Raw genomic sequence first — 50,976 nt, 5'->3', positions numbered from 1 at the left:
TAATTCCACTGCTTTTTTAATAAAAATAAAACTGCGCCACAGCCTTGGCAGGCCATCGCGCAGCGATTTTGTTCAATGGGAAGTTGGACGAATTGGCGATTACTCCAGCAAGATTATCTTTTATTTCAAGTGCATTTTTTGAATTTATATATCCTGAAAAGGCATATGGCGAAAAGGTAAATGACTTTGAAAGATATAGTAATTGGTTAAAACAAAATAAAAGTCCAAATGAATTTCAACAGATATGTGATTTGATGTTTTATAATTTCTTGATTGATACGGACTTTATCAGTGATTATGAAGGATTTGTACAGACAAAAATAAGACTGAATATTTCACCAGTATTTGCAAGAATAGAAAGAGCGAAGCTTGATGGAAAGATTCATGAGAGTTTATTGGACACTGTAAAATCTGTTTTAGATGTTTTGCGCTCTAAATATATAATTGATAAAGTGAAGGATGACTTAAGTTATGTATTAAAAATGAATTTTGTATTTGAATGGGTTTTAGAAAATGGATTAGAAATATTAAGTACGGATGATGATATCGAAGTGATATATACCAAAATAGTTGCTGATATTTCTACGAAAGATATATCAACTACGAATAATTTATATTTTTGTGATGCTGCGAATGAGATAAAAGAATTTGCGAAATTGTTAGATAAAATTCCTTTGATTAAGAATGACGTTCCTAAAAAGGATTTAGCTTATAAATCAGGAAAAGAGACGAGAGAATATTCAAGGGAAAATGTATTAAAGGCAAGTGAGTGGAAGAAAATTATACAGTATGTTTCTGATAGAGTAAAAATAAACGAGGAGATTTTCCAGGGAAAAAGACAATATGGAAGTTTTTTGCTCCGCTATTTGAACATAGATAATTTGATGTTTTCATCAGGAGAGCGTGTGTTTCAAAATGTAATGTCATGGATATATTTTCTTGGTTGCTTCAATAAGTATATAGTGAAAAGTGAGCATCATACAAGGAAAGATTTACTTATTTGTCTGGACGAGATTGATTTAAGTCTACATCCTGCATGGCAACGAGATTTCGTAGATTATCTTGTAACGTATATCAATAATTGTTACAGAGAAAATAACGTTCAGATTATAATGACTACACATTCGCCACTTTGCCTTAGTAATTTTCCAAGATCCAATATTATATATTTGCAAAAAACAGAAAATGGAACGGAAGTGGATATTTCAGAACATAAGGAAACGTTCGGGACAAATCTGTATGAGATTCTTGATGATGCATTCTATTTGGATTGCAATTCAATGGGAAGGTTTGCAAAGAAATATATTCAAGATGTTATAAAAGAAATTAGGGAGATTTCTTATTTGAATCAGGAAGTTTATAATAGTTATAAACAAAAAATTGAATGTATAGGCGATACATTGATCAGGAATAAATTAGGAGAACAGCTACTGAAAAAATTAAAGGAAACGAAAGGACAGATGGTGGCGGTTGATACAATTGATAAAGAAATAAAACAACTTGAATTGAAGAGAAGGAAAATCATGGAGGAAATGAGTGATTCCACTAAAGTATCAGAAGAATGAGAATCTTGAGAAAAAGTATTATAAATTAATTACTCAATCAAGAAATAAGAGGTTTATCGAAAAAATAGATGAAAAGTGTGATTACTATTTTAAAATGCAATTTGAGGATATTGTCTGCGCATCGCCAGAAAAATTAAAACAGTTACATTTTTGGGTGAAGGATAGCCCTGATTATGAACAGGTGAAAGAGGAATTTAAACATATATCATCTGTAAAACAACGTAATTATATAGTTAACACTTTGTTTCAGAATATGCCCAAAGAAGCTAAACTATTAATTTATAAACAGGTGGGACAGAATGTATGCCCTTATTGCAACAGGAATTTTATTGAAAATTTAAAAATTGTTAAAAATAGAAATGGCAGGAATCCTGTTGGAACTTTTGAATTGGATCATTTTTATTCAAAAGATGAATTTCCGATGTTTGCGGTTTCGCTTTATAATTTGATTCCGGTCTGTGGAACTTGTAATAGAATAAAAAGTAATACGATTTTTAAAGTAAATCCATATTTGATGTACAATAAAAAAGATAATATTTCATTTGAATATAATATTCTCGGCAGTAACTATATGGAAAATGAACACGAGTTGGAAATTAAGATAAAATCTTCGAGTAAAGAGGCTTTAGAAGATGCTCAAAAGCTCCGATTAGAGGAGATATATAATCGACATAAAGATATTGCTCAGGAAATAATTAAGAAAATGCAATATTATAGCCCAGAATATATAGAATGTCTGTTTAAAGATACGGGAACATTGTTTCAAAGTAAGGATGAATTATATCGTTTGCTGTATGGTGGTTATGCGAATCCAGACGAATTTGGGAAAAGACCTCTATCAAAATTTATAAAAGATATTTATCAAAATACAAAAGAAGGATTGGGTGGATTTGATATTTTCAGCAATGTTGATGTAGATACTTAAAAACAGTTCTTGTCAGAAGCATATTGGCTCAAACTCCATTAAGGTGACCGAACAATGGAGGAAAGAATGCAACTGGCATTGGATTAAACCTTAACTTCCTGTAAAATTAACTCTCGATTCAAAAGAATGGCTTATTTATGCGGTTCATTCAAGATATGTAGTTAATGATATGAGAATTAATTACCTCTCGAGAGTTAACTTATAAAACAGTCACAAATCCATTATTATAAGGTTCCCGTACAGTCGAGAGTTAATTCATCAGGAAGTTAATATAATTACATCATACAAGAATATGATGAAGCAGCATATAATAAAAAACAGTATATAAAAGCAAGAAAAAATATTTTATCTGATATTTCAAATGTAGAAGTATATGTGGATTTTATGCCTTCTTGTTTTAAGAATAGTTTTTTTCTGAGGACATTTTATCTGAGATGAAATATATTAGTGACTTTGAAACGAATACGAAAGAGATTACTGAATGCCTTTCAGTATTAAATGATGAAGCTGTTAGATTATATCAGGAATATAGAACAGACTTGAAACAGGCAATGAGAATTCTTACAGCAAAACTTACTGAATGTTCAACAGATCCTAATCATAGAGAATCGTTATATTTTTCATTTACATATGAAGAAAAATTAATGGGAGAAGAAAGTGTCTATCATCATAAGTCAGTGTTGTGTGAACCTCATTTGAAATTGAACCGTCCTGATTCAGATTTAAGAATTTATTTTCAATGGAAGGATGAGGATGTTGGAAAAGGTGAGAAAGTACTTGTTGGACGAATAGGCCGACACCCTTATTAAAAAGTGGATTTTATCGTTTTCTGTATTCAACTGGAAATAGTCATGTTTTGGCAAGGATACGGTATTTACATTGGAGAGTATGAGGAATCGAAAAATATGAATAAAACGTATATGAGAGAAATCTCCAAGGCTCTGGCTGAGAAGCATGCTGTTTTGATGATTGGAGCAGGGTTTTCAAAAAATGCAGAAAAGATATCTGTTGTAGATAAGTATTTTATGAACTGGAACGAATTGTCTGATCTGTTTTACAAGCAACTTTATGGTGATTCTCAAAGTCCCGGAAAAGCATATAACAGTTCGCTGCGGCTGGCGCAGGAAGTTGAGATTATGTTTGGACGGCCGAAATTGGAGAAAATCATAAAGGAAGCAGTGCCGGATCTGGATTATGCTCCGTCAAATTTGTATGTAAAGTTGATGGAACTGCCATGGAGGGATGTATTTACCACTAATTATGATACTTTGCTGGAGCGCGCAGCTGATAAAGTCAGCACCCGCAGATATAATGTTGTGCACTGTCAGGAGGATCTGGTAAACAGCAATCAATATCCCAGGATTGTTAAGCTTCATGGTTCTTTTCCCTCACATCGTCCGTTCATTATTACGGAAGAGGATTACAGAACATATCCTGTGCGTTTTGCTGCAATGGTGAATACAGTTCAGCAGGCAATGCTGGAAAATGTATTTTGTATGTTAGGTTTTTCCTGTGAGGATCCTAATTTTATTAAATGGATAGGGTGGATCCATGATAATCTTGGCAAAAGTAGTTCGCAGATGATCTACATGGTATCCGTTACCCATATCCCGGAATCTAAAAGAAAGCTGCTTTTTGATCGAAATATTATTGTACTTGATCTGGAAGACCTATGGCCTGAAAAGAGCATTGAGGAACGAGTGGGTAATTTTCTGAAAGAATTAAATTCTGATGTAGAAGGAAACCAGAAAAAAAGCAACTGGTTTGATTATCAGAAATTAGATGTAAATACCCGTTCAAAAATAACGAAAAAGACAGCTTGTATGAAACAGCTGAATGATTCTTATCCGGGATGGATTTTTCTGCCATGGAAAATGAAATCAAAAGTTGATTATGCTTTAAAACAATTCTCAAATATGGACGATTTGGAAAGTCTTCCATATGAAGAGCAGCTTAATTATATATATGAGTTTGTCCGCTTTATGGATATTGCTGGTAGACCATTGCTATTTCAGTATGTCGAGAGATTCTGGAAAATCGTGAACACAGAAGCAGAAGAGCCGACAGAGAAACAGAAGAAAGCCCAATGTCTTTTCAAAAAACAGGAAACATATCTGCAGCTACTACGTGCTTTCAGAGAACAGGCCCAATGGAAATTGTATGATGAGTGTTATGAAAAAATAGAAAAAGAAAAACTGGATTATGACCGCAGACAGTTTTTATATGCATGTGATTGCTGGAAGTATCTTTTCCGATTTGAGGCAAAGGAACTGACCAGTATGTTAGAGAACTGGAAGCTTTTAAGCGGAGATGCTTACTGGGCTCTGATAAAAGCAAATATGTATGCATTTATTGGTGAGACCACAAAGGCTGAGAGGTTGTTGACCGGTGCATTGATTCAGGTAAGGAAGCAGTTGATCAAGGAAAATGACAATGAATATTTGGTTTCTGTTGAAGAAAGTATTGTGTCATTGATCAATTATATTCGACAGGGAAACTGGAAAATATCATCTGATGATCTGGAATGCTGCTTAAATGACAATGTTCTCTCTTGGTGGAATGAAAATGATAAATATTGCTATCATTTAAACGAAATTAACGAACCGAAGGAACGCTTTGAAGAAAACGATAATTTTGACCTATCCACTACCTTTACCATGAACTTTGGTGAGAATAATCAAAATATTTTTTATGCATTGGAATATTGGAGATTTCTGGAGCTGACCGGGCATCCATTTCGGGTGAATAGCGTAAGTAATACAAAGGGATTATTCTCTTCCCTGCGCTATTTGGCCAACTATTATTCCCATTGGTCACTGATGCAGATATTGATTGCAAGAGATAGTAAACATGTAGATATTCTGTTTGGCAGAGCCAGTTTAGCTGAATTGACCCAGAAAAATGCAGATGCTATTACAACGGATTATCTGACTTTCTGGAATACTGTAAGCCAGAATATAAAAAGTAAAAATTCATTTTGGAGCAGATCCATTTATGATCAGTCTGCAGCTATACTTCCCATCATTCTCTCCCGCTTATGTTATAAATGCTCAGAATCTATGCTTGACCAATTATATAACAAAGCTGTGGAACTGTGCCTGAGTGATGCTTCAATCATGTTTAAAGAAGTGGGAAATTTATTCCGGGGTATATTTAGTGCATATTCCGTTGAAAAGCAAAATGAAAAATTGGAAAAACTTCTGCAGCTACCAATGGGAAGAGACCAAACGACAGGGTATTATGATCCGGTTTTTTTGGTAGATATACCAAACGAAAAGCAAAACTTTGATTTGAAAATATATAACAGAACTATGTACCAGATCAGGCAAAGGGTTGAAGATCCTGATAAGAACAGCGAAGCAGCAATTAATCGTTTGCGTAGTTTAGATAAATTAATTGTGCTGAATGACGAAGACAGAAACTACCTGTGTCGGATAATAGAAAACTCTCAGGATATATATGATAAATGGTGGTTATATCGGTTTGATCCTCAGAAATACAGTGAAAAGAAAAATGAAGTGTATGAAGATACACTGAAGAAAATAGAAAAAGAATCAAACCCAAAAGAGTTTGTAGGTAATCAGCATCACTATGAATATCTGATAGATGTTATAAAAGAGCTTTCTATTCAAACGATTGATATAGAGAGATTGTTCCGCCTGTTAAAGGATTTGGTAACAGCTAGCAAAAAATGGAATAACTTCGGGTATTATGTTGTAAAATTGCGAATTTCTCAGAGTTTTATTATTGCACTGGAATGTCTGTTTTTACAGAATAACTCTGGAAGTGAACTGTTCCAGACAGAATATGAAGCAATTACTGATTATTTTGCAGAATTGAAAGACGACTATAGTCATCCCGCGGCAATTGATATGGTAGAGGCAGTATTTGTTAGAAAAGAGAAATCCGTACTTGATGACTTTCAACAGGAGTTATGGCTATGTGATGAAAATGATCTGGAGCTTTTTATTGATTTCTATAATGATGTGTATCAGCGTCAGTTTAATATTCGGGATAATATAACATTATCCAAATATTCGGAAATCCTTTTTTCAGTAATTGTATACAGGACAATAAGTAATGAATTATATCAAAGCCGGGCTGTCTGGAGACTTTGTGAATTACTGATTGCTGTACAAATACCTCTGGACTGGAAACTTACTCCTTTATTGAACAGTTTGACGAAATGTCAGGAAAAAACCCAGATCCAGAAAACGGATACAGAGAAGCAGGCAATTTATAAGCTGCAGTGCCGGATGATCGGATGCAGAATTGCCAGAGAACTCTACAGAAGAAACATACAGGCCAATATAATCGGAACCTGGAAGCTGGTCAGTGAATGTAAAGATGAATTTACTGAGATTAGGAATATTCGTTTTGATGAAAATTCGTAACTATTCAGTGCTTTCGAAGGGAAATTTAACTTAATAATTTATATGCCTGTGCAGGCAATATTTAGCGTAGTTGTTTTGCAGGGGTCGCAATGTACATTGGTATTTTTCTGATTTATAATTACTTGTATAAAGATTAGATTTATTGTATGCTGGATGTTTGGGAGATGCGTATGAATAAGGATAATATAATTAAAAGATATGTAAAACTGTTTAACTTTTGCAAAGATGCAAATATTGTGGTATATTTTCATAAAAAAACTTCAGATGCTATATGGAAAAATTGGATTTATATAGCGATGCCTGTTATTATCTTTGCAATTAATCTCTTTTTTATGATAAAGGTAAATGTATTATGGGGACAGGGAAACGCAGGTAAAATGACATTGTCATATTTAAGAGATCTGAGTAATAGTATGGGATTGTCAATGCTATATTTTTTGTCGTATTTTCTTTCTTCATATTTTCCGTTTAAATTTGAGGAATGGATTGAGGTTGGAATTAGTCATAAAGATTTTGAGTCTTTGATGAAGCAGAAAGAAAAAACAGTTTTACGAAAAAAGGTTGAATATATTTTTTCTGTTTTTTTATTCTTTTTGATAAGTTTTGGAGTGGGGTATGGATTTTACTCGACAGCAAGGAGCAATCCCGGGATATGGTCGCATAATCTGGGGCTTATGGCAAGAGTATATTATACGTTGTTCCTGGGGATAACATGGTACCACTCTTTATCAATATTAGGAATGGCTTTGTCTGGTGGGGCTATTATATATTGGTGTATAAAAAGTGGACATATAATATATAACAATGAAGATTATAATAAGAATCTGAGTATTACAAAAGCATTGGATATTTTAATAGTTAATTTTTCATATGGACTTTTTTATATTGTATGTTCTGTTCTTTTCATTTTAAATGATAAAATCGCAGCAAATCCGCCAATCAATGTAGTCAATGCATTTGCCAATGATGCTAATGCATTGATGTTAATAGTTGTTGTTTTTTTGATTGTAGTTTTGGCATATATACCATTACACACATTGATGAATTTTATGCATGATAAGAAAAAAGAATTGATAAATCAACTGAATAGTGAGATTCAGAAAGCAGATCAAGAAGAAAAGAGTCAATTAGTTAAAGAGAGAAACGATATAATTACTCAGGGAGCTGTAAGTACCACCTTTTTTAATAAAATGATATTGATTCTTTCTGTTGTGCTTCCTTTGATTGCAGTAATCTTTCAGAGAATAGAATTATTGAAAAAATAGGCAATTCCATTTTGACTAGTGGAAAGAAGCGATATTAAAACCTTAACTTCCTGAAAAAGTAACACTCAAAAAATAGCAGATTGTAAAAAACCTTGAAAAATAGGGATTTTCTGCCAGAAAATCTTGTGAACTTCCATAATAAAGTGCAACTCAAGTGAATCATATGAAATTAAGAAAAAACTAGAGAATCTTACCCAAAAGGTTAAAGAGGATGCAAAAAACAAAGATTGGGAATCAAGACTAATAGACATAATATCAATTGTACCTTCTGGATTGATAAATATATTGGCTGAATTTTATATGCAGGATAGCTGGAAGAAAATATCAGTGTTGTTGGTATTTGTGATTGTGTTTATAATGTTATTATTTTTTCTAAGAAAATTAGTTAACAATTATATTCGTGAGAAAAAGTGTGAGATACTGAGGTATGAAATGGAAATTTACTTCAGTGAAAGAGAAAAAAAGAAGGAGCTCAAAAATCTATAGATGCGATAGAATTCATATAAAGGATAAAAACCTTCAAGAGAAGCAATCTTGGGATAGGGTATCTGTTCTGAGGGCGAAATAAATTAGATTTTGGACTGTTTTGATGAGAAAATGGCAATTTGAGTGTTACTTTTTCAGGAAGTTCACGTTAATATATAGATTGGAAATGGTTCAGAAGTGCTATGTCAATAGAAATATCATTGTATTGTATTTTTGTTAAACTATTAAGGACTAACGGAAGATAAATTGGAGATATCAAAAATGATAACAGAAAAAAGGAATATATTTGGCTATGAAGTTGCTGATTTGCTTATTAAAGTCAGTAGTAAAGAAGAATACTTAAAAGATATATGTGACGGGAAAATATATATGAATGAAAGTGGATATTTTCGTAAACTTGAAGATAACTATCGTGGTGATAAATTTGATGGAAAATGTCCTATTAATTTAAGTGAAATAAAAAAGGCTTCTTTGGTTCTAGCTAATTCTCAAAAGCCAGAAAATCGAATTGAGATTCCGGTAGAGACGATCACAGAGTTTGTGATGGGATTTTCAGGTGACGATAAAATTCCGTTATTTTGCAGTACACAGGTTGATGAGAACATATTAATTAAGATAACAGATACACAATGGCGTTTTAAAGAAGAGTTTATATCCGAAATGGAACAGTTTGGAGCGTATTATCTGTTGTTTTATAAGATAGAACTGCAGAAGGGATTAGATGAACTTGCACATGATATAGGCGCAAATTGGGTTGCTGATAAAGTAGTTTATAAGAATATATTAGAAACATATGATATTAATCTGATGAATAAAGATACATCAAGTTATGATTATTTGGAATCATTTTTTATTAAAGATAATATGTATCGGTGGCAAAATGAATGGAGAATAGTTTTACATCGTGATCAGCCTATTATCGGAAAAATGGAAGATCATTATGAAGCTAATATTAAACCACTAACATTGTATCATATAGGTAAAGTAGAAGATTTAAGAAATATTATAATGGGAGTTTCAGAAGATGAAAAATAAATGATGGTGAGTTAAACTACCCCTAATTCATGTGAACATCCAGTAATTTTTCCACCTAAAGAAAAAAGAACGAAATAAAATCATAAAAAATCCCGGTTTTCTGCGGTTTTCCATTGCAGATAACTGGGAAATATAGTACGCCTATTTTAGACGGATAACCGCCTAAAAGGAGGGAGCTATGTATCTGGATTTTTTAGTGAAAGTACCAACCGTAAAAGGCAAGATCACACGGAGAAAAAAGTCAAATGTTGTATATATAGAGTATGAGTATGACCGGGTTTATGATCCATGAGTTACGGAATTACCGTGAAAAGATTTATATTTCTTATGATTCAACGAATAAAAACTGTCAGGCTGGAGACATAAAAATGGTCGAATTTGGGCATCCGAAAGTAGATATGGGAGAGCCGGTATTTAATTATGCAGTTGCGTATGATACTCATAATCAGGAACCATTATTTTATGAAAAATATCCAGGAAGTCTGAATGCTATCTCCCAGCTGCAGTTCATGCTGGATAAAGCATCCGGATATGGTTATAAGAAGATTGGATTCATTCTGGACAGGGGATACTTCAGCTGTAAGAACATACAATATATGGATAAATGTGGGTATAGTTTTGTTATCATGGTGAAAGGGATGTCTGCCCTTGTGAATGAACTGATCCTGGAAAATAAAGGGACATTCGAAAATAAGCGGGTGAACAATATCTATGAATATGGAGTTTACGGAAAGACAATACGGCACAAACTGTATGCAAGTGATAAAAAAAGCGCTATTTTCATTTGTATCATAGCATTTCAAAAGAAAGCGCAGAACGGATAGAGATTGAAAACCGGATTAACCAGATGACGCAGTATCTGAAAAAGTACCAGAATAAAGTAAAGGAATTCGGTCCTGGATTTGAGAAGTATTTTAACCTTCATTATGATGAAAAGAGCCAAACTTTTATACTACCGGAAGAACGGTGCAGTGTGGTAGAAAGAGAGCTGGATCTGGCAGGATATTTTTGTATCGTTACATCGGAAAAGATGAGTGCGAAGGAAGCAATCGAACTGTATAAGAGCAGGGATGTATCGGAGAAACTATTCCGCGGAGATAAATCATATCTGGGGAATAAGAGCATCCGGGTGTATTCAGAAGAATCAGCAAGAGCGAAGATATTTGTTGAATTTGTAGCCATGATAGTGCGCTGCAAGATGTATATAAAACTAAAAGAAGAAATGAAAAAACTGGATAAGAAACTGAACTATATGACTGTACCGGCGGCAATAAAAGAGCTGGAAAACATAGAAATGGTACGTCAGTTAGACAATATATACCGTCTGGATCATGCAGTAACAGCGAATCAGAAAGTAATATTGAAAGCCTTTGGACTGGATGCGAATAGTATAAAATATTTTGCATCAGAGCTGAGTAAGGAACTGAAAAAAGCAGAATAAGTAAGGAAAATAAAGATAGCAAGAACAAGGAAAACAAGTAAGGAAGCATTGGAAGAAAAGATTGAAAAAGCAGAGGCTGATGTGATCGCAGCGAAGAAAAAGTATGACCAGGCAACAGCAAATCTGAAAGAACTGTTAGACAAGCGGGATGCCATAAGAAAAGAAGAGATCCTGTCAGCGGTTGTAAAAAGTGGGCGGTCATATGAGGAGATCATGAACTTTTTGAATGCAGGATCAGATGGAGAAAAGACGGAAAAATAGAATTATTTTGAGTCGCAGATATAGCGACACTCGATTTAGGCGGAAAAAAACTGGAAGTTCACAAATGAGAATATTTGAGTCGAAATGTCAGAGTCTGACCCTATGAAGTACTGTTTTACTCCGTACTTTTGATAGAAACAGTATACCATTTTTTGACATTTTTATCTACTGTTTTACGGTATCTGAACCCCCGAAAAGTGCTGAATTCCAAGACTTTCCAAGGCTTTTTCACAGCATTATCACGGAAGATCAGAAACAGCTGTTTTCATAGTCTATCTTCACCTGATGATGGGCTTTTTTCTGTTCTATCTCCAGTCCCTGAAGGAGCCATTCCACCTGCTGGAAAGAGATCTCCTTTACTTCATCCGGTGTCCTGGGCCATTGAAACTTCATATCATCCAGAAGCTTTTTCGTTGTCAGGATGAATCCATTCTGATCATACCGCAGAACTTTTATGGAATCTCTTTTTCTGTTGCAGAAGATAAAAACACAGTCTCCATTATAAGGATCCAGTTTGAAGCTGAGACTGACAGTAGCAGCCAGTTCGGGGATCTGTTTTCAAAAATCTGTGGCTCCGCATTATCCGAATATTTGGATAATCCGCAGGCAAGGAAAATCCGGGTGGCTCCTTCTGCAATACGCTTCATCATAACTTTTTCAGTGTCTGAAGAAGTTTTAGAAGTGTATCCGGCTGAAAATTATCTGGAATATAAACTTTCATTCCCTGAAAATAGATCATCAGCCGGTTATCATTAGCAGCCATCCGATTATTTTGGGAATTGTAGGAACCAGGTACGTTTGCAGAACGCAAAACCTCGCCAAAAGCTGTAACTGCTTCCTGATTTGTTCTTGCCATAAGCCTCCTTGGTATTAGGTTGCTTATAGTATATCAATCGTATGGAGTATAGTCACTACGCCATGTTTTGAGGCACTTACATTCCAAACATATCCGCGGCTGAAACTGCTGCGGATTTTTTAATACGAAAATCCGATGTGTCCGGGTTTTTCCGCGGATAGCTCCAATCAGATTCCGCAAGTGCTTTTTTCAGATAATTCAGCGGTGGAAGAAAAAATAATCAAAAACATCATTGAAATGACCGAGGCTGTGTAATATACTTTTCTTATAAGACATTGAGAAAAAACTTCGTATTTTATGAATATGCATTGGCGGAACAGCCGTTACATATGGAAATGAAAAATATTTGTTAAAACGGAGGAATTGCAAATGAAAAGAAAAAGGATCATTGCGGCACTGTTAACCGGCATCATGTTGTGCAGTTCTATTCCCATGAATATCCAGGCATCTGATCTGGATGCGGTGTTTGATGACGGGGGTGCTGCTGCGGAAGGAAATACTCCCGACACGGAAGGAAACATTTCTGCCACGGAGGATGAAATCAACACAGATGGAACTGATGTAAACAACTCCAACATGGATGACATATCAGATGAAAACATGGAAACACCAGACGTCTTTACGGACGAAAATGGATTCGGCGACGGTACAGATGAAGAATTTACGGATTCTGTTGATGCAGAGTCTGAAGAAGCTCTTTCCGCGGAAGCTGCGGATGCGGTATACGATGCCGTTTGGAATGGGCATTATTATAAAGTATACGACTCTCCAATGAAGTGGAATGATGCAAAAAAGTACTGTGAAAAACAAGGCGGTCATCTGGTTACGATCACAAGTAAAGAAGAGCAGGAAGAAGTCAGTTCGCTTATCAGCCATGGAAGCAAGAATTTCTACTGGCTGGGTGCTGAACGTACCCAGAATGTTTTTGACAGATGGATCACAGGAGAAACAATTAAATATACGAATTATGACAGAACAAATAATGAGCCAAACAATTTTACCGGAAGTGAAAATGCATTAGTTATCTATCGAATCAGAAATCCAAAAGGTGGAATAGACGGGCAGTACAAGTGGAACGATCTTCAAAAAGACGGAGACTGTAATGGTGAGAGTTTTTTCGGATACCAGAATAGCGGATTTGTCTGTGAATGGGATGATGGAAAGAAAGAAGAAACTACAAAAGATAATTCTGCGATACACAAAAAAGTACAAAACCTTTTAATAAATTCAAATTATTCCTCTTATCCTTTGTTAGAGTATGATGATCCAGTCAATCTGGCTGTTGGGTTCAGCGAAACCCCTGGAGGATTCTTTCAGGCATTTGTTAAAACATATGGGGATATCAATACGAAAAACAATCTCTGGGAGCAGGAATATGAAGAGGTTTTGATCACCCTGTTGGCAGACGATACTTTAACTAAAAAGCTAATAGAGGGATGGGATAAGGATCTTTCAGACTTAACGACCGAATTTCTGGAAAAAGCAACCAAAGAGGCGATTAGTGATTTTTCGTCCTCCACAGGGAATGCAATAAATATAAGCTTGGGTATTTTTACCGATGCTGTCAGAAACCAAATCAAACAAGATATAGGAAACATACTTATCTTATCTGAACTGGCAGCTAATACGGATGACAAAAACCTCCAAAAAGCATGCCAGGTATGCATGTCCCATTCACTGAATGGTACTTTTAGGGCAATCGGAGATATATTAATCGATGCAGCTGTTGGATGTGGTGTAAGTACCCTTGTCGCAAAAGAAGTTGTCCAAAATCAAATACTTGCTACTTCATTAAAAAAAGGAGTTCTGCAATCTATTGCAAAAAAATTTGCATTAGGTACTGCTGCATCCTGGGTAACTGGTGTTATCTCGGTAAAGGATGTCTTATCTTTTGCAACGGGAATCAACAAGCGAGTTGACAGTTATCTGAAAACAGTAGCATTAAATTTTGTTTACATTGCTGCCGCAGATGCCTATGGAAAAAATGTTACATTAATAAAATCTGGAAAGACCGATGCTGCATTGAATGTATATGTTTTATTCCAGTTTGTTCTCAATGTAAAGCAGGAAGCTTACGATACCATGCAGGAAATGTTTGTTCCTGCAACATGGACACTGATAGTAGACTCCGATAAGTACCTTAAATCAAATATAAATAGTATAAAGAATATTACCATTGAAAATTATGCAAAAAAGAGCCTTGGATCTTTAAAGCCCGCTGTTATTAACGATTCAATTTCCCTGAATATAAACTCAAAAAAAGACTTTCCATGTACAGGTATTAGTCATCTGTCAAACGTGAAGTATTCTTCCGATAACTCAAAAATTGCGAAAGTCAATTCTTCCGGTTCCATTCAGGCAAAAACGACGGGAACAACTTACATCAGGTGTAAAGTAAGACAATATGGTGATACCTATAATCTCGTCTGCAAGGTAACTGTAAAGAATGGAACTACTTCCAATAAAAAGGATCCAACGGCAGCATATCGAAGCCTGATAAAAAAATATGAAAAGAAATACGGAGCTGCAAAGCTAAATAAACAGAACCAATTTTGGACAGGTTTATGCTATGCCAAGTTGTTGGATTTCAATAATGATGGCATCAACGAACTTATCCTGACATACCAAACAGAAAGGTATAACAAAGACAAAGTTCAATATCATGTAGAATTGTGGAAGTATGACGGAAAATCTGCAAAACGGGTTACCTCACGTATTTCATGGTCTGGAAACAATATGCCATATTTTGGAGGCTTGGGTATATGTAAATACAACGGAAAATATCTGTTAGAGCTAACTGGTAATGCGTGTGGGGATAATTATTATTATGGAACCAAAAAAGATGGGTCTGTTGGACTGGTCCACAAGTTCATCTGGAAGGGGGATGCAATGGAAGGAGACTGGTATATGGACGGCAAGAAGGTTTCAGGAAATATGTATGGAACTTATTACAAGAAATATCATGCAAACGCTACATGGTATAGCTTTGCTCAGTCATCAAATAACAGCTTAATAAGAAAAGAGCTTTCAAATACCAAAAAGAAATTAGGAATGTAATTTCTGTCTGGTCGTTGCAGGACATAGATCCCTTTCAAGGCAAGTAATCCAAGTCACCAGTGGAATTAGGTAAGAGTTGGCGGTAAATGGTATATTCTGGATGCGCAGTCTGGCGGATTCCTGCTTGGCAGCCGGACATGGAAGAAAAAGGCTGGTACGTCATGGGACACCAAAGGATTACCAACCTGTAGTGAGACATTTGAGTCAGACTCTATGAAGTACAAAAGGATAAAGCATCACAAAAAGATCTATAAAAGAATTATAAAATCGGATAGAGTGGAAAGAGAGAAGAAAAAAGCCAGAGAAAATATAGCAGGAAATTATAGTGCAAGTTTATTGACAAAAGAGATAAGAGGGCTTCGAGAGGCCACCGTAGAAATGAAAGTAAGCCTGAAATTCCGAAAAGAAAAAGAGAATAGGTATTATGTTTTTTCCTTTTATGGTATACTTCTGGCAACGATAAAGCAGGGAGACCCGGACATGGAATCCATCTTTACAGAAAAAAGTTATATACTAAGATGATTACAGAAGAAAACGGATCGGAGAATGTATGAGGAAAAGAAACAGTACTATGAAAGAAATAGATGAATTAGAACAGACTTTTAAAAACACACTTAGGGAAGAACTCTGGGTCAGTGTATATGATTTGAATGAAGATATATTGGATTTAAAGGAATTAGAGGTGCCGACTAGGGTTGCAAAGCTGAATATACTTTCCCAGTCTATTATGTCATATGATCAAGTGCTTTTTGGAAAAACTCATGACGATCAGGAAACGAATCCAAGAATGTATTTCTATAACTTTATTATTTATATGGATTCTACATCTAATAGAGAAAATTATCAGCGTTTGCGGAATATGAAAGACAATTGGTATTATGCAGGCTTTGAAAAAGGTAGTTGGGGAACAGAATATAAAGGGGAAATAGAACGAAGCGGCAGTCCTATTATTTACCAAAAACATACGATATATATATCGGATCGTTCTTTATCTGATCATGATTTGCAGGATATTAACGACAAGTATGATGAAGAAATAACAAGTGTAAGTGAGGATCGTCTTGTAATAGGACGTCTGAACATTTTACTAAAGGACATTCACTTTTCTTCTGCAAATGTATTTAAAGTAGGAAATGGAAATCTGATTCAAATAAAAGGAAAAAATGAAAACACAAAATGTGACTATAATGCAATGTATGATGTAGGATACCATTACAAAGAACATCCATATGATAAAAGAAATCGCTATGGTTATGCAGTTCGGGCTTTTAGAAGAATTAAGCCAGATATTGTATTTCTTTCTCATTGGGATGATGATCACATTATGGGATGTGTATATGCCCAAAAGGATGTATTCGATTGCCCATGGATTGCACCAGAAATTACCAAAAATGCAATTGGGGCTAAGCGCTTGGCAAAGTACCTTTCTGTAAAAGGAAAATTAATTTTGATAAAACGGGACTCTAATAAAGACCGGAAATTAACAACCGTAAAAAGCAAGAATAAAGATCGGAAAATTTCTTTTTATCTTGGACAAAATAAAAGAAAAAATGGATTGACAAAAGAAAATTGCGGTGGTTTGGCAATTGAAATTATAAATGAAACTACCAATGGTCGTGTAGAAAGTCTATTTTGTGGAGATGTTCCTTATAGAGCAATTGAAACTACTGTATGGAATAGTCGGAAAGTTGGATATGACAATTTAATTGTCCCACACCATGGTTCTAAAATGAGTTATAATCCTTTAAAGGTGAAAAGTTCTGGAAAGGCAATCATTTGTTGCAATGCGAATGCTAATAATCCCCAAAATAACTATCGTCCGGTTGTTGCACATGTAAATGCTTTGCAAGGAGCATCTGGAAATCAAGGATATAAAGTATTTTTAACAGAACATGCATCAGGTCACTGTATTAGAATTAAATTGGATTGATTAAAAATAATTAAATGTTGATGCTAACTTTATATGGCAAGCCGACTTGAAAAAGTAAATTCCATGGAGCATTGGTGTCAGACACCAATGTGCTATTGATAAAAGCAGAAAGTTCCTGTCGGACCTGACAGGTGGAAAGCTGAACATTTCCAAAGGTATGATCAGTAGACTCAGCAGGGAGTTTGCCTTAAAAACCGAGTCTGAACGCAGGGCTGCTTATGCAGACATGCTGTTTTCCCCGGTCATGCATACAGACTGTACGAACGCCAGGGAAAACGGAAAAGGCTGTTATGTATATGTATGTGCGACGCCAGACGGAAAAGCCCTGTACTTTGCCCGCGCGAAAAAAGGGCACGAAGGAGTAAAGGGAACTGTTGCGGAGGATTACCAGGGTATCCTTGTCCATGACCATGATATCACTTTTTATAATTATGGGACAGACCATCAGGAATGTCTTGCCCATGTACTGCGGTACCTGAAAGACAGCATGGATAATGAGCCGGACCGTACCTGGAATAAAGAAATGCATGTTCTGATTGTAAAACAGACGTGACATCTGATGAAAGTCTTGATAACCTGGTTAAAATAGCTCTGGACGCCTACGGAAAAATAGACATTCTTGTTAATAATGCAGGAGTAGGCGCGGTAACAATGAAGATTGGAATGAGTCCGGCAAAACGTCCTGGAGAACCTATCGAAGTAGCACAGGCCATTGCATTCCTTGCATCAGACGAAGCTAGTTTCATCCATGGAGCAGCTTTGGCTGTAGATGGCGGATATACGATATTTTAAAAATAATTGATATGCATTGGGAAAAGGAGTCATTTGGACTCCTTTTTTCAGTACGTAAGACTTGACTGCGGAGATATCTCAAAACATGGTGATCTTAAGGAAAGTCCCCCAAATCTGACATCCTGTCAATATATGAAAAAGCATGGAAAAGGTAAGATCAGAGGAACAGCAAAAGTCTTTGGACGGACGAAGCATATAAATACCGCAAAGAGTATGATATATTGTCAGATGGATGAGGCCGCGGATTAACGGATAGATTGGGGTTAGAAATATCATCATTTTTTTTACAAAAATATACATATCTTTGTCTTACCCTGTCAATGTGTGGTATACTTAAGACAGCAAAACACAGAAAGGATAACGCCATGGGAAACGAAGCAGGAGAGTGGATCATACATACCAGTGTTCGCTCCAGTTCCCGTCGTAATAAAGGTTGCTTATCTTGTCGAAACCACCAATCTCTTTTGCTATGGCACACAGGATTGTTGGGGTTGTAAGGGAATCAAACCGCCAGCTTTTGAACCATAGTTCATCACTCGGCTCCGCGGCAAAAGTATAGAGATAAGTTCCATCATTTGCAAGATATCGAGGATGTTTTTTTTCGATGTAATCTACAGCAGCCTGCATGCGTTCAAACGGATCCATGCCTGCAGCTGAGGACTGACGGACGATTTCCCCGACTGCTTTTTTATTCAGAGAGAATCACAGTATTTCGTTATAATGTTATGAAAAGCTACAATGATTTCCGAAGATGAATATATGCAGTGGAGATATTGTAGGGATCATGCGTAATATTATATGAAAAAGTGTTTGGAATCATCTTGATAATATGTCGAATACGACATATTATAATTATAAAGAGGAAGGAGCATACTAATGTACGAGATCATTTTATATGATACAGAAGATGGAAGATGCCCTGTGCAGGAACTATTAGATTCTCTGGAGCCTAAGTTGCTGGCAAAAACATTGCGGACAATTGACTTACTGGAAATGAACGGTCCATTGCTTCGTGAGCCATATTCAAAACCATTGGAGAATGGGATATTTGAGCTTCGTACCAAGCAGGGATCAGATATTACAAGAGTACTGTATTTCTTTATCGTAGGCAGGATTTATAAAAAAATCGCAGAAGACACCAAAGGCAGAAAAGGAACTGGCAAAGAAGTATAAAGCAGATTATGAACGGAGGTATAGCAATGGGTAGCTATAAAGATTATAAAAAAAGAGCATTGCAGAATCCGGAGGTAAAGGCAGAATATGATGCATTGCAACCGGAATATGATATTATCCAGGCGATGATTGATGCAAGAGTGCAGCAGAATATGACACAGAAAGATTTATCAGCTAAAATCGGAATTACGCAGGCAGATATAAGCCGGATCGAGAATGGAACAAGAAATCCCAGCCTGAGTATGGTGAAAAAACTTGCACAGGGATTAGGGATGCAATTAAAGCTGGAATTTGTTCCGATGCCAACAAAAAATAAAATGTAAGTGGATATGAAATGACTATTCCACATATATCGTTACTGTGATAAAATGTGAGAAAATATATATCAACATATGAAAAACGGAGGCGAGAGAGTTATGTTCGATACCATTCATCATATTGCAATTATTGGAAGCGATTATGAAAAGTCAAAACATTTTTATGTGGATCTGCTTGGATTTAAAGTAATCAGAGAAAATTATCGAAAAGAACGTGATGATTACAAGATTGATCTGGCATGTGGACCACAGGAAATAGAACTTTTTATCATAAAAAATGCTCCAGCTCGTGTAAATTATCCAGAAGCATTGGGATTACGCCATCTGGCATTTAAAGTTGAGAGTGTAGATGATACAGTAAAAGAATTGAATGGGAAAGGAATTGAAACAGAGCCGGTACGCCTGGATGATTATACCGGAAAGAAAATGACATTTTTCCATGATCCAGATGGACTTCCATTGGAAATTCATGAGTAGAAAATAGCATAGAATAGAAAGAGACAGATAGCGCGATTTGACATCGGCATTCGGGGATGATTATGTGGTGGCTCCGGGCGGGAAGCATGGAGTATTTTGCTATACTTATTTTGGACGGCTCTGCCTTCCGGTGTGTTCCTGTAATCCATGTTTTCCCTCCTTACTTAGCCTTATGGCTGCTTATCTGCTGATTTCTTTCCTTCATTGTTGCACCATCCGGATAGTTGGTTCCTTTTAGCACGGCGTTCTTCAATCATTAAATGCAGAAGAACTATTTGATATTAATACAATGCAGTATGCCGAAGATTCCCCATGATACATATATCAAATACGTTTCATGGGGAGTTATTTTTATGTATTTAGATTTTCAAGTTCATAAATGGACAAGTCAGTAAAATGAGCAATTTCTTCAATGGTTAGTTTGCCGGAAGATAGCATACGCATTGTGGTTTTTACAGCTGTTTCATGTGAACTTTCCAACAGCATCTTTTCTATTTCTTCACACATGGAAAATCTCCTTTTTCTGATTATTCAGCAGATTTTTCAGAAGTAGAGTCGTTCTTTTTTCGGGACTTTCCAGAAATCATTTTGTGACCGGAATAGATAGACATAATCATGCAGAGAAGAGAGCTGCAAGCAAAATATTTATGTGCAGATTTCATATCTTTATAACCAGTGTAAAAAGTTCCAATCATGGTTGCCAATGCACCGAGTGACCAATATTTATGAGATTTCATCTTTCTTAATACCTCCTGTGTTTTTTCTATATCATACATCTTTTTGAAAAAGATGCAAACAGGAATTTATACAGGAATATATAAGCAAAGATTCTATAGAACAAAACGTGGACAGATTGATTTTTGAATATCATTTGGACGAGTTAAAATAGACTATAAAATTAAATAGGAGATAATCAAATGGCAAAGAGTACAAGAGGATTTTGCAAATATTGCGGAAAAGAATACACAAGAACGGGGATAGCAAAGCATTTACAAACGTGTAAGAAAAGAGTTGATTTGTGCGAAAAAGCGGAAAAAACAGAAAAATATTTTGAATTATTGTTATATGGAGCATATAATAAAGACTATTGGCTGATTATTCAAATCAAAGAGAATGCAACATTGGATGATCTGGATCGATTTATCCGTGATATTTGGGTAGAGTGTTGCGGACATTTAAGTGCATTTGAGATTGATGGTGTAAGCTATGAAAGGGAACCTGATGATGATTTTGGCTGGGGTGAGCCGGCAAAGAGTACGAATCATACATTAAAACAAGTGCTTACAACGGGAATGATTTTTAATTATGAATATGATTTTGGTTCTACAACAGAAATTATGGTCAAAGTGTTGGATCATTACAGTTCCCAAAAGCAGAACGAAAAAGTTGTGATTTTATCCAGAAATAATCCGCCACAGTTTGCATGTTCTATTTGTGGAAATCAGAAAGCAACATGGATCAATGCATTTCGTATTTATGATGAAGATCTATTCTGGTGCGAAGAGTGCGTGAATAAACTGGAAGAGGGTGAACTTGAAGCGTATGAGAATGACGTATGTTTTCTTCCAATCACGAATTCCCCAAGAATGGGAGTTTGTGGCTATGAAGGAAGTGATATTTATCCGGAACAATTTGAGCCGGATATACCAAAATAAGGATGTATGACGGGGAGTTTAAAGTCCTCTCCCTTTGGAATTTCACGTAGTCTCAAAAGGGAGAGGTTTTTTATTAATCCAACAATTTTCCCTCTCTGTAAGACCATTCAAGATAATCTGGATTCTGGTAATATAAGTCTGTTTTAAAATCAGATATTTTATCACTGATAAAGGAAGAAAAGATTTTTATCAGTTCCTGTACTTCCGCCCCTGCTTCCGCACAATCTTCTATCATAATACTATAAAGCCTTCCAATATCAAGATAACTCGGAATGGAATATTTACAGTCAGATATAGTATCGAAGGTCCCCTGCTTTATCTGATAATAACTAATTACTTCATCACTTACCTGTTCAAAACTGAGACAATGGTTTACTTCCGCATCATACAAAAGCTTTTTTATCCCTTCCTCACCAATTGCCTTAACGATATCACCTCTATGGTTCTTAGTCTCTCTGGCAATGTATTCTATCAATGCACACACATAAAAATAATCATTTCTTTCCTGTTCTGTCATACACTACCTCACTTTTCATAAATGTCAGACAATCAATTGCCGAAAGGGTATGGAAACTGATCTGATGAGTTGGATATTTAAACTCAGCTAATACCCAGAACTGTCTTCTTGTAATTCGCCCGGTAAGAAAATCATTCACATAATTCCATACGGTATCATTTGCCATCGGTCCCTCTACAATATCATATGTATGCGTTTTTCCGCTTCTACATTCTGCAATAAAATCCAACCACTCATCAGATATCTCAGGAAATCTCAGTATTTTTAAATTTTCAGTTGGCACATACTCATAATAATTGATAATTGGTTCACCGATTCCACGATTTGCCCAGCGTATAGCCTGATTCATATTATTTGTACAATAAAATCCCCATGAAAAATCTTTTGTATATTTTGTTTTTCTTATTTCTGGATATTGAACAATTTCTTTACTTGCGTGATATAGTTCCATAGATTCTCACCTCATAAAAATAGTTCCACAGTACTGATTTAATAATATCATGAAACCATTTTATCGTAAAGCTAAAAACCATCACTAATTTCTATTGCGCATCGCTCCATACTTTTCCTCAGATTGTTTGACTTGATTTGCGATTCTGCAATTTACAGTCAATACATTCCCAACATTCTAAATAAAAAGTTGACAATCAATCCCCGATGTTTTAGAATAGTAAACTATAAAACACATAGAGGTTTACAAATGACTAAAACGAAAAGCATGATTTATTGTGGTCTTTTTACGGCGTTGATTGCAGCGGGGGCATTTATTAAAATCCCTGTACCTGTGGTTCCGTTTACACTGCAGTACCTGTTCACTATGCTTGCCGGACTGTTTCTGGGATCCAGAAAGGGTATGATTTCTGTGGTTGCCTATATGCTGCTGGGGCTGGCGGGACTTCCGATCTTTTCGGAAGGCGGTGGAATCTGGTATATTTTCAAGCCAAGCTTCGGTTATATTATAGGGTTCTGCCTGGGAACATACGTAACCGGACTTATCGCAGAACGTCTTAAGCAGAAGACAGTTTTTCGCTACTTACTTGCAAATCTGGCAGGTCTGATGATCGTCTATACCTGTGGAATGGTTTATTACTATGTGATTTGTAATTATGTAATCGATACACCGATTGGAATCTGGCCGCTGATTCTTTATTGTTTTCTTCTTGCAGTACCCGGTGACATTGCATTAAGTGTTCTGGGTGCTGTTATTGCAAAGCGTGTCAGACCGGTAGTGCTTCAATATCTTTTTGATTCAAAATCAAATGTCAGACTGAAAACGGAGGAGCTTGCAAAATGAATCCACTTATTTTAGCACAGGAAATTATTGATGGGCGCAGAATTACAAGGGAGGATGATCTTTCCTGTTTTCTTACCTGTGATTTAGATGAATTATGTGAAGGAGCAGACCGTATCCGCGAAGCATATATCGGTGATAAGGTGGATCTCTGTTCCATCATCAATGGCCGCAGTGGCAGGTGTCCGGAGGACTGCAAATATTGTGCGCAGTCAGTACACCACCATACTTCCTGCGAGATCTATGATTTTCTTCCGGAGGAAAAGATTCTGGAAGCATGTAAAATGAACGAAGAGGAGGGCGTTGATCGTTTCTCAATCGTTACTGCAGGAAAGGCCCTGACCGGAAAAGAATTTGATCAGGCGATCCACGCCTATGAAACCATGCATAAGGAATGTAATATTGATCTCTGTGCTTCCATGGGATTTCTTTCTTCCGAACAGCTGCATCGTCTTCATGAAGCCGGAGTAACCAGTTACCATCATAATATTGAGACTTCAAAGAGAAATTTTCCTAATATATGTACGACACATACATACGATATGAAGATTGAAACTCTGAAAAAGGTAAAGGCAGAAGGAATGTGTGCATGTTCCGGCGGTATCATAGGAATGGGAGAGACCTGGGAGGATCGTCTGGATATGGCAGTCAGCCTTGCGGAGCTGGGGATTGATTCTATTCCGATCAATGCATTGATGCCCATTCCGGGAACACCTTTGGAACACCTTGATCAGCTTTCAGAGCAGGATATCCTCCGGACAATCGCCTTCTTCCGTTATATTAATCCTGAGGCTAATATTCGTCTTGCTGCCGGACGGGCACTTCTTACCAATGACGGGGAAACCGCCTTTAAATCCGGAGCCTCCGCTACAATAACAGGGAACATGCTGACTACCGTTGCCTGTGCAACAATTCGCAGCGATCGAAAAATGCTCTCTGATATGGGCAGAGATGTAACACCGGAATATTGGAAGGAAGTGGAAGAATCATGAGCAAAGCGGTATTTATTACAGGAACAGGAACGGACATCGGTAAAACCTATCTCTCAGGACTGATCGTAAAAAAACTGGCACAGGCAGGAAAAAATCTGGCTTATTATAAAGCTGCAATGAGCGGAAATGACCGGCGCACAGACGGAAGTCTGATCCCGGGCGATGCACTTTTTGTCGAGGAGATGTCCGGTATTTCCCAGTCTCTGGATGATATGTGTCCGTATGTATATGAAAATGCCTGGTCTCCTCATCTGGCTTCAAGAGTTGAGGGCAATCCGGTGGATCTTGATGTTGTGCGAAGAGGATTTCTGAAGGCGGCAAATGATTATGAATATATTACCATGGAAGGAAGTGGCGGTATCCTCTGTCCGCTCTGCTTTGATGAACGCAAAATCCAGCTTGAGGATGTGATAAAAGAGTTTGAACTTTCCAGTATTCTGGTGGCAGATGCAGGGCTTGGTACAATAAACAGTGTTGTATTGACTGCCGAGTATATGAAAGTGCATTCCCTTCCTGTGAAAGGTATTATTTTTAATCATTACCATCCCGGAAATATTATGGAAGAGGATAATATTGCTATGTGCCAATATATGACTGGCCTTCCGGTTATTGCAAAAGTACAGGATAATGCGAAAGATCTTGAGATAGATGCGGATGCATTGGCAGAATTTTATGATGAGGTGAAGATCAAATGATATGGTATCCCTATGAACAAATGAAAACAATGAAAGATCCGTATAAGATTCTGGATGCAGAGGGTGTACATCTTTATACAAAAGATCAGAAGCTGATAGACTCTATATCTTCCTGGTGGTGTATGATTCATGGATATAAGCATCCGGAACTGACAGAAGCGATCAAGGAACAGGCAGACCGTTTCTGTCATGTAATGCTTGGGGGACTGACACATGATCCGGTGGAAAAGCTTTCTGCGAAGCTGCAGGAATTTCTGCCAGGAGATCTGGATTATTGCTTTTTCTCAGATTCCGGAAGCGTTGCTGTGGAGGTTTCGCTTAAAATGGCCCTTCAGTATAACACCAATCAGGGAAGAAAGCGCCCGTTAGTGCTGGCCCTTGAACATGCATATCATGGTGATACCTTTAAGGCAATGGAAGTTGGCGATGACGAGGATTATCATTTCGCTTTTGAAAAAAAAGAGGGTGTTGTCCATATTCCGACTGAGATTCCGGCCCTGGAGGAGGCATTTGAACAGTATCATGACCGTCTGAACTGCTTTATTGTGGAGCCTCTTTTACAAGGAGCAGGAGGAATGCGGATGTATGATATTTCATTCCTGAAGAGAGCAAGAGAATTATGTGACCAGTATGATGTTCTTTTGATTTTTGACGAGGTTGCAACCGGGTTTGGCCGCACAGGGAACCGCTTTGTGGCAGATCTTGTTCTGCCGGATATCCTGGTTCTTGGAAAGGCGCTTACTGGAGGATATATTGGTCATGCTGTCACTGTGGCAAATCATAAGGTATTTGATGCCTTTTACAGTGATAATGACAGACTTGCCCTGATGCATGGTCCTACTTTTATGGGAAATCCGCTGGCATGTGCTGTGGCTTTAAAGGGAATTGAGATTTTTGAGCGTGAAGATTATATGAGTAAGATCCGTCATATTGAACTGGTTTCACGTCGTGAGATGGAAGCGTTCATAGACCCGCGAATCAAAGAAGTCCGGATCATGGGTGGCTGCGTGTGCGTGGAGGTTCATGATTCCGGGGATCTGGAAGGTTTCCAGCAGTTTGGTTATGAACGGGGTGTGTTCAGCAGGCCATTTTTAAACTATATGTACTCTATGGTTCCGTATGTGATCAGGGACGAGGAGCTTATAAGAATTTTTGATGTGATGAAAGAATGGTTTACTCTGGAGCACATTTGAGGTAAAATATATAGAAAATTCGTAACTATTCAGCAGTCTACTATCCCGCGAGGTGTTTTGGCATAAACATGCCAAAATCCCGAGACATACAAGTCAAAATCCCATCGCCGAAGGCGATTTTTAATGGATTTTGACTCGTAACTGTGAAGGTACTGAACAGTTACGAAAATTCTAAAATATGGGCTTGCATATTATAAGAAGTAATGTAAAGTGGTATTAAAAAATGAAAACCGTCCCAGCAGGGGCGGCTTTCATTTTTTACGCCTATTTATTGTCCTTGCTGACATGAAAATAGTTCATAAGCGCAACCTGAAAAATTTTGGAACAATTGACTCCGTCTTTGCCAACCAACCATACAGGAAGTGAAAGAGTCTTTTTGACGTAAAAATGTTTAACAAAATCTGTTAAAATGCTATAATGCAGATATGAAAAAGAAAATTCTGAGAAAGTCCATAATGTATGATAAAAGGATTGCTATAAACTGGTACTGTGAAAATACGACAGAAGAGGAGTAAAAAATGTTATATATAGGAAATCACACAAGCTCATCCCGGGGATATCTTGCAATGGGGAAGCAGATGTTGACAAATGGCGGCAACACATTTGCATTTTTTACCAGAAATCCAAGAGGAGGAAAAGCCAAAGACATTGATCCGCAGGATGTGCAGGCATTTCTGCAGCTGGCAGAGGAGAATCATTTTGGAAAGCTGGTGGCTCATGCGCCTTACACTATGAATTGCTGCGCTGCCAGGGAAAACCTCAGGGATTTTGCAAGAGAAATCATGGCAGATGATCTGAGACGTCTGGAAATGACACCTGGAAATTATTACAATTTTCATCCGGGCAGTCACGTAGGACAGGGTGCAGAGGTGGGAATCAGTAAAATTGCAGACATTCTCAATGAAGTGCTGACAAAAGATCAGAGTACGATTGTACTCCTGGAAACTATGTCAGGAAAGGGCACAGAAGTAGGAAGAAATTTCGAAGAACTCCGTCAGATCATTGACAGGGTGGAGTTAAAAGATAAATTAGGTGTTTGTCTGGATACCTGTCATGTCTGGGACGGTGGATATGATATTGTAAACGATCTTGACAGCGTATTTGAAGAGTTTGAGCGGATAATAGGTCTGGACAAACTAAAAGCTATCCATTTAAATGACAGCATGAATCCTCTTGGCAGCCATAAGGACCGCCATGCCAGAATCGGAGAAGGTGAAATAGGATTGGAGGCACTTGTCCGCGTGATCAATCATCCTGCCACAGAAGGAATTCCGTTTATTCTGGAGACACCAAATGACGATGAGGGATGGACTCATGAAATCGCGTTGCTCAGAAATGAGTATAAACAGAAATGAGTATAAATATATCTGTCCGAATCAGGAAGATAAATTGGGGCGTGCAGATTATGGAAATAATTTTTCAAATGCGCTTTAGCGTGCTGACAAGTTGTAAGTGCAAATCAAAAGAGTAGGAGTGAGATCAAAAGGAAGGAATGCAGGAAAAAGCAGAAAGGCAGCAAAGATGCCAGGCAGTAGAGAAGTTGAGAGAAACACTGGACGAGAAGTATCTGTGGGAGGTTATTTTGCTCTATGCAGGTGAGAGTTTCAAAACCTACACAGGGCTTCCTTTCACCTATGAAGTAAGAAAAGGTCGGAATGGAGACTACACAAGGGAGCTATGGATCGACCGCAGGGAAAACAGCAAGAGTCTGGCGTTAAGTTCAGTGCTGTTGGCATTGAGAAACATAAAGAAAGTGGGAGCTGTAGTTGACAGACCCAAAGCTCTGGGCGACATCCGCGGAGTGAGTTATATATATGGAATGTTCTATCGCTTTGGGCTGATCGATGTGCCGGATACAGCCAGGCAGAAGATGATGTGTCTGTGAGAGCAGTATGCGAGAGTGTTGTCAGATTGTATGTTGTCAGATTGTAGCTTTTTGGGGTTACTTTATCTGGGTTTGTATGATAAACTTTATTATGCATTATTATTATATGTGAATTTCACATGATATGTTTTTTAGGAGGAAAGGTATGAACAAGAAGAAAAACGTGGATTCCGGGAGAAAGTCTGCAAGGCCGGATCACATTCAGAAAACAATATCACAGAAAAGTTCAGGAAAATGCAGAGGGAAGGTTATAAAGACCGGGGGATTATAATTCTTGTACTGCTGTTTGGTTTTGCAGGAAACCAATTTTTCCTGTCTGTCAGCAAAACAGACAGCGGGAAGGTGAAGGCCGTATCAGCTTCAGGTGCAGATAAGGAAAAAGAAGGCAGGATAATCGAACAAACTAAAAAAACTAAAGAAATTAAAGAAACCAAAGATGTGGTTGAGATGCAAAAGACTAAAGAGATTAATTTTCAGCCTCATTGTGTGGATTCTACAAAACCGGAAAATCTGATCAGCTATACTAATATTGAGGTGGATGGAAATGTACTTGAAAATATTGGAGATTATAAGGCTGATGGTGATATTTTCTTTAATATAGGACAGGATTATACAGATGTGGAGGGAATCGTCACATTCCGCGGAAACAGTTTTCGCGATGCCCCTTCCCATGGTTATGCAAATATGACTGATTTCAGGCTGAACAAATTATGGTCTGCAGATACAGGTTCTCTTTCTTCGGGCAGTGCAGTCTGGACAGGAAGCGGCTGGACAGGGCAGCCGCTTATGATGAAATGGCCAAAAGAAGTCAAAGCACATATGAATATGACAGAGAAAGCAAAGGCGGACGATGAACTGGTTGAGGTGATCTATGCCTGCATGGATGGGTACGTGTATTTTCTGGATCTGAGAACAGGAGAAAAGACACGTGACCCATTATATCTGGGATATACATTTAAGGGTGCGGGAGCCCTTGATCCAAGAGGATATCCAATTATGTATGTGGGTGCCGGATATAACAGCAACGAAGGAACTGCAAAGGTATTTGTAGTAAACTTGCTGGATTGTAGTGTTATGTATACTTTTGGAGACAATGATGAGTTTTCGCTCAGAGGAAGCCTGAGCTTTTTTGACGGATCAGCACTTGTGGATGCAGAGACAGATACTCTGATCTATCCGGGAGAGAACGGAATCCTGTATCTGATCAGGCTGAATACAAGATATGATCTGAACAGTGGGACTTTATCCGTTGATCCGGGCAGAACTGTAAAATGGCGCTACTATGGCACGAGAAGTAGTGCAGAGTCTTTCTGGCTTGGAATGGAGGACAGTGCGGCGATTTATAAAGGCTATGTATTTATGACCGATAATGGGGGAAATCTTATGTGTCTGGATCTGAATACTCTTCAGCTGGTATGGGTCCAGGATACATTGGATGACTCTAACTCAACGCCTGTTCTGGAAATCGAAAAAGGACATTTGTATTTGTATGTGAGTACTTCTTTCCGCCTTGGATGGAGAAGCTATGATACAGCCACTGTCCCTGTCTGGAAGATTGATGCAGAAACCGGCGAGATCGTATGGCATACAGATTATGAATGTACTACTGATGACGGTGTTTCCGGTGGAGTTCAGTCTACGATCGCCTGTGGAAAGGACAGCCTTGCTGATTATATATATGTGACAGTAGCAAAGACCTCTGACAATGCATCCGGAGTTCTTGCCTGTCTGAGAAAATCTGATGGATCTAAAGCATGGGAGGATTCTTCCTCATATGCCTGGTCTTCTCCTGTCTGTGTTTATAACAAAGATGGATCAGGAAAGGTTCTTTATTGCAACAGTACAGGTGATATCCGCCTTCTTGACGGCAAAACAGGCAAGCAGGAGGATGTATTATCTGTCAGCGATGGTGTGATAGAGGCTTCCCCGGCTGTCTACGATAACTATGCAGTTGTGGGCACCAGAGACTGTAAAATATGGGGGATCAGGCTGCGGTAAATATGAATACAGTCTATATAGAATGATCTATTGTTCTATTGTGACGACAATGCGGAAATAAGAAATTTAGAAGCAAGATTGCTCAGGAATCAATTTGTTGGCACAATATGTTAGTATGGCGGTATTGCTGCTGTCTATAGCAATACCGTTTAACCAAATCAGGCAAGTCCCTTGCTTTAATTGCAAAAAGCAATAAGAAGTGGGTAGGGGACTTGCTTATAACAGGTTTTCCTGGAAACCTGTACATTTCTGAAACTTCTTTACATTCACATCTGTTAACTGATGACCTTAAATCTAAAGAACACTCAATCGGGTCAAGCATTTTCCTGAGCTGAGATAACCTTAAATCAGAGAACACTCAATCAAGTCAAGTATTTTCCTAAGTTGAGATGACCTTAAATCAGAGAACGCTTAATCAAGTCAAGTATTTTCCTAAGTTGAGATGACCTTAAATCAGAGAATACTCAATCAAGTCAAGCATTTTCCCAAGTTGAGATGACCTTAAATCAGAGAATACTCAATCAAGTCAAGTATTTTCCTAAGTTGAGATGACTGCAAATCAGAGAACATTTAATCAAGTCAAGTATTTTCCCAAGTTGAGATGACCTTAAATCAGAGAACACTCAATCAAGTCAAGCACTGAGCCAGAGTGTGTTTGGAAAATCATTCCCACAATCTGCATGCCCCACTTTGCGGTATATTTTGCCCGAATTCGGTTGCCGTAGCTCGCCGTTACGACGCTTTCATCCGAACAAAATCTCCCATAAATTGTGACGTACATCTTGCGAAAAGCATTTTTCAAACACGTTCTAGGTCGACTTCAAATCATAAATCCCCCAATCACAAATTAATCAATTCAAACTAAGAAAAGAGGAGAAGATTATGCAAGGATTACGAAATATGCTATTGCAGGAGCAGAAACATTTGCAGGAAATTGCAGATAAAGCCAGGATGGGTATGAGTGTAGAACCAGAAGGACATCTTCGGATTTCTAGGGATAAAAACAAGCCTCGATATTATCAATGTATAGATGGTAATAATGAAATTTATATTCCGAGGTCGAATAAAGAGCTGCCTAAACTGCTGGCACAGAGAACATATAATAGAACTGTGTTGAAAAAAGTAGAAGCAAGGCTTAAACAAATAGGAAAAATACTGCAGGACTATACAGATGATGAAATTGAAAAAATTTATACATCAATGCACAAAGAAAGACAATTGTTGGTGACACCAATAGAACCAACATGGAATCAATTACTTATGAAATGGTATGAAGAAGAATATCAGGGAAAAGAATTTAAAGAAGGAGTACCAGTGATTTTTACTGAAAAGGGAGAAAGGGTAAGATCTAAATCCGAAAAAATAATTGCAGATTATTTGTATAGAAAGAATATTCTCTATAAATATGAGAAACCGCTTTATTTGAATGGATATGGCATAGTATATCCGGATTTTACATTACTTTCCAGAAAAACAGGAAAGGAAATTTATTGGGAACATGAAGGAATGATGGATGATCAGGAATATGCAAGAAAAGCAATACAAAAAATAGAATCTTATCAAATGAACGATATTTATCAGGCTGATCGGCTGATTCTTACTTTTGAAACCAAACAATGTGTTTTAAATTCAAAAATAATAGAAAATCTGACAGCCAGATATTTGTTTGAAATGATATAACTGAAGGTAATAATACAAATGCCGGAGGAATAGACAGAGGGCAGGAATGAGGGCTTAAAAGAGCTTCCCTATTCCTGCTTTTCTTTTTCGTGACTTTCCGATACTGGAGGTTCAATTCTTCTATGATATTTGTTGTGTACATATTGCGTCTGATATCATTAGAAAATTGAAAAAAGTGACTTCAAATCACAAAATTCCCAATTAAATCAAGCACACCCCCGAGTCAGAGCGTGTTTGAAAAATCATTCCCACAATCTGCACGCCCCACTTTGCGGTATATTTTGCCCGAATTCGGTTGCCGTAGCCCGCCGTTATGACGCTTTCATCCGGACAAAATCTCCCACAAATTGTGACGCGCATCTTGCGAAAAGCATTATTCAAACACGCTCTAATCTTCAGAGTTAGATTGACTTGAAATTGTAAAATTTTAAATTAAGTCAAGTATTTCTTGAAGAAAAGATGACTAAAAATTATAAAACCGTAAATCAGGTCAAGCATTGCCCGAGGAAAAGTTGACTTTAAATTATATAACCGCAAAATAAGTCAAGCATTGCCCGAGGAAAAGTTGACTGTAATTCATAAAACAACAAAACAAGTCAAGCATTCCCCGGGGAAAAGCTGACTGTAATTCATAAAACAACAAAACAAGTCAAGCATTGCCCGAGGAAAAGCTGACTGTAATTCATAAAACAACAAATCAAGTCAAGCACTCCTCCGAGACACGTTGACTTCATTTATAAAAAACCAAATCAAGTCATCCCTTCTCCCCAACACCATCCCTCAAAAAGCTCAATTCCTACAGGATATGAGAGGTAATAGAAAATTGTGTGTCTGACTCATTAATTTGAGAAGAGGAGAAATATAACAATACTTTCAAGCAATATTTATTTGCTATATTTGCCTTCTTGCACCTTTTATTAACTTGCCATTTATCGCACTAAATGGTAAAATTTAAATATCTTACAGTTTTACGACACAATATTTTGAAAAAACTGAAAACAAAGGAGAGGAAGCGATGGAAGAGAGAAATAACAGACTGCTGAATGCGAAGCTGAACAAGTATATTGTTCCGGGGATTATGATGTCTCTGGCGCTTCAGCTGGGAAATATCGTAGATACGATATTTGTAAGTAACCTGATCGGGGTGGAGGCAATGTCTGCAGTTACCCTGAGCCTGCCTGTGGAGACAATCGTTCAGCTGACAGGATACTGCCTTGGTATCGGCGGTTCCATAGCAGTGGGAAACATGCTTGGCAAACGAGACAAAGAAGGGGCATCGAAATTGTTTTCTGCCACATTTATAGTAACACTTGTGGTGGGAATCATTTTTTCAATCTGCGCCCTTCCTGCAGCAGAACCTGTTGCCAGACTTCTGGTATCAGGTGACGGTGTCCTGACCGGTTATACCAGAGATTACATACGTGTAAGTATGCTGGGGGCACCGGTGATCGGAATTGGACTGATGATGGTCAATTACCTTGGGGTGGAGAATCATCCGGAGCTGGCATCAGCCTACCTTATCGCAGCCAATGTGATCAATCTTGTGCTGGACTATATATTCCTCAGATATACTCCGCTGGGAATTACAGGTGCATCCTTATCAACTGTTCTTGGTTTCCTGTTTGCAATGGGAATTTTTGTGCTTTATATCCGCTCTGATAAGCGAAACCTCCACCTGATCCTGCTAAAGCCAGGCGAACTTGGAATCACAAAGGAAGCAATCATCACAGGCGTGCCAATGCTGATCTTTATGGCAGCTAATTTTGTAAAGGCGCTTGGACTGAATACCATTATCATGAACCAGCTGGGCGAGGAAGGTATGGCAGTATTTACTGTCTGTGACAATGTGCTGCTGATCGTCGAGATGCTTACAGGCGGAATCATCGGTGTGATCCCCAATGTGGCAGGAATCCTTTTTGGAGAGAAGGACTACGTGGGAATCCGGGTTCTCTGTAAAAAGATGTTGAAATACAGTTATATCCTGCTGGCTGTGATCTTTGTCCTTATTATGCTGTTTACCGAGGAAATCACTGTCATGTTCGGAAGCGGCGGTGGCGAGCTGGGCAGCCATATGGTCCAGGCGCTGCGCATCTTTGCTTTGTGTGTGGCACCTTATCTGTGGAATAAGTTTATTATCAGCTATTACGAGTCCATTGAGGAGACAGCCATTGCAAGTTTTGCCACATTTCTGGAGAATGCGGTGGTAGTTCTGCCTGCAACCCTGGTGGGAATCCTTGTATGGAAACAGATTGACGGGATCGGTATCGACGGAATTGCAGCAGGATTTGTTGCCACTGAGATCATAACTGCAGTTGCAGCCTGTATTTTCAGAAAAATCAGGCATAAGAATACAAGCTTTTATATTGTTCCTGACAAAAATCCGGGGATTAATCTGGATTTTTCCATTAAGAGTACCATGGAGGAAGCACAAACGGTTCATAAGAGGATCATAGAGTTCTGCCAGGAACAGGGAGCTTCTAAAAGCAAGGCAAATCTTGCCGCAGTGTGTGCGGAGGAAATGACTGTAAATATTATACGATTCGGGGGAAAAACCTCCAACTGGATCGACATTAACCTCTGTCTGGAGGATGAGCTCTGCAGACTGAGGATCAGAGATAACGGTGTAAATTTCAACCCTCTGGAATATCAGTATGACAGTGAAGACTTTGATATACATGGGATTGAACTTGTCAAGAAGGTATCAAAATCCATGGATTATATTCGTGCGATTGATATGAATAATACCATAATATCTTTTTAGGAGGTACATGAAAATGAAAAATATTAATGAAAGGAACAATTTTGTTTTTGAGTTTCGGCCGGTAACAGAATTGTTCGAGGAACAGGTGAAGCTTCATCCGGAGAAATGTGCAGTTGTCTCCGGCAAAGAGAGCTTCACCTATGCACAGCTCAACGAACGGGCCAACAGGATTGCCAATGCACTTGTGGAAAAAGGTGTCAGACGGGAGACTATCGTAGGTGTGGTTCTTGAGAGATGCTGTGATTTCTATGCAGTGCGACAGGGTATCCTGAAGGCAGGAGGCGCATTTGCAGTTGCCACACCGGATTATCCTGATGACAGGATCCGGTATATTTTTGAGGATTCAGGAGCTCCTTTTATTATCACAACAAAGGAGATCGCAGAGGAACGAAGGGAACTGTTTGCTAAGCTTCCCTGTACAGTACTTCTGATCGAGGAACTTCTGGAGAATGAGAATGCAGAGAATCCTCAGGTAAAGATCGGGGAGCATGATCTTTGTTATTGTATCTATACTTCCGGTTCCACAGGCAAGCCCAAGGGTGTGCTGATCGAACATATCAACCTTGCCAATTTTGTAAATCCGGATCCGAAAAATGCGGAAACTTATGGTTATGTAAGCAGAGGAAGTGTATCTCTTTCCATGGCAGCCATGACCTTTGATGTGTCTGTTCTGGAGGAATTTCTGCCACTTACCAACGGGATGACTGCGGTGATCGCCTCTGATGAGGAGATTCTGAATCCTCTTATGCTGGGTGAGCTGATCGTCAGAAATAAAGTGGATATTATGACCACAACTCCTACTTACCTGTCCAATATGATCGATCTGCCCCAGCTTGAAAAAGCAGTTTCTCAGATTAAGGTGTTTGATGTAGGTGCAGAGGCTTTTCCTCCGGCTCTGTATGACAAGATTCGCAGAGTAAACCCGGATGCTTACATTATGAATGGTTATGGACCTACGGAAACTACCATCAGCTGTACCATGAAGGTAATTACGGACAGCAGAAACATTACCATTGGTACGCCTAACGGTAATGTGAAGGTATATATTGTAGATAAAGAGAATAAGATCCTTCCGGACGGAGAGACCGGAGAGCTTGTGATCGCAGGACTGGGCGTTGGCAGAGGTTATATGAATCTGCCGGATAAAACAGAGGCTGTATTCATTGATCTTAACGGAGAGAGAGCTTATAAGACCGGTGACCTTGCAAGGATCAGCCCTGAGGGTGAGATTGAATTTTTCGGAAGAATAGACAATCAGATCAAGCTTCGCGGTCTGAGGATTGAGCTTGGTGAGATCGAGGAAGTGATCAATTCCTATGAGGGAATCATTACCAGCATTACTCTGCCTGTAGATAACAAATTCCTCTGCTGCTATTTTATGGCTGACCGCCAGATCAATACAGAGGAGCTTTCTGCCTATGCATCAGAGTCCCTGGCTCATTATATGGTTCCTGAGGTTTTTGTCCAACTGGAAAAGATGCCTGTGACACAGAATGGCAAAATTGATAAGAAAGCACTGCCAAAGCCGGCTGCACAGCCAAAGAATCTGAAAGAACCCCAGACTCCTATGCAGAAGAAGATTTTTGAAATCGTTGCAGACGTTGTGGAGAATGATTTTTTTGGAACTGACACAAGTTTTTACAGGGCGGGGCTGTCTTCTATCAGTGCCATGAAGCTTTGTATTCTGATCTCAGAGGAATTCGGAGTGACTGTGAAAACCAGTGATATTCACGAAAACAATACGGTGGAGAAACTGGAAAAATATGTGATGCTTGCACCGAAGATCAGAACCTATGAAAAGAGAGAAGTTTACCCTCTTACCGGCTCCCAGAAGGGTATTTTTGCAGAGTGCATGAAGAATCCTGAGAGTACGGTATACAATATTCCGTTCCTGTTTGAACTGGAAAGCTCTGTTGACGTTCAGAAGCTGTCAGATGCCATTTCTCAGATGATCGCTGCACATCCGTATTTGCTGACAAAGGTTTATTTAAGTGACAGCGGAGAGATGGTGCAGAAGCCTTGTGAGGAAGCCTTTGTACCAGAGGTGGTCCGGACCACAAATGAGCAGTTTGAAAAGATAAAAGATGAGCTGGTGCGTCCCTTTAAGCTGGAAAAGGGACGGCTGTTCCGGGCGGGGATTTATGTGACAGAAGACAGGAAATATCTTTTTACAGATTTCCACCATATCCTGGCAGATGGTAATTCCTATGATATTATTTTTGAGGATATCGATCGGGCCTATCTGGGTGAGAAATTGGAGAAAGAATCCTACACAGGCTTTGATGCTGCCCTTGATGAAGAACAGCAGATGAAAGAGGGAAAATATAAGAAGGCCGAGAAATATTATGACAGTATTTTCGAGGGAATTGAGACAGAATCCCTGCCTCTTCCTGACTGCTCAGGAAAGACTCCTGAGAGAGGATATCTGTCGATGCCTGTGGACACCGGAGAGTCTCTGGTACTTTCTGCCTGCGAGAAGCTGGGGGTTACTCCAAACATTCTGTTTACAGGTGTATTCGGCATTCTCATGAGCAGATATTCCAATTCCGAGGAGAGTCTTTTTGCAACTATTTATAATGGAAGAAATGATTCCAGACTGGAGAATACAGTCTGCATGCTTGTAAAGACTCTGCCGGTTTACTGTTCCTGTGATCCGAAAGTCACCATACAGGCCTATATGACAGAGCTCTCTGAGCAGATTCTGTCTTCCATGGCAAATGATATTTTTCCGTTCTCTGATATCTGTGCAAAGTACGGGATTAATTCTGATCTGGTATTTGCATATCAGGCAGAGCTTGGGGATGATTTCCCGATCGGTGATACTGTTGCCAGGGGCCATGACCTTTCTCCGGATATGTCAAAGATGCCTCTGTTGATCCAGGTAAGAGAATACGATCATAAATATGTGCTTACTGCAGAATACCGCAGTGACATGTACAGTGAAGCCTTTGTACGTGGAATGCTGGAATCCTATGAGGCAGCTATGGATTCCCTGCTGAAAGCAAAATATATTTCGGAAGTTTCTGTTCTTTCCCAAAATGGAGCGGACAAAATTGCGGAATTTAATAATACTGCCTGCGAATATGACAGAAGTAAGACCATCGCTGATATGTTTGAGGAGCTGGTACAGACCATTCCTGACCATACGGCTGTGGTATTTAAGGATAAAAAATATACTTACAGAGAACTGGATGAGATCAGCGACAGACTTGGAAAATATATCGCATCCCAGGGAATCGGCAGTGAGGATGTTGTTTCCATTCTGATCCCCCGCTGTGAATATATGGCGATCGCGCCGATGGGCGTGATAAAGGCAGGTGCAGCTTACCAGCCTCTGGATCCAACCTATCCCAGGGACCGCCTGATGTACATGATGGAGGATTCCTCTGCAAAGCTTCTCATTGCTGACAGAGAGCTTCTTCCTCTGGTAGACGGATATAAAGGACCGGTGCTGTTTACAGATCAGATCTGGCAGATGGAGGATAGGGATGTTGTGCTTAAGAAGCCGCAGCTGCATGATCTGTTTATCCTTTTGTATACTTCCGGTTCCACAGGTGTGCCAAAGGGCTGTATGCTGGAATATGGAAATATTACTGCTTTCTGTCACTGGTTCAAGAGGTATTATGGCATAGATTCGGATTCCAGGGTAGCTGCATATGCTTCCTTTGGTTTTGATGCCTGCATGATGGATATTTACGGTGCCATCACAAACGGTGCACAGCTTCACATTATTCCGGAGGAGATCCGTCTGGATTTCATTGGACTGCAGCGCTATTTTGAGGAAAATGGCATCACGCATTCCTTTATGACTACTCAGGTGGGAAGGCAGTTTGCGCTGGAGATGGATTGTAAGAGCCTGAGATATCTTTCTGTAGGAGGAGAGAAACTGGTTCCATGTGAGCCGCCAAAAGATTATAAGTTTATCAATGCTTATGGACCTACAGAAGCGACTATTTTTACGACTGTATTTGAAGTGGACAAATATTATCCAAATGTCCCGATCGGAAAAGCACTTGACAATGTGAAGCTTTATATTACAGACAAGCTGGGGCATATGCTTCCTCCCGGTGCATGCGGAGAGCTGATGATCACCGGCTGGCAGGTTTCCAGAGGATATCTTAACAAGCCGGAAAAAACTGCCGAGGTCTATACAAAGAATCTTTATGATGATACACCGGGATACGAAGTGATGTATCATTCAGGTGATGTGGCAAGATTTCTTCCGGATGGAAATATCCAGATCATTGGCAGAAAGGATTCCCAGGTTAAGATCAGAGGTTTCAGGATTGAGCTTTCTGAGGTTGAGGAAGTGATCCGCAGATATGAGGGCATCAGGGATGCCACTGTAGTTGCCTTTGATGATCCAAATGGTGGAAAATATATTGCTGCCTATGTGGTATCGGACAGCACTGTTGATATCAATGCCCTGAATGATTTTATTAAAGAGACAAAGCCTGCCTATATGGTACCTGCAGTTACCATGCAGATTGACAAAATTCCTCTGAACCAGAACCAGAAGGTAAATAAAAAGGCTCTTCCTCTGCCTGAGAAAAAAGCAGCGGAGATCATTAAGCCTGAGAATGAGGTTCAGCAGATATTATTTGACTGTATCGCAGAGGTTCTGGGGTATACGGATTTTGGGATTACCACAGATATTTATGAGGCAGGTCTGACATCCATCACTGCCATTAAGCTGAATATCCTGATCTCCAAAGCCTTTGACATTGTGATCAAAACTTCAGATATTAAGAATCATCCCACTATCCGAATGATGGAGGAATTTGTAAAAACTGCGGGAAAAGAAAGCAAAAGAGAAGTACAGGAAAGTTATCCTCTTACCAACACTCAGGAGGGGATTTTCATTGAGTGTACTGCAAATATGGGTTCTACCATTTACAATATCCCGTATCTGTTAAAGCTTGATAACAAGGTGGATCTGGACAGACTGGCAGAAGCCATTGACAGTACTGTTGAGGCGCATCCTTATCTGAAAACCCGTCTGTTTATGGATGACAACGGAAATGTACTTCAGAAACGAAACGATGGGCTCAGTTATAAAACACCGATTTTAAACGGAATGAACAGAGACACTCTGGTACGTCCATATATGTTGTTTAATGAACAGCTTTTCCGGTTTGAAATCTACAGAACCTGTGATGGCAATTATCTGTTCCTGGACCTTCACCACATTGTTGCCGATGGTACATCTCTGGCTATTATAATTAATGATATTAACAGAGCTTACAGCGGTGAGAAGCTGGAACCGGAAGGTTATACTTCCTATGATCTGGCACTGGATAACAGAGATGCCCTGGCAGGTGATATCTATAAAAATGCAGAGAATTATTATAAGTCAGTATTTGAACATGCAGGTGGAAGCATCAGCTTCTATCCGGACAAAAACGGTGCGGCTCCAACAGCAGAACTTTACCACAGAGAGACCAGATCCATTTCCGTGCAGAATGTGAAGGAATTCTGTAAAAAGCATGGAATTACGGAGAATGTATTCTTCATTTCCGCTTTTGGTATCACACTTGGAAAATATAATTTCAAAAAGGATGCTGTATTTACCACTATTTACCATGGAAGAAACGATTCCAGACTTTCGGAAACAGTGGGTATGCTGGTAAAAACACTCCCTGTTTTCTGCGATTTCTCAGGAACAGCTAAAGATTGCCTGAGCGGTGTACAGAAACAGCTGATCGATTCCATGAACAACGATATTTATCCTTTCTCACAGATCAGCCATGAGTTTGATATTAAGGCAGATGCCATGGTTATTTACCAGGGCGACAATTTTGCTTTTGACACCATTGGCGGGGAATATGCACAGGAGGAGCCTGTCAGCCTGAACATGGCAAAGGCACCGGTTTCTGTCAGCATTTCCATTGAAAAGAACAGATTTGTCTTTGAGATTGAGTACAGAGGGGATATGTACCATGAGGAAACTATCCGGTATCTGGCTGACAATCTGGAAACCACTGCAGAGGGAATCTTAAGGGAATGCGATCCGGCTGATATCCGGCTGATGTTTGAGGAAAAAACTCAGATGGAGGATATTCCGGAACATGCAGGAAAGACCTTCATAGATCTGTTTAAGGAGATGGCTGCCAGATATCCGGACAGACCGGCAGTGCGGGATGACTCCGGAGATTTTACTTACAGAGAGTTGGACAGAATGTCTGATTATATTGCTCAGAAGCTTACGGAAAACGGATTTGGCCCGGAACAGGCAGCAGGTATCCTGTGCGGCAGGACAAAGGAATATACAGTAGCCTATGTGGGTGTTATGAAGGCCGGCGGAGCCTATGTTCCTCTGGATCCGGAGTATCCACAGAGCAGAATTGAATATATGCTGAAGGATTCAGGAGCAAGAAATCTCCTTGTGATCGATCAGTATCAGAATCTTGTGGAATTTTATGACGGAAATGTGATCAGTCTGGACAGTGTGTCAGATGAGGCTGAGGATTTTGAACTTTCTGCAGAGCTTATTTCTCCGAAACCGGAGAACCTTGCCTATATGATCTATACCTCAGGCTCCACAGGAAAGCCAAAGGGTGTTATGATCGAGCACAGAAATCTGTTGAACCTGATCGAATATATCACACTGAGCAGAAATACTTCACCGGATGACATTGTGGCAGAGTTTGCGAGCTTCTGTTTCGATGCGTCAGTGATCGATCTGTTTGCACCTCTTACCGCAGGAGCAGTCCTGTATATTTTACCGGAGAGTATCCGTAAGGACGCCATTGCCATAAGCAGATATATAAAGGAAAAAGAGATCACCACCGTAACCTTCCCTACCCAGATGGGAGAACTGGTTGCAGAACTTCTGGAGGATGCACCTGCTCTTAAATTTGTTACACTTGGCGGCGAGAAATTCAAGCATTACCGTAACCGTACCTATCAGATGATCAATGGCTACGGTCCTACAGAGAATACGGTTTCTTCCACAGAGTTTTTGGTAGACAGACAGTATGACAACATCCCGATCGGAAAATCACAGCGGAATGTGCGCAGCTACATTGTGGATGAGAATCTGAACCGGCTTCCGGTGGGTGCGTCCGGCGAACTTTGTCACGCAGGAAGGCAGATTGCCAGAGGATATCATAATCTTCCGGAAAAAACAGCATCTGTGTTTGTAGAAAATCCATTTGCTGTATGTGAGCAGGAAAGCCGTCTTTACAGGACCGGTGATATGGTCCGTATGAAAGGTGACGGAAATATTGAGTACATAGGCCGGATCGATTCACAGGTGAAGATCAGAGGATATCGTGTGGAGCTTGGTGAGATCGAAGGTGCCCTTCTGAAACATGAGCTGGTGAAAAATGCAGCCGTTACAGTAATTGAAAAGGGTGGAAATAAATATATCACAGCTTATTATACAGGAGAAGCCATCCCGGAGGATGAACTGAAGACCTTCCTGGAGCCGCTGATCCCGGATTATATGATGCCGTCTTTCTTTGTCAGCATTGAGGAAATGCCTGTGACACCGGGCGGTAAGATTGATAAAAAAGCACTGCCAATGCCGGAGGTAACCACGAACACTGCCAGCTATGTAGAGCCGGTTACAGCAGCTCAGAGAGCACTCTGTGAGATTTTTGAGAAAGCACTGGGAATTGAAAGAGTAGGGATTGAGGACAACTTCTTTGAGCTGGGCGGATCTTCCCTTACTGCATCCAAGGTTGCTGTTATGTGTCTGTCAAAGAATATTTCACTGGTATATGCGGATATTTTCAAATATCCTACTGTACGGGAACTTGCAGCTCTGGTTGATGATGACGGAGTTACAGAGGCTGCACAGAGCAAGAATGAATTTTCGGATTATAACTATAACAGGATCCAGAATGTGATCAGCGCAAATACAGAAGAAAATGCAGACCGGATCACAAAGGAAAAGCTGGGAGATATTATGGTCACAGGTGCCACAGGTTTCCTGGGGATCCATGTCCTTAAAGCATTCCTTGACAATTATGACGGTAAGGTTTACTGTCTTGTACGTAAGGGCAAATATGAATCGCCTGAAAAGCGAATGATGAACATGCTGATGTACTATTTTGATGATCCATACAAAGAGCTGTTTGAAAGCCGTATTATCTGTGTGGATGGGGATATTACCTCAAAGGAACAGGTAACAGGATTTTCAGAATACAAATTCAGCACCATCATTAACTGCGCTGCCTGCGTAAAGCATTTTGCGGCTGATGATGTACTGGAAAGAATTAATGTGCAGGGTGTGGAAAATCTGATCGATTTCTGTAAGAATAACGGCCGCAGACTGATCCAGATTTCTACGGTTTCCGTTGCGGGAGAGGGTTCTGACGGTGTTCCGCCAATGTCCAGAGTTTTCTGTGAGAATGATCTGTACATCGGACAGAATATTACCAACGAATATATCCGCACCAAATTCCTGGCAGAGAGGGCGGTTCTGGAAGCAGTTTCCGAGGGACTGGACGGCAAGGTAGTCCGGGTAGGTAATCTGATGAGCCGAAACTCTGACGGCGAGTTCCAGATTAATTTCATTACCAATGGATTCCTTCGCAGCCTGAGAGGTTATGCGGCTGTAGGTAAATTCCCTATGGGCGGTATGCATGAGGTGGCAGAATTCTCACCGATTGATTCTACTGCGCTGGCAGTTCTGAGACTGGCTCAGACCGACCGGAGATTTACTGTATTCCATGCATGTAACAGCCATCATATTTATATGGCAGACCTGATCTACGCAATGCGCAGCTATGGATTCAGGATTGATATTGTAAGAGATGAGGAGTTTGAGGCAGCAGTGAAGGAATTTGCAAAGACCGGTCAGGATTCTGATGCGGTTTCCGGACTGATCGCCTATACCTCACATAATGAAAATGAAATCTATACCATTGATTACAGCAATCGTTTTACAGCACAGGTTCTGTACAGGCTGGATTATAAATGGCCGGTTACAGATGACAGATATCTGGAAAATGCAATTGCAGCACTTGACAGACTTACATTTTTTGATTGATTCAGGAGGGAAAATTACAATGGAAATTATCACAAAAACAGAAGGTAACAAAGCAACTATGGAAATCAGCGGATGGCTTGATACACAGACAGCTCCCCAGTTAGGGGAGGCTCTGTCCGGACTTGAAGACAGCATCACAAGTCTGGTATTTGATTTTACAAATCTGGAGTATATTTCATCTGCAGGCTTACGTCAGGTGATCGTGGCCTACAAAAAAATGGCTCAAAAGGATGGATTTAAGATCATCAATGTTTCTGATGAGGTTTACGATGTATTCAGCCTTACAGGGTTTGACAGCAAGATCGATATTCAGAAGAAGTAACTGTTGATCAGATGCAGAAATTATACAGGATCAATATTAATCATTTTGAGGATCCGCTTAAGAATGAAAGGCTTCTGGATCTGGTTGGGATCAGAAGAAGAGAAAAGGTCATCAGGTATCGTATGCCTGATGACCGCAAAAGAAGTCTGGGTGCAGGGATCATCATCAGAAAAATCCTCGATGAAAACGGGCTTACGGAAAGCTGCCTGAGATATTCTGACAATGAAAAGCCGGTTGTGGATGGCCTTTTTTTTAATGTATCTCATGCGGGGGACTATGTTGTGGGTGTGCTGTCAGACTGCGAAGTCGGGTGCGATATTGAGAAAAATGCCAATGCGCCTCTTGAGGTGGCAGAACATTATTTCTACCATTCAGAGCTTGCTTACATCAAGGCTGCGAAGAACAAAGATAAGGCGTTTTTTACGCTCTGGACATTAAAAGAAAGTTATATGAAAATGACAGGCAGAGGAATGAGCCTCCCTTTGGATTCTTTTGAAGTGGTTCCCACAGAAGAGGGGTTTGTCCTCGGAAAATCCTCAGAAAGGCCATGCTTTTTTGAGACAATGGAATTTGACGGTTATATTTTCTCGGTCAGCAGTGAGAGGGCTTTTTCTCTTCACAATCCATTGGAAATTGTTTTCGACGATATTTATGTATGATCACAGAGGATTTTTCAGACGCATTCTAGAGTTCCAATCAGACAGGAAAGCGTATATGTCAGATATTGCTTCTGCTGTACGGGAGAACTGAGGAAGGCATCGGAGCAGGTAAACCAGGTGTAACAGGTATTTCTGGTTGCTGCTTTCCGGTGCTTTCTGTCAATTCCGGATCCGAGAGATTTCGGGATAACCGTATCCTCCTCTGGGAGATAATAGTAATCCTTATAATCTGCATAGTATTGTTTCAGTTTCCCGTCAGTTGTTTTGATAATTAAATTGATTTCTTCGTCTTTTCCTGTCAGATAGAAGTCGGTGTTTCCATTGGAAAATTCCTGTGGCAGTGTGCAGGGGAGCTTCAGTTTCAGAATCAGGTTGTCTCCGTCAAATTCACTGTATGTAACTTCATAATCTCCATCATAGATGCAAAGATATCCCAGCATATCAAAGATTCTTCCAAGTCCCAGCACATCCTCCAGGTTATGTCCAAGGATTTCATCAGCTGTAAAGGCATCTCTTTTTTTCAGAAAATCTTTGTAAAGTTTAATGCATTCCTTACCATTATCATAAATCCTGTCTTTGATCCCCAGAAATTCTTCCATGCAGGGCTGCTTCATGGCAGACAGTTTTAAAAGTGACTTTAACGGTTTTAATGTCAGGTAGAGATCCAGCGACTGTTTTCCTGTAAACGGAGAGGGAATTCCATATTTTTCATATCGTGCTTCCAGATAGGGCTGGTCAAATCGTTCTCCGTTGTAAGAAATCATCAAATTATATTGCTGAAGAAATTGTGAAAAAATTCTCAGAATTGTCTCTTCTTCACTGGCATTTTCGGCCATCCATTGATAAAAATTCCAAGTTTCATCTTCAATTCCAACAGCTCCGATCAGGTATAAATACGTGGAATTTCTTGATAATCCGGTGGTTTCAATGTCGTAAAAAACAGGTGTAAAATTGTATTTTTGGAAGAATTTTCCAGTGAAAAATTTAACAGTCTCAAAGTCTGGAAACCCTTGTAAAATGGGCATTTTTTTAACAATCATGTTAATAATTTTTCCTTTCTGAAATTGTTTTTAATTATACACAAGAAAATGAAATTTGGGTAGTGCTTTTTTTGAAAAAATGGTTTATATTATAAACAGGTTGATAAAAATGTACAAAAAAGTATATGGATTTTATCAAAAATAGAGCACTTTGGTGGTGCTTAATATAAAAGGAGGGAACGAAATGGGAATTTTAACCTTTAAGGGTGGTGTTCATCCTTATGACGGAAAAGAATTATCCAAGAACAGTCCGGTAGTGAAATATCTGCCAAAGGGAGATATGGTATATCCTCTTTCCCAGCATATCGGTGCTCCGGCTGCAGCGATAGTTCAGAAGGGAGACCATGTGCTCGCAGGACAGAAGATCGCAGATGCTGCGGGGTTTGTCTCATCACCGATCCATTCGTCTGTTTCCGGTACGGTAAAAGGAATCGAACCGCGCCTGACAGCAACAGGTTCTATGGTCAATTCCATTATCATTGAGAATGACCAGCAGTATGAAAGTGTGGAATTTACTCCTGCACGTCTGGAAGATCTTTCGAAAGAGGAGATTTTGGCGAGAATTAAAGAAGGCGGAGTAGTGGGAATGGGCGGCGCCGGATTCCCCACACAGGTAAAGCTTGCGCCAAAGGAACCGGAGAAGATCGATCATATCCTTGTAAACGGTGCCGAGTGTGAACCCTATCTTACCAGTGACTACAGAAGAATGCTGGATGACTCTGAGAAGCTGATCGAGGGCTTAAGAGTTATGCTGAAGCTCTTTGACAATGCGAAGGGATATATCTGTATTGAGGATAACAAGCCTGACTGTATTGCGAAACTGAAAGAAATGGTAAAAGATATTCCACGTATTGAAGTAGCAGAGCTGATGACCAAGTACCCACAGGGTGGTGAGCGTTTCCTGATCAAAGCTGTCACAGACAGAGAGATCAACTCTGCCATGCTTCCGGCAGATGCAGGATGCGTAGTTGACAACGTAGATACCGTAATTGCTGTTTATGAAGCCGTTATCCTTGGAAAACCTGTTATGGACCGTATCGTGACAGTAACAGGACAGGGGATTAAGAATCCGCAGAACTTTGATGTCCTTTCCGGAACAGATATGGCAGAGCTTATAGAAGCTGCCGGCGGACTGACAGACAATGTATCCAAAGTAATTTCAGGTGGTCCTATGATGGGATTTGCCATGTATGACACTCATGTACCATGTATTAAGACAAGCTCCGCATGTCTCTGCCTGGAGAAGGATGATGTGGCAGATGCCGAACAGACTGCATGCATTAACTGCGGCAGATGTGTAGGAGTCTGTCCCGGCCATGTCATTCCTGCAAGACTTGCAACCTTTGCAGAGCATGGTGACATGAAGAGCTTCCAGAAATTTGATGGTATGGAGTGCTGCGAATGTGGCTGCTGCAGTTATATCTGCCCTGCCAAGCGTCCGCTGACCCAGATGATCAAATCTATGCGTAAGATGGTTCTGGCAAGCCGTAAGAAAAAGTAAAAGGGGGACATCGTAATGGATCAGATGTTACATGTATCATCCAATCCCCATGTCCGGGATAAGATGACAACAAGCAAAATCATGCAGCTTGTGGCACTGGCGCTTCTGCCGGCCACACTGTTTGGAATTTATAATTTTGGCCTTCGTGCCTTACTGGTAGTAGTGATCACCGTCGCTTCCAGTGTATTCTTTGAGTGGATTTATGACAAGCTGATGCATAAGAAGAACACAATTACAGACTTCAGTGCAGTTGTTACAGGTTTATTACTTGCATTAAATATGCCTGCATCAATTCCGCTCTGGATGCCTGTACTTGGCAGTGCATTTGCGATTATCGTTGTAAAACAGCTCTTCGGTGGTCTGGGACAGAACTTCATGAACCCGGCACTTGCAGGAAGATGTTTCCTGATGATCTCTTTCGCAGGAAAGATGACAGATTTCGCAGTAAGCGACAGCTTCAGAGGTGTGGTAGATACTGTATCCGGTGCAACTCCTCTGGCAGCTCTGAAACAGAATGGATTTACAGACAGTTCTGTATCTGTATTACATATGTTTATCGGTGATATCCAGGGAACTATCGGTGAGACTTCTGCCCTTGCGATCCTGATCGGAGCAGCAATCCTTCTGGTTTTCAAGGTGATCGATCTGAAGATTCCGCTTACCTATATTGGAAGTTTCGCAGTATTTGTAATCCTTTACATGCTTGGAACAGGCAAGGGATTTGACGTGAACTATCTGTTCAGCCACATCTTCGGCGGTGGTCTTATGCTTGGTGCATGGTTTATGGCTACAGACTATGTCACAACACCGATCACACCAAGAGGACAGTATGTATACGGTGTCTGTCTTGGTGTACTGACTGCGGTCTTCCGTCTCTTTGGCGGTTCCGCAGAGGGCGTATCCTATGCGATCATTTTCTGCAACCTGTTAGTTCCGATGATTGAACGTGTGACTCGTCACCCGGCATTTGGGAAAGGGGGCAAAAAGGCATGAGTAACAGAATTATCAAAGATACCATAGCCATTACAGTGATTACACTGGTGGCTGGACTTGCCCTTGGTGTAGTCCAGGATATTACAGCAGATCCTATTGCAAAGCAGGAAGCACAGGCGAAACAGGATGCGTATAAGGCAGTATTTGCAGATGCGGACAGCTTTGAGACAGTGGATGTGGATGCGGATGCCATGCAGTCTTATCTGGATGAGAACGGATATGCGGCACAGTCCATAGATGAGACTATGCTTGCCAAAGATGCTTCAGGCAATGAACTGGGATATGCATTTACAGTAACCACTTCCGAGGGTTACGGCGGAGATATCCAGTTTGCAATGGGTATTCAGGATGACGGTACCTTAAATGGAATTTCCATTCTTTCCATTGGTGAGACCGCAGGTCTTGGTATGAGAGCAAACACAGATGCATTTAAGGATCAGTTCAAAGATAAGAACGTAGATAAATTTGAATATACAAAGACCGGTGCCACAGCGGATGATCAGATCGATGCGTTAAGTGGTGCCACTATTACAACGAATGCCATGACAAACGGTGTTAATGCCGGATTATGTGCATTCCAGTATGAGAAAGGGGGAAATCAGTGATGAAACCAAACACACCTGCTGAACGTTTATATAACGGAATCATCAAAGAAAATCCTACCTTTGTACTGATGCTTGGTATGTGTCCTACACTGGCTATCACCACATCTGCAACCAATGGTATCGGAATGGGACTTACTACAACAGTGATTCTTGCAGCATCCAACTTAATGATCTCTCTTCTGAGAAACTTTATTCCGGACAGAGTGCGTATGCCTGCATTTATCGTAGTTGTTGCTTCCTTTGTAACAGTTGTACAGCTTCTTTTACAGGGATTTATTCCAAGCCTGTATGACTCCCTTGGAATCTATATTCCTCTGATCGTAGTTAACTGTATCATCCTTGGACGTGCAGAAGCATATGCATCCAAGAATAAACCGATTGCCTCTCTGTTTGATGGTATTGGTATGGGTCTTGGATTTACCTTAAGTATCACCTGTATCGGTGCAGTACGTGAGCTGATCGGCGCAGGTTCTCTGTTCGGACATCAGATTCTTCCTCTGGCAGATGCTGCAGCAGGTAAGGCTGGTTATGAACCGATCACAATCTTTATCCTGGCACCCGGAGCATTCTTTGTTCTGGCAGCGCTTTCTGCATTACAGAACAAATTCAAAATCGGTGCAGCCAAACGTGGCATTGATCCAAGTAATCCTGATTGCGGCGGAAGCTGTGCAGCCTGTGGCAATACCATGTGTAAGGGAAAAAGGGGGTAATGGATTATGAAAGAACTTTTGATCATACTTGTAAGCTCAGCGATTGTAAATAACGTAGTCCTCAGCCAGTTCCTTGGCCTCTGTCCTTTCCTTGGTGTTTCCAAGAGTGTTGAGACAGCAGCCGGCATGGGCGGTGCGATCATCTTCGTTATTACACTGTCATCTTTTGTGACAGGTATTATTTACAATGCTATCCTGGTTCCTACGAACCTGACTTATCTGCAGACTATCGTATTCATCCTGCTGATCGCGGCGCTGGTACAGTTTGTAGAGATGTTCCTTAAGAAGACAATGCCTTCCCTGTATCAGGCACTTGGTGTGTATCTTCCACTGATCACAACAAACTGTGCGGTTCTTGGTGTTGCCCTTACAAACGTGCAGAAAGAGTATAATGTTCTTCAGGGAACAGTGAACGGATTTGCAACAGCAGTGGGCTTTACTATTTCCATCGTGCTGATGGCTGGTATCCGTGAGAAAATCGCATACAATGACATTCCAAAATCCTTCCAGGGATTCCCTACAGTTCTGCTGACAGCCGGACTGATGGCAATTGCCTTCTTCGGATTTTCAGGACTGATTTAAGGAGGGGACTGGTATGAATATAGGAGCAATTATCGCGGCAACTGTACTGGTTGCGGCAGTAGGTCTTTTTATCGGTGTTTTCCTTGGCGTTGCCGGTAAGAAGTTTGCTGTGGAAGTGGATGAGAAGGAAGTTGCTGTTCGTGAGGCGCTTCCCGGTAATAACTGCGGTGGCTGTGGTTATCCCGGCTGTGATGGTCTGGCAGCAGCGATCGCCAAAGGTGAGGCACCTGTAAATGGATGTCCGGTAGGCGGTGAGCCTGTCGGAAAAGTGATCGCAGCGATCATGGGACAGGAAGTTGTGGAGACTGCCCGTCAGGTGGCGTATGTGAAGTGTGCGGGTACCTGTGAGAAGACGAAGGATAATTATGAGTATACAGGTGTGGAAGACTGTGAGATGATGGCTTTCATTCCCGGTGGTGGTGCGAAGTCCTGTACTTATGGATGCCTTGGTTTTGGAAGCTGCGTGAAGGCCTGTCCGTTTGGGGCGATTGATGTTGTGAACGGTGTGGCGGTTGTTGATAAGGAGGCTTGTAAGGCCTGCGGTAAGTGTGTTGCCAAGTGTCCGAAGCATCTGATCGAGCTTGTGCCCTATGAGCAGACTACGTTTGTGCAGTGTAGTTCTCATGCGAAAGGTAAGGCTGTTACTTCGGCGTGTGAGGTTGGCTGTATCGGATGTAAGAAGTGTGAGAAGACTTGCCCGAATGGGGCGATTACGGTTGATAATTTCTGTGCGCATATTGATTATAGTAAGTGTACGAATTGTGGGGCTTGTAAAGAGGTTTGTCCGAGACATATTATTCAGTAATGGGAGAAAGAACTGCTGTGCGGTGGCATGGCGGTTCTTTTTGTTGTTAGGGCAAAGCCCTGTTTGCCATTGTGGAGTTTTTCGCTGATCCGAAAAACGGAGCTTTGGAAAACAAATAAA

At 39.8% G+C, this 50,976-nt stretch carries 48 protein-coding genes and 2 pseudogenes; 40 read left to right on the top strand and 10 right to left on the bottom strand.

The window, feature by feature from the left end; genetic code table 11:
• The first annotated feature begins 92 nt into the window (after positions 1-92).
• The 9 genes from ACESZG_RS17705 to ACESZG_RS17665 all read left to right on the top strand — a co-directional run bounded on the left by ACESZG_RS17705 (position 93) and on the right by ACESZG_RS17665 (position 11,372).
• Positions 93-1,565, top strand: a complete 1,473-nt coding sequence (locus ACESZG_RS17705) for an AAA family ATPase (RefSeq protein ID WP_373218857.1) — start codon at positions 93-95, stop codon at positions 1,563-1,565.
• On the top strand, positions 1,537-2,490 hold the full coding sequence (locus ACESZG_RS17700) for a hypothetical protein (RefSeq protein WP_368211326.1): 954 nt from the start codon (positions 1,537-1,539) through the stop codon (positions 2,488-2,490). The genes ACESZG_RS17705 and ACESZG_RS17700 overlap by 29 nt, the downstream gene beginning before the upstream one ends.
• Positions 2,491-2,924: 434 nt before the next feature.
• Positions 2,925-3,299: a hypothetical protein gene (locus ACESZG_RS17695; RefSeq protein ID WP_347061607.1), complete on the top strand. Its 375-nt coding sequence runs from the start codon at positions 2,925-2,927 to the stop codon at positions 3,297-3,299.
• A 96-nt stretch (positions 3,300-3,395) separates the two neighbouring features.
• Positions 3,396-6,884, top strand: coding sequence for an SIR2 family protein (locus tag ACESZG_RS17690; protein WP_347061609.1), 3,489 nt, complete (start codon positions 3,396-3,398; stop codon positions 6,882-6,884).
• Between the two features lie 170 nt (positions 6,885-7,054).
• The gene (locus ACESZG_RS17685; RefSeq protein ID WP_368211322.1) at positions 7,055-8,149 is read left to right on the top strand and encodes a hypothetical protein; all 1,095 of its coding nucleotides are present in this window, start codon (positions 7,055-7,057) and stop codon (positions 8,147-8,149) included.
• Between the two features lie 747 nt (positions 8,150-8,896).
• Positions 8,897-9,670 carry a hypothetical protein gene (locus ACESZG_RS17680; RefSeq protein ID WP_347061612.1) on the top strand — a complete coding sequence of 258 codons (774 nt, stop codon included), beginning with the start codon at positions 8,897-8,899 and terminating at the stop codon, positions 9,668-9,670.
• A 368-nt stretch (positions 9,671-10,038) separates the two neighbouring features.
• Positions 10,039-10,494 (top strand): transposase, encoded by a 456-nt coding sequence (locus ACESZG_RS17675; RefSeq protein ID WP_368211151.1) that lies wholly within the window; start codon positions 10,039-10,041, stop codon positions 10,492-10,494.
• Positions 10,495-10,517: 23 nt separating this feature from the next.
• On the top strand, positions 10,518-11,111 hold the full coding sequence (locus ACESZG_RS17670; protein ID WP_368211152.1) for a hypothetical protein: 594 nt from the start codon (positions 10,518-10,520) through the stop codon (positions 11,109-11,111).
• Between the two features lie 48 nt (positions 11,112-11,159).
• Positions 11,160-11,372 (top strand): hypothetical protein, encoded by a 213-nt coding sequence (locus ACESZG_RS17665; protein ID WP_368211153.1) that lies wholly within the window; start codon positions 11,160-11,162, stop codon positions 11,370-11,372.
• A gap of 249 nt (positions 11,373-11,621) precedes the next feature.
• Here ACESZG_RS17665 and tnpB read toward each other — a convergent pair whose 3' ends face one another.
• Both tnpB and ACESZG_RS17655 read right to left on the bottom strand, forming a co-directional pair.
• On the bottom strand, positions 11,622-11,924 hold the full coding sequence (gene tnpB, locus ACESZG_RS17660) for an IS66 family insertion sequence element accessory protein TnpB (RefSeq protein ID WP_195303628.1): 303 nt from the start codon (positions 11,922-11,924) through the stop codon (positions 11,622-11,624).
• A 94-nt stretch (positions 11,925-12,018) separates the two neighbouring features.
• Positions 12,019-12,228, bottom strand: a complete 210-nt coding sequence (locus ACESZG_RS17655) for a hypothetical protein (RefSeq protein WP_195303627.1) — start codon at positions 12,226-12,228, stop codon at positions 12,019-12,021.
• Positions 12,229-12,597: 369 nt separating this feature from the next.
• Here ACESZG_RS17655 and ACESZG_RS17650 point away from each other — a divergent pair, with 369 nt between their 5' ends.
• From ACESZG_RS17650 to ACESZG_RS17630, 5 genes are all read left to right on the top strand, one after another.
• Entirely contained in the window at positions 12,598-15,285 is a 2,688-nt protein-coding gene (locus ACESZG_RS17650) for a C-type lectin domain-containing protein (RefSeq protein ID WP_373218853.1), read from the top strand.
• 213 nt (positions 15,286-15,498) lie between these two features.
• Complete coding sequence (locus tag ACESZG_RS17645) at positions 15,499-15,807, top strand: hypothetical protein (RefSeq protein ID WP_195303598.1); 309 nt, start codon at positions 15,499-15,501, stop codon at positions 15,805-15,807.
• Between the two features lie 49 nt (positions 15,808-15,856).
• Positions 15,857-17,215 (top strand): MBL fold metallo-hydrolase, encoded by a 1,359-nt coding sequence (locus ACESZG_RS17640; RefSeq protein WP_195303597.1) that lies wholly within the window; start codon positions 15,857-15,859, stop codon positions 17,213-17,215.
• A gap of 58 nt (positions 17,216-17,273) precedes the next feature.
• Entirely contained in the window at positions 17,274-17,768 is a 495-nt protein-coding gene (locus ACESZG_RS17635) for a transposase (RefSeq protein ID WP_330608136.1), read from the top strand.
• A complete protein-coding gene (locus ACESZG_RS17630) occupies positions 17,765-18,007 on the top strand; it encodes an SDR family oxidoreductase (protein WP_330608135.1) in 243 nt (80 codons plus the stop codon). Before ACESZG_RS17635 ends, ACESZG_RS17630 begins: the two co-directional genes overlap by 4 nt.
• Positions 18,008-18,397: 390 nt before the next feature.
• On the opposite strand, the gene ACESZG_RS17625 is transcribed toward ACESZG_RS17630, so the two are convergent.
• A complete protein-coding gene (locus ACESZG_RS17625) occupies positions 18,398-18,652 on the bottom strand; it encodes a hypothetical protein (RefSeq protein ID WP_195303596.1) in 255 nt (84 codons plus the stop codon).
• Between the two features lie 231 nt (positions 18,653-18,883).
• On the opposite strand from ACESZG_RS17625, the pseudogene ACESZG_RS17620 reads away from it, so the two are divergent.
• The 3 genes and pseudogenes from ACESZG_RS17620 (at position 18,884) to ACESZG_RS17610 (ending at position 19,974) form a co-directional block, all read left to right on the top strand.
• Positions 18,884-19,214, top strand: a pseudogene (locus ACESZG_RS17620) (type II toxin-antitoxin system RelE/ParE family toxin).
• On the top strand, positions 19,207-19,503 hold the full coding sequence (locus tag ACESZG_RS17615; protein ID WP_368211273.1) for a helix-turn-helix domain-containing protein: 297 nt from the start codon (positions 19,207-19,209) through the stop codon (positions 19,501-19,503). Before ACESZG_RS17620 ends, ACESZG_RS17615 begins: the two are co-directional and overlap by 8 nt.
• A 93-nt stretch (positions 19,504-19,596) precedes the next feature.
• Positions 19,597-19,974 carry a VOC family protein gene (locus ACESZG_RS17610; protein ID WP_118315120.1) on the top strand — a complete coding sequence of 126 codons (378 nt, stop codon included), beginning with the start codon at positions 19,597-19,599 and terminating at the stop codon, positions 19,972-19,974.
• 351 nt (positions 19,975-20,325) lie between these two features.
• On the opposite strand, the gene ACESZG_RS17605 is transcribed toward ACESZG_RS17610, so the two are convergent.
• Positions 20,326-20,481: a hypothetical protein gene (locus ACESZG_RS17605; protein WP_195303746.1), complete on the bottom strand. Its 156-nt coding sequence runs from the start codon at positions 20,479-20,481 to the stop codon at positions 20,326-20,328.
• Positions 20,482-20,501: 20 nt separating this feature from the next.
• On the bottom strand, positions 20,502-20,711 hold the full coding sequence (locus ACESZG_RS17600) for a DUF6219 family protein (RefSeq protein WP_195303745.1): 210 nt from the start codon (positions 20,709-20,711) through the stop codon (positions 20,502-20,504).
• A gap of 180 nt (positions 20,712-20,891) precedes the next feature.
• Between ACESZG_RS17600 and ACESZG_RS17595 the strand changes: the two genes are divergently transcribed.
• Positions 20,892-21,629: a hypothetical protein gene (locus tag ACESZG_RS17595; protein ID WP_368211269.1), complete on the top strand. Its 738-nt coding sequence runs from the start codon at positions 20,892-20,894 to the stop codon at positions 21,627-21,629.
• 73 nt (positions 21,630-21,702) lie between these two features.
• Here the strand turns inward: ACESZG_RS17595 and ACESZG_RS17590 are convergent, their stop codons facing one another.
• Positions 21,703-22,146, bottom strand: coding sequence for a hypothetical protein (locus tag ACESZG_RS17590; RefSeq protein WP_117677495.1), 444 nt, complete (start codon positions 22,144-22,146; stop codon positions 21,703-21,705).
• A complete protein-coding gene (locus tag ACESZG_RS17585; RefSeq protein WP_368211268.1) occupies positions 22,124-22,597 on the bottom strand; it encodes a DUF3990 domain-containing protein in 474 nt (157 codons plus the stop codon). The genes ACESZG_RS17590 and ACESZG_RS17585 overlap by 23 nt, the downstream gene beginning before the upstream one ends.
• Positions 22,598-22,846: 249 nt before the next feature.
• Here ACESZG_RS17585 and ACESZG_RS17580 point away from each other — a divergent pair, with 249 nt between their 5' ends.
• From ACESZG_RS17580 to ACESZG_RS17540, 9 genes are all read left to right on the top strand, one after another.
• A complete protein-coding gene (locus ACESZG_RS17580; RefSeq protein ID WP_195303747.1) occupies positions 22,847-23,440 on the top strand; it encodes a biotin transporter BioY in 594 nt (197 codons plus the stop codon).
• A complete protein-coding gene (gene bioB, locus ACESZG_RS17575) occupies positions 23,437-24,429 on the top strand; it encodes a biotin synthase BioB (protein ID WP_373218848.1) in 993 nt (330 codons plus the stop codon). Before ACESZG_RS17580 ends, bioB begins: the two co-directional genes overlap by 4 nt.
• Complete coding sequence (bioD, locus tag ACESZG_RS17570) at positions 24,426-25,124, top strand: dethiobiotin synthase (RefSeq protein WP_195303751.1); 699 nt, start codon at positions 24,426-24,428, stop codon at positions 25,122-25,124. Before bioB ends, bioD begins: the two co-directional genes overlap by 4 nt.
• On the top strand, positions 25,121-26,317 hold the full coding sequence (bioA, locus tag ACESZG_RS17565; RefSeq protein ID WP_368211264.1) for an adenosylmethionine--8-amino-7-oxononanoate transaminase: 1,197 nt from the start codon (positions 25,121-25,123) through the stop codon (positions 26,315-26,317). The genes bioD and bioA overlap by 4 nt, the downstream gene beginning before the upstream one ends.
• Positions 26,318-26,835: 518 nt before the next feature.
• Positions 26,836-27,672 carry a deoxyribonuclease IV gene (locus ACESZG_RS17560; protein WP_055052857.1) on the top strand — a complete coding sequence of 279 codons (837 nt, stop codon included), beginning with the start codon at positions 26,836-26,838 and terminating at the stop codon, positions 27,670-27,672.
• Complete coding sequence (locus ACESZG_RS17555) at positions 27,669-27,788, top strand: DUF6783 domain-containing protein (protein WP_373218846.1); 120 nt, start codon at positions 27,669-27,671, stop codon at positions 27,786-27,788. Before ACESZG_RS17560 ends, ACESZG_RS17555 begins: the two co-directional genes overlap by 4 nt.
• A 21-nt stretch (positions 27,789-27,809) precedes the next feature.
• Entirely contained in the window at positions 27,810-28,202 is a 393-nt protein-coding gene (locus ACESZG_RS17550; RefSeq protein WP_055052856.1) for a hypothetical protein, read from the top strand.
• Between the two features lie 145 nt (positions 28,203-28,347).
• The gene (locus ACESZG_RS17545; RefSeq protein WP_279325780.1) at positions 28,348-28,473 is read left to right on the top strand and encodes a hypothetical protein; all 126 of its coding nucleotides are present in this window, start codon (positions 28,348-28,350) and stop codon (positions 28,471-28,473) included.
• Positions 28,437-30,200, top strand: a complete 1,764-nt coding sequence (locus tag ACESZG_RS17540) for a PQQ-binding-like beta-propeller repeat protein (protein ID WP_243262230.1) — start codon at positions 28,437-28,439, stop codon at positions 30,198-30,200. The genes ACESZG_RS17545 and ACESZG_RS17540 overlap by 37 nt, the downstream gene beginning before the upstream one ends.
• 607 nt (positions 30,201-30,807) lie before the next feature.
• Here ACESZG_RS17540 and ACESZG_RS17535 read toward each other — a convergent pair.
• Positions 30,808-30,969 (bottom strand): DUF6783 domain-containing protein, encoded by a 162-nt coding sequence (locus ACESZG_RS17535; protein WP_334291311.1) that lies wholly within the window; start codon positions 30,967-30,969, stop codon positions 30,808-30,810.
• On the opposite strand from ACESZG_RS17535, the gene ACESZG_RS17530 reads away from it, so the two are divergent.
• Together ACESZG_RS17530 and ACESZG_RS17525 are read left to right on the top strand one after the other, a co-directional pair.
• Positions 30,898-31,065, top strand: a complete 168-nt coding sequence (locus ACESZG_RS17530) for a DUF6783 domain-containing protein (protein WP_334298500.1) — start codon at positions 30,898-30,900, stop codon at positions 31,063-31,065. The genes ACESZG_RS17535 and ACESZG_RS17530 overlap by 72 nt on opposite strands.
• Before the next feature lie 17 nt (positions 31,066-31,082).
• Complete coding sequence (locus ACESZG_RS17525; protein ID WP_373218844.1) at positions 31,083-31,880, top strand: hypothetical protein; 798 nt, start codon at positions 31,083-31,085, stop codon at positions 31,878-31,880.
• 201 nt (positions 31,881-32,081) lie between these two features.
• Here the strand turns inward: ACESZG_RS17525 and ACESZG_RS17520 are convergent.
• Positions 32,082-32,201 (bottom strand): annotated as a pseudogene (locus ACESZG_RS17520) (DUF6783 domain-containing protein); the annotation flags it as partial.
• On the opposite strand from ACESZG_RS17520, the gene ACESZG_RS17515 reads away from it, so the two are divergent.
• The 5 genes from ACESZG_RS17515 (at position 32,157) to ACESZG_RS17495 (ending at position 44,620) form a co-directional block, all read left to right on the top strand.
• Positions 32,157-32,285: a DUF6783 domain-containing protein gene (locus tag ACESZG_RS17515; RefSeq protein WP_334291309.1), complete on the top strand. Its 129-nt coding sequence runs from the start codon at positions 32,157-32,159 to the stop codon at positions 32,283-32,285. The pseudogene ACESZG_RS17520 and the gene ACESZG_RS17515 sit on opposite strands and share 45 nt — an antisense overlap.
• A 610-nt stretch (positions 32,286-32,895) precedes the next feature.
• Positions 32,896-34,641: an MATE family efflux transporter gene (locus ACESZG_RS17510; RefSeq protein ID WP_062807656.1), complete on the top strand. Its 1,746-nt coding sequence runs from the start codon at positions 32,896-32,898 to the stop codon at positions 34,639-34,641.
• A gap of 13 nt (positions 34,642-34,654) precedes the next feature.
• Complete coding sequence (locus tag ACESZG_RS17505) at positions 34,655-43,639, top strand: non-ribosomal peptide synthetase (RefSeq protein WP_243252697.1); 8,985 nt, start codon at positions 34,655-34,657, stop codon at positions 43,637-43,639.
• Positions 43,640-43,658: 19 nt separating this feature from the next.
• The gene (locus ACESZG_RS17500) at positions 43,659-43,961 is read left to right on the top strand and encodes an STAS domain-containing protein (RefSeq protein ID WP_008704342.1); all 303 of its coding nucleotides are present in this window, start codon (positions 43,659-43,661) and stop codon (positions 43,959-43,961) included.
• 11 nt (positions 43,962-43,972) lie between these two features.
• On the top strand, positions 43,973-44,620 hold the full coding sequence (locus tag ACESZG_RS17495; RefSeq protein WP_055058651.1) for a 4'-phosphopantetheinyl transferase superfamily protein: 648 nt from the start codon (positions 43,973-43,975) through the stop codon (positions 44,618-44,620).
• Positions 44,621-44,634: 14 nt separating this feature from the next.
• Here the strand turns inward: ACESZG_RS17495 and ACESZG_RS17490 are convergent, their stop codons facing one another.
• On the bottom strand, positions 44,635-45,660 hold the full coding sequence (locus ACESZG_RS17490) for a ribonuclease H-like domain-containing protein (protein WP_055058650.1): 1,026 nt from the start codon (positions 45,658-45,660) through the stop codon (positions 44,635-44,637).
• Between the two features lie 184 nt (positions 45,661-45,844).
• On the opposite strand from ACESZG_RS17490, the gene rsxC reads away from it, so the two are divergent.
• The 6 genes from rsxC to ACESZG_RS17460 are packed head-to-tail and all read left to right on the top strand — an operon-like array spanning position 45,845 to position 50,856.
• Positions 45,845-47,161 carry an electron transport complex subunit RsxC gene (rsxC, locus tag ACESZG_RS17485; protein WP_022380991.1) on the top strand — a complete coding sequence of 439 codons (1,317 nt, stop codon included), beginning with the start codon at positions 45,845-45,847 and terminating at the stop codon, positions 47,159-47,161.
• Between the two features lie 15 nt (positions 47,162-47,176).
• Entirely contained in the window at positions 47,177-48,154 is a 978-nt protein-coding gene (locus tag ACESZG_RS17480) for an RnfABCDGE type electron transport complex subunit D (RefSeq protein WP_022380992.1), read from the top strand.
• On the top strand, positions 48,151-48,759 hold the full coding sequence (locus ACESZG_RS17475) for an RnfABCDGE type electron transport complex subunit G (protein WP_008704336.1): 609 nt from the start codon (positions 48,151-48,153) through the stop codon (positions 48,757-48,759). The genes ACESZG_RS17480 and ACESZG_RS17475 overlap by 4 nt, the downstream gene beginning before the upstream one ends.
• On the top strand, positions 48,759-49,469 hold the full coding sequence (gene rsxE, locus ACESZG_RS17470; RefSeq protein WP_019161483.1) for an electron transport complex subunit RsxE: 711 nt from the start codon (positions 48,759-48,761) through the stop codon (positions 49,467-49,469). Before ACESZG_RS17475 ends, rsxE begins: the two co-directional genes overlap by 1 nt.
• Positions 49,470-49,475: 6 nt before the next feature.
• Positions 49,476-50,051, top strand: coding sequence for an electron transport complex subunit RsxA (rsxA, locus tag ACESZG_RS17465; RefSeq protein ID WP_008704334.1), 576 nt, complete (start codon positions 49,476-49,478; stop codon positions 50,049-50,051).
• 13 nt (positions 50,052-50,064) lie between these two features.
• A complete protein-coding gene (locus tag ACESZG_RS17460) occupies positions 50,065-50,856 on the top strand; it encodes an RnfABCDGE type electron transport complex subunit B (RefSeq protein ID WP_022380994.1) in 792 nt (263 codons plus the stop codon).
• Positions 50,857-50,976 lie beyond the last annotated feature (120 nt).

It is taken from the genome of Blautia sp. Marseille-P2398 (assembly GCF_964240315.1).
Taxonomy (GTDB): Bacteria; Bacillota; Clostridia; order Lachnospirales; family Lachnospiraceae; genus Blautia_A; species Blautia_A wexlerae.
Note: the sequence above shows the minus strand (reverse complement) of the source record. Positions and strands in the feature narration are given on the sequence as shown.

Coding starts and splice junctions, on each gene's coding strand:
- ACESZG_RS17695 (WP_347061607.1), top strand. CDS start 2,925: ATGAAATATATTAGTGACTTTGAAACGAATACGAAAGAGATTACTGAA.
- ACESZG_RS17690 (WP_347061609.1), top strand. CDS start 3,396: ATGAATAAAACGTATATGAGAGAAATCTCCAAGGCTCTGGCTGAGAAG.
- ACESZG_RS17685 (WP_368211322.1), top strand. CDS start 7,055: ATGAATAAGGATAATATAATTAAAAGATATGTAAAACTGTTTAACTTT.
- ACESZG_RS17680 (WP_347061612.1), top strand. CDS start 8,897: ATGATAACAGAAAAAAGGAATATATTTGGCTATGAAGTTGCTGATTTG.
- ACESZG_RS17675 (WP_368211151.1), top strand. CDS start 10,039: ATGGTCGAATTTGGGCATCCGAAAGTAGATATGGGAGAGCCGGTATTT.
- ACESZG_RS17670 (WP_368211152.1), top strand. CDS start 10,518: ATGACGCAGTATCTGAAAAAGTACCAGAATAAAGTAAAGGAATTCGGT.
- ACESZG_RS17655 (WP_195303627.1), bottom strand. CDS start 12,228: ATGGCAAGAACAAATCAGGAAGCAGTTACAGCTTTTGGCGAGGTTTTG.
- ACESZG_RS17650 (WP_373218853.1), top strand. CDS start 12,598: ATGAAAAGAAAAAGGATCATTGCGGCACTGTTAACCGGCATCATGTTG.
- ACESZG_RS17645 (WP_195303598.1), top strand. CDS start 15,499: ATGAAGTACAAAAGGATAAAGCATCACAAAAAGATCTATAAAAGAATT.
- ACESZG_RS17640 (WP_195303597.1), top strand. CDS start 15,857: ATGAAAGAAATAGATGAATTAGAACAGACTTTTAAAAACACACTTAGG.
- ACESZG_RS17625 (WP_195303596.1), bottom strand. CDS start 18,652: ATGGATCCGTTTGAACGCATGCAGGCTGCTGTAGATTACATCGAAAAA.
- ACESZG_RS17615 (WP_368211273.1), top strand. CDS start 19,207: ATGGGTAGCTATAAAGATTATAAAAAAAGAGCATTGCAGAATCCGGAG.
- ACESZG_RS17610 (WP_118315120.1), top strand. CDS start 19,597: ATGTTCGATACCATTCATCATATTGCAATTATTGGAAGCGATTATGAA.
- ACESZG_RS17605 (WP_195303746.1), bottom strand. CDS start 20,481: ATGTGTGAAGAAATAGAAAAGATGCTGTTGGAAAGTTCACATGAAACA.
- ACESZG_RS17600 (WP_195303745.1), bottom strand. CDS start 20,711: ATGAAATCTCATAAATATTGGTCACTCGGTGCATTGGCAACCATGATT.
- ACESZG_RS17595 (WP_368211269.1), top strand. CDS start 20,892: ATGGCAAAGAGTACAAGAGGATTTTGCAAATATTGCGGAAAAGAATAC.
- ACESZG_RS17590 (WP_117677495.1), bottom strand. CDS start 22,146: ATGACAGAACAGGAAAGAAATGATTATTTTTATGTGTGTGCATTGATA.
- ACESZG_RS17585 (WP_368211268.1), bottom strand. CDS start 22,597: ATGGAACTATATCACGCAAGTAAAGAAATTGTTCAATATCCAGAAATA.
- ACESZG_RS17580 (WP_195303747.1), top strand. CDS start 22,847: ATGACTAAAACGAAAAGCATGATTTATTGTGGTCTTTTTACGGCGTTG.
- bioB (WP_373218848.1), top strand. CDS start 23,437: ATGAATCCACTTATTTTAGCACAGGAAATTATTGATGGGCGCAGAATT.
- bioD (WP_195303751.1), top strand. CDS start 24,426: ATGAGCAAAGCGGTATTTATTACAGGAACAGGAACGGACATCGGTAAA.
- bioA (WP_368211264.1), top strand. CDS start 25,121: ATGATATGGTATCCCTATGAACAAATGAAAACAATGAAAGATCCGTAT.
- ACESZG_RS17560 (WP_055052857.1), top strand. CDS start 26,836: ATGTTATATATAGGAAATCACACAAGCTCATCCCGGGGATATCTTGCA.
- ACESZG_RS17555 (WP_373218846.1), top strand. CDS start 27,669: ATGAGTATAAATATATCTGTCCGAATCAGGAAGATAAATTGGGGCGTG.
- ACESZG_RS17550 (WP_055052856.1), top strand. CDS start 27,810: ATGCAGGAAAAAGCAGAAAGGCAGCAAAGATGCCAGGCAGTAGAGAAG.
- ACESZG_RS17545 (WP_279325780.1), top strand. CDS start 28,348: ATGAACAAGAAGAAAAACGTGGATTCCGGGAGAAAGTCTGCAAGGCCG.
- ACESZG_RS17540 (WP_243262230.1), top strand. CDS start 28,437: ATGCAGAGGGAAGGTTATAAAGACCGGGGGATTATAATTCTTGTACTG.
- ACESZG_RS17525 (WP_373218844.1), top strand. CDS start 31,083: ATGCAAGGATTACGAAATATGCTATTGCAGGAGCAGAAACATTTGCAG.
- ACESZG_RS17510 (WP_062807656.1), top strand. CDS start 32,896: ATGGAAGAGAGAAATAACAGACTGCTGAATGCGAAGCTGAACAAGTAT.
- ACESZG_RS17505 (WP_243252697.1), top strand. CDS start 34,655: ATGAAAAATATTAATGAAAGGAACAATTTTGTTTTTGAGTTTCGGCCG.
- ACESZG_RS17500 (WP_008704342.1), top strand. CDS start 43,659: ATGGAAATTATCACAAAAACAGAAGGTAACAAAGCAACTATGGAAATC.
- ACESZG_RS17495 (WP_055058651.1), top strand. CDS start 43,973: ATGCAGAAATTATACAGGATCAATATTAATCATTTTGAGGATCCGCTT.
- ACESZG_RS17490 (WP_055058650.1), bottom strand. CDS start 45,660: ATGATTGTTAAAAAAATGCCCATTTTACAAGGGTTTCCAGACTTTGAG.
- rsxC (WP_022380991.1), top strand. CDS start 45,845: ATGGGAATTTTAACCTTTAAGGGTGGTGTTCATCCTTATGACGGAAAA.
- ACESZG_RS17480 (WP_022380992.1), top strand. CDS start 47,177: ATGGATCAGATGTTACATGTATCATCCAATCCCCATGTCCGGGATAAG.
- ACESZG_RS17475 (WP_008704336.1), top strand. CDS start 48,151: ATGAGTAACAGAATTATCAAAGATACCATAGCCATTACAGTGATTACA.
- rsxE (WP_019161483.1), top strand. CDS start 48,759: ATGAAACCAAACACACCTGCTGAACGTTTATATAACGGAATCATCAAA.
- rsxA (WP_008704334.1), top strand. CDS start 49,476: ATGAAAGAACTTTTGATCATACTTGTAAGCTCAGCGATTGTAAATAAC.
- ACESZG_RS17460 (WP_022380994.1), top strand. CDS start 50,065: ATGAATATAGGAGCAATTATCGCGGCAACTGTACTGGTTGCGGCAGTA.